Below are 55,870 nucleotides of genomic sequence, written 5' to 3'. Positions count from 1 at the left end.
CCGAGGAGGCGCTCGCCGAGGGCACCGGCGAGTATCCGCACAAGGACGATATCGCCGTGCTGTGGCCGTTCGCGCAGGCGCTGTTCGAAAAGCGCCAGACCGCGCGCGCCGGCTACGGCCTGCGTCGCGAAGTGCAGCGCAATACCGATTTCAATTTCTACGTCGACGGCGAGCACATCACGATCACGCCGCGCCGGCGCGGCTCGCCGCTCGACACGATCGTCGCCGAGCTGGCGATTCTCGCGAACTCGTCGTGGGGTGCGTTCCTGCACGATCACGGCGTGCCGGGCATCTATCGCACGCAGCGCGCGTTCGGCGCGCCAAGCGGCCCGAAGCGCACGCGCATGCAGACCAACGCCGCGCCGCACGAAGGGCTCGGCGTCTCGCAATACGCGTGGAGCACGTCGCCGCTGCGCCGCTACGTCGACCTCGTGAACCAGTGGCAGCTGATCGCGTGCGTGCAGCATGGCGTGACTGCCAAGCTCGCCGCGCCGTTCAAGCCGAAGGACGCCGATCTGTTCGCGGTCGTGCAGGGCTTCGACGACACCTACACCGCATATGCCGACCACCAGCGCCGCATGGAGTACTTCTGGTGTCTGCGCTGGCTCACGCAGGAAAACCGCAAGCAGGTAGTCGCATCGGTTGTGAAGGGCGATCTCGTGCGTCTAGAGGAAATTCCGCTGCTGCTGCACGTGCCGGGTCTCGGCGTGCATGCGCGCGGCACGCGTTTGCAGCTGGAAGTGATGTCGATCGACGAACTGACGATCGAAGCGTCGGTGCGTCTGTTGCACGTGCTCGATGCGCCGACCGTGACGAGCGGCGCCGAAGCAGAAGAAGGCGAGGACGAGGGCGACGAAGAGTTACTCGACGCATCGGATGACAGCGCCGAAAGCGAAGCGGAGGCGCAAGCGGAAGCCGACGGCGGTAATCGGAACGACAACCCCGGCGCCGACGAATCCGCGGCAAGCGGCAACGGCAGCGGCAACGACGCATCGAACACCGCCGACAACGACCAACACATCACGGAGCCGGGACGATGAACGGCAACCCAACGCGCGATCGCTACGCGGTCATCGGCAACCCGGTCGGGCATAGCAAGTCGCCGTTCATCCACGGCCGCTTCGCCGCGCAAACCGGCGAGCCGATCGAGTACGGTCATCTGCTCGCGCCGGTCGACGCGTTCGTGCCGCACGTGCGCGCGTTCATCGAAGCGGGCGGGCGCGGCCTGAACGTGACGGTGCCGTTCAAGCTCGACGCGCATGCGTTCGCGAACACGCTGTCGCCGCGCGCGGCGGCGGCCGGCGCGGTGAACACGCTGAGGGTCGACGCCGACGGCATCTACGGCGACAACACGGATGGCTTCGGCCTCGTGCGCGACATCGAGGTGAATCTCGGCGTGTCGCTGAAAGGCGCGCGCATCCTGCTGCTCGGCGCGGGCGGGGCCGCGCGCGGTGTCGTGCTGCCGATGCTCGACCGCGCGCCGCATACGCTGACCATCGTCAACCGCACGGCGCAGAAGGCCGAGGCGCTGGTCGATCAGTTCGCGCAGGCAGCCGGCGACGCGCGCTGCCGGCTGAGCGGCGGCAGCGCCCGCGCGATCGAAGCGGGCCAGTACGACGTGATCGTCAACGCGACCGCGGGCAGCCTCGATGCGTCGCTGCCCGAGTGCGACGACCGCGCGTTCGGCAACGGCACGCTCGCTTACGACATGATGTACAGCGCGCATCCAACTGTCTTCATGCAGCACGCGGCGAAGCTCGGCGCGCGCGGCGCCGACGGTCTCGGCATGCTGGTCGAGCAGGCGGCCGAATCGTTCTATGTGTGGCGCGGTGTGCGCCCCGACGGCGCGCCGGTGCTCGCCGAATTGCGGGCGCTACTGACGGCGCCGTCGCCCGCATAACGTCAGCGCGCGGACAGCACGCACCATGACAGCGACGCGGCGCGCCAGCGGTTCGCGCGGCCAGGCCGGCCCGCTGCGCTGGTTCGCCTGGCTGATCGCGGTCGTGGCCATCGCCTGGCTCGCGACGCAGGCGTACTACTTCGCGCAGATCGCGATCTGGAACGTCGTCAATCCGCGCTCGACCGCGTTCATGCGCTCGGACGCGTGGCGTCTGTCGCAGGACCGGCCGGATCTGTCGGTGCAGCGCACGTGGGTGCCGTACGAGCAGATTTCCCGCAACCTGAAGCGCGCGATTATCGCGTCCGAGGACGCGAACTTCGTCACCAACAAGGGCTACGAAACCGACGCGATGTTGCAGGCATGGGAGCGCAACAAGGCGCAAGGCCGGATCGTGCGCGGCGGCTCGACGATCTCGCAGCAACTCGCGCGCAATCTGTTCCTGTCGCGCGAGAAAAGCTATATCCGCAAGGGCCAGGAGCTGATCATCACGTGGATGCTCGAAACGCTGATGGACAAGCAGCGCATCTTCGAGATCTATCTGAACTCGGTCGAATGGGGCAACGGCGTGTACGGCGCCGAGGCGGCCGCGCAGTACTACTTCAAGACCTCGGCGAGCAAACTCACGGCCGCGCAGTCCGCGCGGCTCGCGGTGATGCTGCCGCGCCCCAAATATTTCGATGAACACAGGAATTCGGCGTATCTCGCACAACGCGCGCGAGTCATCGCGCGGCGGATGGGCGCGGCCGAATTGCCGGATTGAAAAGCGCCGTCGATCTCCCTGGTTTTCGGTTCCGAAGCCCGCCTCGCGCGGGTTTTTTTGTGTCTTTTCGCAGGGCATGGCGTCCCGCTAAACAGTTGATCGTCCACTAAAATCTCATTATCTGGACTCAACATTCACATATTGGTGATTCTCAAAAGTCGCCCTACAATCCAAGCCAACATGCATCGCAAGTAGGCGCTCCAGCGCGCCGAAACAGCGAACCGCGACAGAAAAACCGGAGACGAGGCCAACATGTCTGGCAGCCAACCACAGCAGCCGCGCGAGCGCGGCGCCGCACGCATTCCCTCACTGTGCTCCGGCCCCGCGCGCTAAGCGCAGAAACCATCGGAAAGCGAATCGCCATGAACAAAGCGATGCCTACTCACGGGGCCAGCCCGGCCGAGGCGGCGCCGGGGTCGAACGGCGGGCCGGACAGTGCCGCGAATCCCGCGCCGCGCGAGGCTTCAGCCGTTACCGCCAATGTCGCCGCCAGTGCGTCCGCTACCGCGAGGGCGTCGCGCCCGGTGCAGCGCGCGGCAACCGTCGACGGACTCGGGCTGCCGGTCACATTGCTGGAAATCACGCCGCAGCAGGCCGGCACCCAGACACTGTTGCGCGGCCTCGCGATTCTCGAGGCGGCGGCGGCCGGCGTGCGCGATCTGCGCAGCTTCGGCGCCGCGCTCGGCACCACCCGCAGCACCACGCATCGACTCGTCAGCAGCCTCGTGCAGGCGCGCTATCTGCGTCAGGTGCAGGGCGGCTATCTGCTCGGGCCGAAGCTGATCGAGCTCGGCACGATCGCGCTCGAACAGATGCCGCTGACGGCCGTCGCGCGTCCGCATCTGCAGTCGCTGGCCGAGCAGACGCTCGACACGATCCACCTCGGCGTGCGCGATGGCGACGACGTGCTGTACATCGACAAGATCCCTGGCACGCGCGGCCTCGAAATGCGCTCGCGCGTCGGCCATCGGATGCCGCTCGCGTCGACCGGCATCGGCAAGGCGATGATGCTCGACCTCGCGCCGGACGCATGGCAGTCGCTGTTCGACGCGTCGCGCCGCGCGCTCGCGGGGGTCAGCTTCAAGCCCGACAACCGCCCCGACGCGCCGACCTTCCTGCAGCGCATGACGAACTACGCGGCCGGCGGCTACACGTTCGATCTCGAAGAGAACGAAGCGTCGATCCGTTGCGTCGCGGCGCCGGTGCGCGATGCGTCGGGCGCCATCGTCGCGGCGTTGTCGGTGGCGAGCACGATTCCGTATATGCCGCTCGAACGGATGGACGAACTGATTCCGGTCGTGCAGCGCGAGGCGCGCGCGATTTCGGAAGAACTTGGTTGGCGCGCACCGCAACCGGCCACGCGCAGGATCAAGCGATGAAACAAGCGGGCACCGCCACGCTGGCGAACCACCAGGCGCCCGCCGCGCCCACCTCGGGCGTGGAGCCGGACGCGACCGATGGCACAGATACCGCCGCCGTCGATTTCACGCATGCCGCGCTGATCGCGCTCGACTGGGGCACGACGTCGCTGCGCGCCTATCTGTTCGATGCGCACGGTCGCGTGCTGGCGACGCGCGCCTCGACGGCCGGCATCATGAATCTGCCGCGCAGCGCGGCCGAGAGCGGCTTCGACGCGGCGTTCGACGACGCCTGCGGCGCGTGGCTCGAGCACGCGCGCGGCGTGCCGGTGATCGCAGCGGGGATGGTGGGCAGCGCGCAAGGCTGGCTCGAAGCGCCGTATGTCGAGACGCCCGCCAACGCCGATGCTCTGGTGGCCGGCATCGTCCGCGTGCAGACCGCGCGCGGCGCGACGCTGCACATCGTGCCGGGCGTGCTGCAACGCGGCGAGTTGCCTAACGTGATGCGCGGTGAGGAGACGCAGATTTTCGGCGCGCTCAGCGCGGACGCGAACGGCGCGCAAGACGCGAGTGCCGTCGACAGCAACGCCCGTTCACTGATCGGCCTGCCTGGCACGCACGCGAAATGGGCGGTCGTGCAGGCGGAGCGCATCGAGCGTTTTCATACCTTCATGACCGGCGAGGTATTCGCCGCGCTGCGCGAGCACACCATTCTCGGCCGCACGATGGTCACGCCCGATCGGCCGGATACCGAAGCATTTTTGCGCGGCGTGAACATCGCGCGCGAGAAAGGTCAGGCGGGCGTGCTCGCGACCGTGTTCAGCACGCGCACGCTCGGCTTGACCGGCGCGCTGTCGGGCGAGGCACAGCCCGACTATCTGTCGGGCCTGCTGATCGGACACGAACTCGCCGGCCTCGAAGCGGTACTCGCGCAGCAAGGCAGCTCGCTCGCGCAGCAGAGTCTGCGGCTGATCGGCAACGACGCGCTGTGCGAGCGCTACCGCCTCGCGCTCGCGCAATTCGGCTGTCTGCGCGCGGAGCCGGTCAGGCACGCGACCGAACGCGGCCTGTGGCGCGTTGCCGTAGCAGCGGGGCTCGTGCAGCCGTCCGCGCAGGCGGCGCGCGCGGGCTGACCGGCGGGAGAGCCCTTTACGACGCTCACGAAACAAGGAACCGACATGCAACCACATATCAATCTGCCCGGACCGTACATGCCGCACGCGGGTCTGATCGCCGCGTTCGAAGTCTGTCCGCTGATCGCGATCATGCGCGGCGTCACGCCCGCCGACGCGGCCGATCACGGTCAAGCGCTGTACGAAGCGGGTTTCCGCATCGTCGAAGTACCGCTCAATTCGCCGCAGCCTTTCGACAGCATCTCCGCGATCCGCAAGGTGCTGCCGGCCGACGCGATCGTCGGCGCGGGCACCGTGCTGCATCCGCTCTACGTCGACGAAGTGAAGTCGGCGGGCGGCGAGCTCGTCGTGATGCCGCACAGCGACCCGGAAGTCGTGATCGCCGCGAAGGCGCGCGGCCTTGCCTGCGCGCCCGGCGTCGCGACGCCGACCGAAGCGTTCATCGCGCTGAAGAACGGCGCCGACGTGCTGAAGATGTTCCCCGCTGAGCAGCTCGGCTGCCAGGTCGTCAAGGCATGGCGCGCGGTGATCGCCGCGCAGGTGCCGCTCGTGCCGGTCGGCGGCATCAACCCGGACAACATGGGGCCGTTCCTGAGCGCCGGCGCCAACGGTTTCGGCCTCGGCTCGGCGCTGTACAAGCCGGGCCAGAGCGCGGCGGTGACCGCGTCGCATGCGAAGGCGTTCATCAACGGTCTGCGGATCGCTCGCGCAGGAGCGAAGAAATGAACCGGCTCGCCGGCAAAGCCGCTCTCGTGACCGGCGCCGGGCGCGGCATCGGCGCGGCGATCGCGCTCGCGTTCGCGCGCGAGGGCGCGGCGGTCGTGCTGGCGGAACTCGATCTCGACACGGCGCAGCGCACGGCCGCGCGAATCGAGGCGGAAGTCGGCGCCGGCGCGCGCGTGCTCGCGGTGCAGACCGACGTGACGCAAGCCGCGTCGCTGCGGCATGCGGTGAGCGTTGGCGAGCGCGCGTTCGGTACGCTCGACATCCTCGTCAACAACGCGGGCATCAACGTGTTCTGCGATCCGCTGACGATGACCGACGCCGACTGGCGGCGCTGCTTCGCGGTCGATCTCGACGGCGTGTGGAATGGCTGTCGCGCGGTACTGCCGGGGATGGTCGAACGCGGCGCGGGCAGCATCGTGAACATCGCCTCGACCCACGCGTTCAAGATCATTCCGGGCTGCTTTCCGTACCCGGTCGCGAAGCATGGCGTGATCGGCCTCACGCGCGCGCTCGGCATCGAGTACGCGCCGTGCAACGTGCGCGTCAACGCGATCGCGCCGGGCTACATCGAGACGCAGCTGACGCACGACTGGTGGAACGAGCAGCCCGATCCGGCCGCCGCGCAGCAGGCGACGCTCGATCTGCAACCGATGAAGCGCATCGGCCGCCCGGAGGAGGTGGCGATGACCGCGGTGTTCCTCGCGTCGGACGAGGCGCCATTCATCAACGCGAGCTGCATCACCGTCGATGGCGGCCGCTCGGCGCTGTATCACGACTGAAGTCGCATCGCGAAGAGACGCACAGAACACCGGACGACGCGCTGGCCGCGTGTGTCAGGACCGGTATAAGAAGACGCGGCCGATTACCTTCTCGTTATCAATTAGTCAGGAGACACGCATCATGAAACGTAGAATTTTCCTCACGCTGGCAGCGGCGGCGACGGGTGTGCTCTTCAATGCGCCGGTCGCACAGGCAGCCGATACGGTCAAGATCGGCTTCGTCGTGAAGCAGCCGGAAGAGCCGTGGTTCCAGGACGAATGGAAGTTCGCCGAGATCGCCGCCAAGGACAAGGGCTTCACGCTCGTGAAAATCGGCGCGCCGTCGGGCGAGAAGGTGATGAGCGCAATCGATAACCTCGCCGCGCAGAAGGCGCAGGGCTTCGTGATCTGCACACCCGACGTCAAGCTCGGGCCGGGTATCGTCGCGAAGGCGAAGGCCGACGGCCTGAAGATGATGACGGTCGACGACCGCCTCGTCGACGGCGCGGGCAAGCCGATCGAAGCGGTGCCGCATATGGGCATCTCGGCGTATAACATCGGCAAGCAGGTCGGCGACGGCATCGCGGCCGAAATCAAGAAGCGCGGCTGGGACATGAAGGACGTCGGCGCGATCGACGTAACCTACGAACAGCTGCCGACCGCTCATGACCGCACCACCGGCGCGACCGACGCCCTCGTCGCCGCGGGCTTCCCGAAATCGAACATCGTCACCGCGCCGCAAGCGAAGACCGACACGGAAAACGCTTTCAACGCCGCCAACATCGCGCTGACGAAGAACCCGCAGTTCAAGCACTGGGTCGCTTACGCGCTGAACGACGAAGGCGTGCTCGGCGCGGTGCGCGCGGCGGAAGGCCGTGGCTTCAAGGCCGACAACATGATCGGCATCGGCATCGGCGGCTCGGACTCCGCGCTGAACGAGTTCAAGAAGCCGCAGCCGACGGGCTTCTTCGGCACCGTGATCATCAGCCCGAAGCGCCACGGCGAGGAAACCTCGGAACTGATGTACTCGTGGATCACCCAAGGCAAGGAGCCGCCGCTGCTGACGCTCACGACCGGCATGCTGGCGACGCGCGACAACGTCGGCGAAGTGCGCGAGAAGATGGGCCTCGCGTCGAAGTAATCGCGGGTCCTGCGGTGACATGAAGTACACCGCCGGCGCGCCGCTTTCTCTGCCTGTTGCGGAGGGCGGCGCGCGTACGGTCTACATGAGGGATGAGGAGGCGAAGTGTCAGCGACGCTACGTTTTGACAATATCGGCAAGGTTTTTCCAGGCGTGCGTGCGCTCGACGGTGTGTCCTTCGACGTCAACGTCGGCCAGGTGCACGGCCTGATGGGCGAAAACGGCGCGGGAAAATCGACGCTGCTGAAAATTCTCGGCGGCGAGTATCAGCCCGATTCGGGCCGCATGATGATCGACGGCAACGAGGTGCGCTTTCCGAGCGCGGCCGCGTCGATCGGTGCCGGCATCGCGGTGATTCATCAGGAACTGCAGTACGTGCCCGACCTCACGGTCGCGGAGAACCTGCTGCTCGGCCAGCTGCCCAATTCTCTCGGCTGGGTCAACAAGCGTGAGGCGAAGCGCTTCGTGCGCGAGCGGCTCGAGGCGATGGGCGTCGCGCTCGATCCGAACGCGAAACTGCGCAAGCTGTCGATCGCGCAGCGGCAGATGGTCGAAATCTGCAAGGCGCTGATGCGCAACGCGCGTGTGATCGCGCTCGACGAGCCGACCAGCTCGCTGTCGCATCGCGAGACCGAGGTGCTGTTCAAGCTGGTGCGCGATCTGCGCGCCGACAATCGCGCGATGATCTACATCTCGCATCGGATGGACGAGATCTACGAGCTGTGCGACGCGTGCACGATCTTCCGCGACGGCCGCAAGGTCGCGTCGCATCCGACGCTCGAAGGCGTATCGCGCGACACGATCGTCAGTGAGATGGTCGGGCGCGAAATTTCGGACATCTATAGCTATACGGCGCGGCCGCTCGGCGAAGTGCGTTTCGCGGCGAAGGCGATCGAAGGTCATCCGCTCGCGCAGCCGGCCAGCTTCGAGGTGCGGCGCGGTGAGATCGTCGGCTTCTTCGGACTCGTCGGCGCGGGCCGCAGCGAGCTGATGCATCTGGTGTATGGCGCCGAGCATCGCAAGGGCGGCGAACTCGTGCTCGACGGCAAGCCGATCAAGGTGCGCAGCGCGGGCGAGGCGATCAAGCACGGCATCGTGCTGTGCCCCGAGGATCGCAAGGAAGAGGGCATCGTCGCGATGGCGAGCGTCGCGGAGAACATCAACATCAGCTGCCGCCGTCACTATCTGCGTGCGGGCGTGTTTCTCGATCGCAAGAAAGAGGCGCTGACGGCGGACCGTTTCATCAAGCTGCTGAAGATCAAGACGCCGCATCGCCGGCAGAAGATCCGCTTCCTGTCGGGCGGTAATCAGCAGAAGGCGATTCTGTCGCGCTGGCTCGCCGAGCCTGATCTGAAAGTCGTGGTTCTCGACGAACCGACGCGCGGTATCGACGTCGGCGCGAAGCACGAGATCTATAACGTGATCTATCAGCTGGCCGAGCGCGGCTGCGCGATCGTGATGATTTCGTCGGAATTGCCGGAAGTGCTCGGCGTGTCCGACCGGATCGTCGTGATGCGCCAGGGCCGCATTTCCGGCGAGCTCGCGCGCAAGGACGCGACCGAACAGTCGGTGCTGAGCCTCGCATTGCCGCAGAGCTCGACCGCGCTACCTGGTGAGTCGAACACGAACGCGAACGCAGCCAACCAGAGCGGCTCGCGGGCTGCCTGAACCTTATCCGGACGAGAGTCCGCAACCCGTGGGGACGGGGAGGAGTATTGAACATGCAAGCCAGAGAAAACCTCGCGCAGCAGGCCGCCAAGAGCGCGGCCGACGCGCTGATTCCGCAGCCTACCGACAAGGCCAAGTGGTGGCAGCAGATCACCGAGTACAGCCTGATCGTGATCTTCATCGTGATGTTCGTCACGATGTCGCTGACCGTCGATCATTTCTTCTCGATCGAGAACATGCTCGGCCTCGCGCTGTCGATCTCGCAGATCGGCATGGTCGCGTGCACGATGATGTTCTGTCTCGCGTCGCGCGACTTCGACCTGTCGGTCGGCTCGACCGTCGCGTTCGCCGGCGTGCTGTGCGCGATGGTGCTCAACGCGACCGACAGCACGGTCATCGCGATCATCGCGGCGGTCGCGGCGGGCGCGGTGATCGGCTTCGTCAACGGCGCGGTGATCGCTTATCTGCGCATCAATGCGCTGATCACGACGCTCGCGACGATGGAAATCGTCCGCGGCCTCGGTTTCATCGTGTCGCATGGCCAGGCGGTCGGCGTATCGTCGGATACCTTCATCGCATTGGGCGGCCTGACGTTCTTCGGCGTGTCGCTGCCGATCTGGGTCACCCTGATCTGCTTCATCGTGTTCGGCGTGATGCTGAACCAGACCGTGTACGGCCGCAATACGCTCGCGATCGGCGGTAATCCGGAAGCGTCGCGCCTGGCCGGTATCAACGTGGAGCGCACGCGCGTCTACATCTTCCTGATCCAGGGCGCCGTCACCGCGCTCGCCGGCGTGATTCTCGCGTCGCGTATCACGTCGGGTCAGCCGAACGCCGCCGAAGGCTTCGAGCTGAACGTGATCTCCGCATGCGTGCTCGGCGGCGTGTCGCTGCTGGGCGGCCGCGCGACGATCTCGGGCGTCGTGATCGGCGTGCTGATCATGGGCACGGTCGAGAACGTGATGAACCTCTTGAACATCGACGCGTTCTACCAGTACCTGGTGCGCGGCGCGATCCTGCTCGCGGCCGTGTTGCTCGACCAGTTGAAGAACCGCGGCTCGCGCGACTGAGCCGCTTTCACCTCATCCCAAGCTCATAAAGGAATCGAACGATGTCGTCTCCGGCCAATGCAAACGCCAGCCTCTCTGACACCGCGTACGCGCGCTATCCGAGCCTCGTCGACCGTACGGTGCTGATCACGGGCGGCGCGACCGGCATCGGCGCATCGTTCGTCGAGCACTTCGCGGCGCAGGGCGCGCGCGTCGCTTTCTTCGATATCGATGCGAGCGCCGGCGAAGCCCTCGCCGACCAGCTCGGCGATTCGAAGCACAAGCCGCTCTTTCTCCCGTGCGATCTGACCGATGTCGACGCGCTGCAAAAAGCGATCGCCGACGTGAAGGCGGCGCTGGGTCCGATCCAGGTGCTGATCAACAATGCGGCGAACGACAAGCGCCATCAGATCGCCGACGTGACGCGCGAGTCGTTCGACGCCGGCATCGCCGTGAACATCCGCCACCAGTTCTTCGCGGCGCAGGCCGTGATGGAAGACATGAAGGCCGCGCGTAGCGGCTCGATCATCAACCTCGGCTCGATCAGCTGGATGCTGAAGAACGGCGGCTATCCGGTGTACGTGATGTCGAAGTCGGCGGTGCAGGGGCTCACGCGCGGGCTCGCGCGCGACCTCGGCCACTTCAATATCCGCGTCAACACGCTCGTGCCGGGCTGGGTGATGACCGAGAAGCAGCTGCGCCTGTGGCTCGACGACAACGGCCGCCGGCAGATCAAGGAAGGCCAATGCATCGACGCCGAGCTGATGCCGGCCGACCTCGCGCGCATGGCGCTATTCCTCGCCGCCGACGACAGCCGCATGATCACCGCGCAGGACATCGTCGTCGACGGAGGCTGGGCGTGAGCGGCAGCCCGCGCGTGCAACGGGCCACGCTGCTGCTCGACGCGCAGTGCGAACTCGGCGAAGGCGCGACCTGGTGCGCCCGCAGCGGCCGATTCTACTGGACCGACATCGAAGGCGCGCGGCTGTGGCGCTACGATCCGGCCGACGGCCGCAGCGATTCGTTCGACATGCCCGAGCGGCTCGCCAGCTTCGCGCTGTGCGAAAACCCGCGCTACGTGCTGCTCGGGCTCGCATCGCATCTCGCGTTTTTCGATCTGCAGACCGGCACTACGCAGCCGATCGTCGAAGTCGAACCCGGCATGAACACGCGCGTGAACGATGGCCGCTGCGATCGGCAAGGGCGCTTCGTGTTCGGCACCAAGGACGAAAGCGGGCAACGGCAGACGGTCGGCGGCTTCTATCGGTTGAATCACGATCTGTCGCTCGAACGCTTACCGTTGCCAGCGCCGGCAATTTCGAACAGCATCGCATTCAGTCCCGACGGCGCGACGATGTACTACTGCGATTCGCCGACGCGTGAAATCCGCGCGTGCGACTATCGCGCCGATGGCAGCATCGCGAACGATCGCCTGTTCACGCGTCTAACCGATGCGAACGGCATCCCCGACGGCTCGACCGTCGACAGCGACGGCGGCCTGTGGAACGCGCAGTGGGGCGGCGCGCGCGTGGTGCGCTACGGTCCCGACGGTGTGGAAACCGAGCGCATCGACGTGCCGACCACGCAGCCGAGTTGCGTCGCGATCGGCGGTGCCGCGCTCGGCGAGGCCGCGGGCAGCGCCCAAAGTGAGAAGGCGCTCGACACGCTGTACATCACGAGCGCCTACGCCGAGCTCGATGCAACGGCGCGCGCGGCCGATACGCTCGCGGGCGACCTGTTCGTCGCGACGCTTTCACGGCGTGGTGTTGCGGAACCGCTGTTCCAGGGCGCGCCTATCTAGCGCAGAATGACGCAGCCCCGGCCGTGCGCCGGGGCCGCGATCCTGAAGGTGAAGCAGAAGTCGATGTGGCAGTTTCGGTCCGCGAGCGATACGCCCGCGACCGGCCGGCAACGAATCGGCAGCATGCAGTTCGGACTCGAGGCGAATTGGTCATAAAAAATCGCCCGCAACTCCCGTCAACCCTGACGGCAACGTCCCACGCCTCTCGATGGAGCCAGATATGACTGTTGCGAATCTCGTTTCAGCCTCATCCCCAACCTCTCAAACGCGACGCTCGCGACTTGCCGCGGCGGCCAATCCCGTGCTGGCGGGCCCGAGCACGTCGGCGGTGGCGCTCGGCGAAGGCAGTGCCGGCGATGTCACGTGCATCACGCTCGCCAACTCGCAATTGCGTCTCGATGTCGCGCCGACGCTCGGCGGTGGCGTGACCCGCTTCGACTGGCGCGACGACGGCGCGCTGACGCCGATCTTCCGGCGCTGCAGTGAAGTCGGTGTCGATACGGAACCGAACCAGCTTGCCTGCTATCCGCTGTTGCCGTACTCGAACCGCATCGGCGGCGGTCATTTCAGCGTCGGTGGGCGGCGCGTCGAGGTGCCGCGCAACCGCGCCGAGGAACCCCTGCCGATTCACGGCGACGGCTGGCTCGCGCAATGGCAGGTGCTCGACGCGGGCCGCGAGCACGTGCGCCTCGCGCTCGACCGCAGCGAAGGCAAGCCGTACGCGTTCCGCGCGACGCAAACCTACACGCTCGACGGCCCGACGCTCGTCATCGCGCTCGAAATCGAAAACGCCGGCCGTGAGACGCTGCCGTTCGGGCTCGGCGTGCATCCATTCTTTGTGCGCGACGCGGACACCGAGCTGTCGGCGGCGGCTGGCGGCCTGTGGCTGTCGGGCGACGACTGGCTGCCGGTGCGCCACGTGCCGGCGCCGCCCGCGTGGCAGTTCGGCGTCGCGTATCCGCTGCCGGAGACGATCGTCAATCACGCGTTCACCGGCTGGAGCGGCCAGGCGGCGGTGGTGTGGCCGAAGCGCCGGCTGTCGCTGAACATCGCCGCCGATACCGACTACTACGTGCTGTACACGCCGCCCGGCGAAGACTTCTTCTGCTTCGAGCCGGTCGATCATCCGATCAATGCGATGAACCTGGCCGGCGGCGCGAGCGAAAACGGCATGACGCTGCTCAAGCGCGGCGAGCGGTTGACGCGCACTTTCCGCTTCACCGTCGAGCGGACTGGGCTGCGCTCGATGCCGGGCGGCCGTGGCGCGCGGCGCAGGCAGTAGCCACAGTCAACGAGGTGCGGGCCGCGCGTTGACCGCCATCGACGGATGGCGATCGTGGGACGGGTAAAATACGCGCCTCCTCCGATTACCGGCTCGCCGCGAGACTCACCATGTCCAACTTCATCCAGACACTCAACGACGCCTGGCAGCGCACGAACTCGCTGCTGTGCGTTGGGCTCGATCCCGAGCCCAGCAGATTTCCGGGCGCGCTCGCGGGCCGCGCCGATGCGATCTTCGAGTTCTGCCGCACGATCGTCGATGCAACCGCGCCGTACGCGTCGTCGTTCAAGCCGCAGATCGCCTACTTCGCCGCGCATCGCGCGGAAGACCAGCTCGAGCAACTGATCGCCCACATTCATGCGAACCATCCGGGGCTGCCGGTGATTCTCGACGCCAAGCGCGGCGATATTGGCAGCACCGCCGAGCAGTACGCGCGCGAGGCGTTCGAGCGCTACCAGGCGGACGCGGTGACGGTCAATCCGTACATGGGTTTCGATTCGATCGAACCGTATCTCGAGCACGCGGGCAAGGGCGTGATCGTGCTGTGCCGCACGTCGAACGCGGGCGGCTCGGACTTGCAGTTTCTCGAGACGGGCGGCCGGCCGCTGTACCAGGTCGTCGCGCAACTGGCCGCGCAGAAGTGGAATGCGGGCGGCCAGCTCGGGCTCGTGGTCGGCGCGACGTTTCCGAAGGAAATCGAAGTGGTGCGCGGGATCGTCGGCGACATGCCGCTGCTGATTCCGGGCATCGGCGCGCAAGGCGGCGACGTGCAGGCCACCGTGAGCGCCGGACGCACCGCGAACGGCACCGGCATGCTGATCAACTCTTCGCGCGCGATCCTCTACGCGGGCAAGGGCGACGACTTCGCGCAAGCGGCCGCGCAGGCCGCGGAGGACACCCGCGACCGGATCAACGCGTTTCGTTGAATCGACGAGCGGCGCGTCAGCGCGCCGCTCCGAGCCGCCCGATCAACTCCGCATGGCGCGGATGCCGCGCCTTCAGCGCATCGACCTCCGCGAGTTCGAACTCGCTGAATTCGAAACCCGGCGCGACCGTGCAGCCGACCAGCGCGAACGACGCCGGATCGGCGCACTCAGCCGCGAACCACATGCCGGCCGGCACGACGGCCTGATACACCGTGTCGGGATGCGTGAGCGGATTGCCGAGCTGGTGCGTGACTAGCGCACCGCCGGCATCGCTTTCATCGAGCATGTGAACCAGCAGCGGCTCGCCGGCGTAGAAATGCCAGACCTCGTCGGATCGGATCCGATGCCACGCCGAATGCGCGCGATCGCACAGCATGTAATAGATCGCGGTCGACGCCGCACGGGTGTTCTCAGTCTCGCTCGCTTCGCCGGCGCGCAGCACGCGTGCGGCCGAGCGATAAGTCTCCGCGAAATAGCCGCCTTCAGGATGTGGCTTCAGGTCGAAGCGACGGATCAGGTCATCAGCGATCGCGCGCGAATCCGGCATTGTCCGCCTCCCCAGTAATAGTCAGAGTCAGGCGCCGCTCAATGCTCGCGTTCGTCGAGTAGCGCCAGCAGACCGCGCAGCGCGTGCGCTGCCGCCTGCACGCGGATCTGCTCGCGATCGCCCTTGAAAATCTTCGTTTCCACCGACGTATGCAGCCGGTTGGTCCAGCCGAACGACACCATGCCGACCGGCTTGGTTTCGGTGCCACCACCGGGCCCAGCGACGCCGGTTATCGACAGCGACACTTGCGCGCGGCTGTTGCGCAGTGCGCCTTCGGCCATCGCTCGCGCGACCGGTTCGCTGACCGCGCCGTGCTTTTCGATCAGGTCGGCCGGCACGCCGATCATTTCACTCTTCGCCTGGTTCGAATACGTGACGAAGCCGCGTTCGAACCAGCCACTGCTGCCGGAGATATCGGTGATCGCGGTCGCGACCATGCCGCCCGTGCAGGACTCGGCGGTCACGAGCATCAGGCGCTCGTCGCGCAGACGGTTGCTCACGCGGATCGCAAGCTGGTGAACGACGGAATCGGTAGGCATGGCGTCAGTCAATCCGGAAAACGAAGCCGGCCGTGAGGCGCGGCGAACGGCAGGGGCCGGGTGGCGACCGAAAGAGTCGAACGGTGCTCAGATAGCGGTCGGGCAGCGCTCAAACCGACATCCGCCACAGCGCAATCACGAGCAACGTGAAGAACGCGGCGATCAGGTCATCGAACATGATGCCAAAGCCGCCTTTCAGCCGGCGGTCGAAGTAGCCGATCGGTGGCGGCTTCACCATGTCGAAGAAGCGGAAGATCACGAACGCCCACATCTGAGCGGCGAGCGTGGCAGGCGTGACCATCAGCAGCACGAGCCAGAACGCGACGATTTCGTCCCACACGACCGCCGACGGATCCTCGACGCCAAGCCGCTTCGCCGTAAAGCCGCACAGCGCAATGCCGGCGAGAAAGCCGACGCCGATCAGCACGCCCCATTCGATAACGGTCAGATAGCGGCTCAGTACCGCGAAGGAGGCCCACCCGAACAGCGTGCCGACCGTGCCTGGCGCGACGGGCGACAGCCCGCTGCCGCAGCCGAGCGACAGGATGTGGACGGGATGCGACAGCATGAAGCGCGCGGTCGCGCGGCGTGGCTGAGCGGGCTTCGGCGCGCGCGGTCGTGGTGCTTGCGGCGGCTCGCTGCCGAGCAAGTCGTCGGCGGGGCCGAGCGGGGGGTCATTCTGCATGAAAGTGATCGAAACCTTGCAACGTCAGGGTGAGCGGCGCGCCGGTGGCGTTGCGCCACGCGATGGCCGGGCGGTCGGTGGCCGCCTCCAGTGCGCTTATTGTACCGATGCGAGTGACCGGCACAGCGGCCTTCTGCGCGGCTGCCTCGACCGCGGCGCGCGCGGCGCCGGGCGCGGTGAAGCACAGCTCGTAATCGTCGCCGCCGGCGAGCGTGCAGCGCTGCTGGACCTCGGGCGGCAGGCGGCGCAGCGCGGCCGAGCGCGGCACCGCGTCCACGTCGACGCTCGCACTGACCGACGAGCGCTCGAGGATATGCAGCAGATCGCCGGCGAGTCCGTCCGACAGGTCGAGCGCCGCGTGTGCGACGCCGCGCAGCGCGAGGCCGAGCGCGATGCGCGGCTCGGGGCGCTCGAGTGCCTGGCGGAACGCCGCGGCGTCGTTCCGATCGGCGGCCCATTCGCCGCGCTGCACGCCGAGGCCGGCGCGCGCGTCGCCGAGCGTGCCGGAAATCCAGATGTCGTCGCCGGGTTGCGCGGCATCGCGGCGCAATGCCGTTTGCGGCGGCACGCTGCCGAACACCGTGATGCACAGGTTGAGCGGCCCGCCCGTCGTATCGCCGCCGATCAGCTCGCAACCGTAGCGCTCGGCGAGCGCGAACAGGCCTTCGCTGAATCCGGATAGCCAGGCTTCGTCGGCCTGCGGCAGCGAGAAGGCGAGCGTGAACGCCTGCGGCTGCGCGCCCATCGCGGCGAGGTCCGACAGGTTGACCGCGAGCGCCTTGTGACCGAGCGCTTCGGGATCGATATCGGCGAAGAAGTGACGGCCTTCGACCAGCATGTCCGTCGATATCGCGAGCATTTCGCCGGCAGGCGGTGCCAGCAACGCGCAGTCGTCGCCGATGCCGAGCGTGCCGCCTTCGGTAGTAGAGGGCCGCGCGTGGGCGGCGCGGCGGGCGAAGAAGCGGTCGATCAGCGAAAACTCGGAAAGCATGATGGCGGACGATGAGCGGAGAAGGGTCGTAAGCGTAGGTGACCAGGTTTGAGCGTAGTGCCCTTCGCAAGCACCGGACCACCCCGTGCGACGGGCAACGCGCTTTCGCGCTGTTTCAGTCGCGGCAGTTGTACCCGTATTGAAGGAATTGCGTAGCCAATTGGGGCTACAATGCCGTCGAACGTCTATTCTAATCTGCACTCCGAAGCCCGCCTTATGTCGAATCCCGTCAATACCAAACTCCGCGAAGCAGCCCTCGATTACCACGAGTTTCCGACTCCCGGCAAAATCGCGATCGCCCCGACCAAGCAGATGATCAACCAGCGCGACCTCGCGCTGGCGTATTCGCCTGGCGTCGCATTTGCGTGCGAGGAAATCGTCGAGAGCCCGCTGAACGCCGCGCGCTTCACCGCGCGCAGCAACCTCGTCGGCGTCGTCACGAACGGGACCGCGGTGCTGGGTCTCGGCAACATCGGCCCGCTCGCGTCCAAGCCGGTCATGGAAGGCAAGGCCGTCCTGTTCAAGAAGTTCGCCGGCATCGACGTGTTCGATATCGAGATCAACGAGACCGATCCGCACAAGCTGGTCGACGTAATCGCCGCGCTCGAACCGACCTTCGGCGGCATCAACCTCGAAGACATCAAGGCGCCGGACTGCTTCATCGTCGAACGCGAATGCCGCAAGCGCATGAAGATTCCGGTCTTCCATGACGACCAGCACGGCACCGCTATCGTCGTCGCGGCGGCAGTCACCAACGGTCTGAAGGTCGTTGGCAAGGACATCAAGGAAGTCAAGCTGGTTTCCTCGGGCGCGGGCGCGGCGGCGCTCGCCTGTCTGGACCTGCTGGTCGACCTCGGCCTGCCGCTCGAAAACATCACCGTGACCGACCTCGCGGGTGTCGTCTACAAGGGCCGTACCGAACTGATGGACCCGGACAAGGAGCGTTTCGCGCGTGAAACCAGCGCGCGCTCGCTCGCCGAGGTGATCGACGGCGCGGACGTGTTCCTCGGCCTGTCGGCTGGCGGCGTGCTCAAGCAGGACATGGTCAAGAAGATGGCCGCCAAGCCGCTGATCCTCGCGCTCGCGAACCCGACGCCGGAAATCCTGCCGGAACTCGCGCTCGAAGTGCGTCCGGACGCGGTGCTGTGCACGGGCCGCACCGACTACCCGAACCAGGTCAACAACGTGCTGGTGTTCCCGTTCCTGTTCCGCGGCGCGCTGGACGCCGGCGCGACGACGGTCACGCGCGAAATGGAAATCGCCGCCGTCAACGCGATCGCCGAACTGGCGCGCCAGGAGCAGAGCGACATTGTCGCGACCGCGTACGGCATCCAGGATCTGTCGTTCGGACCGGAGTATCTGATTCCGAAGCCGTTCGATCCGCGTCTGATCGTGAAGGTCGCGCCCGCGGTGGCGAAGGCCGCGATGGACTGCGGCGTCGCCGAGCGTCCGATCGAGGATATGGACGCCTACGCGCAGCATCTGCAGCAATTCGTCTACCACAGCGGCACGACGATGAAGCCGATCTTCCAGCTCGCGCGCAGCGTCGAGCCGGAGAAGAAGCGCATCGTGTTCGCGGAAGGCGAAGAGGAACGTGTACTTCGCGCAATCCAGATCGTCGTCGACGAAAAGCTCGCCAAACCGATCCTGATCGGCCGGCCTGCCGTGATCGAACAGCGGATCGCGCGTTATGGCCTGCGGCTCGTCGCCGGGCAGGATTACACGGTCGTCAACACGGACCATGACGAACGTTACCGTGAGTTCTGGCAGGAATACGCGAAGATGATGTCGCGCAAGGGCATCACCACGCAGATGGCCAAGCTCGAGATGCGCCGCCGCACCACGCTGATCGGCTCGATGATGGTCAGGAAGGGCGAGGCGGACGGCATGATCTGCGGCACGGTCAGCACGACGCACCGCCATATCCATTTCATCGACCAGGTGATTGGCAAGAAACCGGGCGCGAAGGTGTATGCGGCGATGAATGGGCTGGTGTTGCCGAATCGGCAGATTTTCCTCGTCGATACGCACGTGAATGTCGATCCGACGCCGGAGGAACTGGCCGAGATCACGATCATGGCGGCCGAGGAAGTGCGTCGCTTTGGTATCGAGCCGAAGGTCGCGCTGGTGTCGCATTCGAACTTCGGTTCGAGCAACGCGCCGAGCGCGCAGAAGATGCGCGATACGCTCGAGATCCTGCGTGAACGCGCGCCGGAGATGCAGATTGACGGCGAAATGCACGGCGATGTCGCGCTCGACTCCAACCTGCGCCGCGAAGTGCTGCCCGATTCGACGCTCGAAGGCGACGCGAACCTGCTGGTGCTGCCGAACATCGATGCGGCCAATATCGCGTACAACCTGCTGAAGACGGCGGCCGGCAACAACATCGCGATTGGCCCGATCCTGCTCGGCGCAGCCAAGCCGGTGCACGTGCTGACGCCGTCGGCGACCGTACGCCGGATCGTCAACATGGCGGCGCTGCTCGTTGCGGATGTCAGCGCAACCTGCTAAGCGCGCATCGTGACCGGGCCGCGACAGGCCCGGCGCCGGTTCTCCAACCGGCGCGCCCTGAAAAAAACGGCGTGCCCGCAATGGGCACGCCTTCAGGGCAAGCTGGGGATCGCCACCCCGAAAAACGGCAATGACACAGCCTTTCGGCTGAGTGTTCCAGGCTCTAACAACCGCAATCGAGCGCCTCGGCCACCGGCAGCTTGCACTGCTTGCGCTACGTTCGATCACGATTGAGCTCAGTTTAGCCTGATCGCGCTAAACATTCTGTCAAAAGTCGTCAAAGCCCCGACGGCCGGCTATCCGCGCGGCGAGGCGGGGGGTCGTCCGGCCGTCGAACGTTGATTCCAAAGGCTATTAGCGATACCCTTACGACTTTCATGGTCGTCAAACTCGTGGTCTGACAGCGGGGAAACCTGATACATGGCACGCAACTGGTTGCGCATGAAAGGCGTGCTGATCGGTGCTGCCGCGCTCTGCGCGTTGTCAAGTTCGGCGCCCGAGGCGCTGGCGCGAGACTACTCGGCGCCAGCAGCGGCGGAAGCGCAGGTAGGCACCATCCCGCTGGCGCAATTGCCGCGCGAGGCGGTCGATACGTTGAACCTCATAGCTACCGGCGGGCCTTACCCGTATCAGAAGGATGGCATCGTATTCGGCAACTACGAACGGGTGCTGCCCGCTCATCGGCGCGGCTATTACCACGAATACACCGTCCCCACGCCTCACGCGCGTAATCGCGGGGCGCGCCGCATCGTCTGCGGAGGTCCGCTACAGCGAACCGACAATTGTTATTACTCGGACGACCATTACACCAGTTTTAACCGTATTGTTGAATGACATTGGGATGAACGGCATGAGCGACAACATCTACGCGCACGATTCCGGAGTCGCGACGGATCTTTTCGCGGCCGGCGACGGCAATTTGTTCCAACGCGTCATGAAGATGCGCGCCGACGAGCAGGGTCGCGACAACCAAAGCGAGGCTGGCACGGTGGTTTCATCGAACGAAGAGCCCATGAGCCTTTTCAGGACGGTGCGGCCGAACATCGTGCAGTCGATCCGCGCGTTCCGGGTGCAGGATCTCGCCGACGAGGCCAACCACCTTGGCCAGCACTTTCTGTATGCGTATTGCGCGAACGCCGCCTCGAAGCAGGAAGTGCTCGAGACGATCGCGACGTCGTTTCTGTTTCCCAAGCATTTCGGCAAGAACTACGACGCGCTCTATGATTGCCTGACCGACCTCGTGCACAAGGCCGGCGCGCAGCCTGGCTTCGTAATCGTGCTCGAACACCTGCCGATCGCGCAGAAATTCGACAAGGAAGGGCGCGAAACGCTGCTCGACGTGTTCCGCGAAGCGGCCGAATTCTGGGCCGAGCGCAAGGTCGCGTTCCGGGTGTTTTACTCGTTCGCCTGAGGCTCGGAGGATGTTCACCTGTTCAGGCGTACTTGATTGGCTCTGACGGCGAACGTCGCGCTATAGACGATAAAGGCCTGCTAATTGGCGGGCCTTTGCCTTTGTGGCGGTGTTTGGCGCAAGCTAGCTCCCGCTTACCAACCGCCCCAGCGCGCCGCAAGCGCAGCAAGCACCGCGATCCCTGCGGTCTCGGTGCGCAGCACACGCGGTCCCAAGCCCACCGCGGCAAAGCCCTGTTCAACGGCGGCGGCTTCCTCGTCGGCGGAAAGGCCGCCTTCGGGGCCGATCAGCAGCGTCACGCCGCCAGGCGGCGGCGCGTCCGGCAGCGCCGTGAAACCGATGCTCGCGCGTGGCGACAGCAGCAGGCGCAACTCGTCCGGTGCCGGTTCGCGCGACAGGGTATCGAGCCAAGCGCCAATCTCACACACCGGCATCACGTCCGGCAGCCGATTACGCCCGCACTGTTCGCACGACGCCCGCACCACACCTTGCCAATGCTGCTGCCGCCGCTGCGCGCGCTCGCCGGTCAGCCGCACGACGCTGCGTGCGGTCGCGAGCGGCACGAAGCCAGAGGCGCCGAGTTCGACCGCCTTCTCGATCAGCCAGTCCATCTTGTCGCCGCCGGCGATGCCTTGGGCGAGCGTCAGCCGATACGGCGGCTCGACCTCCACCGCGCGAAATTCGCCAATTTTCACGCGAGCCGAACGGCGCTCGACCTCGACGAGTTCGGCGCCGTATTCGCCACCCTGACCGTTGAACAGCACGAGCGAATCGCCAGGCTGCAAACGCAGCACGGCCACGTGGCGGACGACGTCGTCTGGCAATGCGATCACGTCGTCGGGGTAAAGCAGCGCATCAACAAAAAAACGGGGCATCGACGAAAGACTCTCGGATTCAGGAAAGGTGGCGGGCGAGCGCCCAGCGATAGCCGTCGATATCTTCGACCTGCGCGAAGCGGTCGCCCCAGAACTGGTCCTGCGGCTCACTCAGCGACTTCGCGCCAGCCGCGAGCGCGCGAGCATACACGGCATCGACGTCCTCGACATAGACATAGAACGATTGCGGCGCGATCGTGCCCGCGCTTTTCGGCGTCTTCGCGGTCGAGCCGAACGCGCCTTCGGGTGCGAACATCACGATCAACTGGCCTTGGTAAGTCATCTCGACGTGCATGACGACGCCGTCGTCCTGCACGCTGTCGCGCACGTCGAAGCCGAACGCCGCCGAAAAAAACGCCGTCGACGCGCGCGCGTCGCGCACCGTCAGATAGGGGGTCAGCCAGGGCACACCGGCGGGGCGGGGGGCGGTCATGGAGTTCTCCGGGTCTCGTGGGGCAGCGTGGCCACTGTTGCGGGGTTCGCTCCGGCGCGGCATGCCGGCTTCGCTCGAACCGGTTCGCTCCAGGTGTCCGCGCTTCAAATGGATGGTTTCGTCGTCGGACTCAGTTTATCGCGCGCCGTTCGCGCTGCCGAGAATAGCCCCGCGTGCAGGGCCGGTTCGTCGTGACGCAGCGAATCGATGCCGCGCGCGGCGAGACGTTCGGCGATCGTGCGAATCGGGCGGGTCGTCGCGGAGCTCGATGGGCATCCGCGCATCGAGCCGATCGAGGCGTGCATGAGGAAATCGTAGACGGCGTCGGCACAAGGCTGGAACAATAGCGGGGCGTCACGGCGGACGGGCTCGATCGGCAGCGTGGGCAAATCAGCTGCTCGAATCGTGAATGCCGCCGCCGGGCGGAGTGCGTTGAACCGCGCGGCCGGGCGGCTTTCCGGCCGGCTAGGGGTTAACCTTCTGCTAGAATGTGACGCTTTCAGCCTTGTCCGCTTGCTCTGCCCGTTTCGCGTCTCCTGGCGCCGCATCGTGCGCCGTAGCGACCGGACCGCCGAGCTTCCGGGCCTCAAGCGCGCCCCGCTTTCTGACTCTGTCTCCGGACTCGACATGACGACCCCGTCTCCCGCACCCACTTCCCTGATGGCCAACGCGATCCGCGCGTTGTCCATGGACGCCGTTCAAAAGGCGAACTCCGGCCACCCCGGCATGCCGATGGGCATGGCCGAAATCGCCGTTGCCCTGTGGTCGCGTCATCTGCGCCATAACCCGAAGAACCCGCAATGGGCCGATCGCGACCGCTTCGTGCTGTCGAACGGTCACGGCTCGATGCTGCTGTACTCGCTGCTGCATCTGACCGGCTACGATCTGCCGATGGAAGAGCTGAAGAACTTCCGCCAGCTCCATTCGAAGACGCCGGGTCACCCGGAATACGGCATCACGCCGGGCGTCGAGACGACCACCGGTCCGCTCGGACAGGGCCTCGCGAATGCGGTCGGCATGGCGCTCGCCGAGTCCCTGCTCGCCACCGAATTCAATAAGCCCGACGCGAAGATCGTCGACCACCACACGTATGTGTTCGTCGGCGACGGCTGCCTGATGGAAGGCATCTCGCACGAAGCCTGTTCGCTCGCAGGCGTGCTGAAACTGAACAAGCTGATCGCGTTCTACGACGACAACGGCATCTCGATCGACGGCGAAGTGGTGCACTGGTTCCACGACGACACGCCGAAGCGCTTTGAAGCGTACGGCTGGAACGTGATCCCGAACGTGGTCGGCCATGACGTCGACGCGGTCGACGCGGCGATCAAGCAGGCGAAGCAGTCGGACAAGCCGACGCTGATCTGCTGCAAGACCGTGATCGGTGAAGGCGCGCCGACCAAGGCGGGCTCGCACGACTCGCACGGCGCGCCGCTCGGCGACAAGGAAATCGCGGCAACACGCGAAGCGATCGGCTGGAAGTGGGAGCCGTTCGTGATTCCGCAGGAAGTGTACGCGGCATGGGATGCGAAGGATGCGGGCGGGCGCCTCGAATCCGAGTGGGACAAGGCGTTCGCCGCCTACGCGGCCAAGTATCCGCAGGAAGCGGCCGAGTTCAAGCGCCGCAGCGCGAAGCAGCTGCCGGCCGACTGGAAGGACAAGGCAAAGGCGATCATCGCCGGCGCGAACGAACGCGCCGAGACCGTCGCGACGCGTAAGGCGTCGCAGCAGGCCATCGAAGGCCTGTCGGCCGCGCTGCCCGAACTGCTCGGCGGCTCCGCCGACCTGACCGGCTCGAACCTGACCAACTGGAAGGCCGCGAAGCCGGTGCGCGTGAACGCCGAAGGCCGTGCCGCCGGCAACTACGTGAACTACGGCGTGCGCGAATTCGGCATGAGCGCCGCGATCAACGGCGTCGCGCTGCATGGCGGCTACAAGGCATTCGGCGGCACGTTCCTGACGTTCTCGGACTACAGCCGCAACGCGCTGCGTGTCGCCGCGCTGATGAAATCGCAGTCGATCTTCGTGTTCACGCACGACTCGATCGGTCTCGGCGAAGACGGCCCGACCCACCAGTCGATCGAACACGTCGCGAGCCTGCGCCTGATTCCGAATTTGCAAACGTGGCGTCCGGCCGATACGGTCGAAACCGCGGTGGCCTGGACCCATGCGATCGAACATGAAGGTCCGTCGTGCCTGATCTTCAGCCGTCAGAACCTGCAGTTCAACGAGCGTACCGACGCGCAGATCGCCAACATCGAGAAGGGCGGCTACGTGCTGCGCGACTGGGACGAAGAGATCGTCGCGCGTAAGATCATCCTGATCGCGACGGGCTCCGAAGTCGAACTGGCGATGAAGGCCGTCGAGCCGCTCGCGCGCGAAGGCATTGCCGCACGCGTCGTGTCGATGCCGTCGACGACCGTGTTCGACAAGCAGGACGCCGAGTACCGCGAACGCGTGCTGCCGCACGGCGTGCGCCGCGTCGCGATCGAAGCGGGCGTGTCGGATTTCTGGCGCAAGTACGTGGGTCTGGAAGGTGGCGTGGTCGGCATCGACACGTTCGGCGAATCGGCCCCGGCAGGTGTGCTGTTCAAGCATTTCGGTTTCACCGTCGAGCACGTGGTGGCGACGGTCAAGGCCGCTCTCGGCTGATGGTTGCGTCGCGTTGCCGTCGCGCCCCTCGTGGTTGCGCGGGGCAACGCACCGAACCGGATGTCCGACCAGGCGAACATAAACGGATTTTTTAGCCATCAGGAGATACATCATGACGATTCGCGTCGCAATCAACGGCTACGGCCGGATCGGCCGCAATACCCTGCGCGCCTTCTATGAAAACGGCAAGAAGCACGATATCGAAATCGTCGCCATCAACGATCTGGGCGATGCGAAGACCAACGCCCACCTGACGCAATACGACACCGCGCACGGCAAGTTCCCGGGTCAGGTGTCGGTGGACGGCGACTACCTCGTCGTGAACGGCGACAAGATCCGCGTGCTGGCGAACCGCAACCCGGCTGAACTCCCGTGGGGCGAGCTGGGCGTCGACGTCGTGATGGAGTGCACGGGCTTTTTCACGACCAAGGAAAAGGCCAGCGCGCACATCAAGGGCGGAGCGAAGAAGGTCATCATCTCGGCGCCGGGCGGCAAGGATGTCGACGCGACCGTCGTCTACGGCGTGAACCACAACGTACTGAAGGCATCGGACACGGTCATCTCGAACGCATCGTGCACGACCAACTGCCTCGCGCCGCTGGTCAAGCCGCTGAACGACAAGATCGGTCTCGTGAATGGCCTGATGACGACGATCCACGCGTACACGAACGACCAGGTTCTGACCGACGTGTACCACGAAGACCTGCGCCGCGCGCGTTCGGCCACGCATAGCCAGATCCCGACCAAGACCGGTGCGGCATCGGCGGTCGGCCTCGTGCTGCCGGAATTGAACGGCAAGCTGGACGGCTACGCAATCCGCGTCCCGACGATCAACGTGTCGGTCGTCGACCTGTCGTTCATCGCCGCGCGCGACACGACGGTCGAGGAAGTCAACGCGATCATGAAGGAAGCGTCGGAAGGCGCACTGAAGGGCGTTCTCGGTTACAACGACGCACCGCTCGTGTCGATCGACTACAACCACAACCCGGCTTCGTCGACGTTCGACTCGACGCTGACCAAGGTGTCGGGCCGTCTCGTGAAGGTGTCGAGCTGGTACGACAACGAGTGGGGCTTCTCGAACCGCATGCTGGACACGGCTGTGGCGCTCGCGAACGCGAAGTAAGTTTCGGTTTTCACGCTGCATGAAAAAGCCGCTCCTCGGAGCGGCTTTTTTTCGTCCGCGGTATCGGCGCGACGGCTACGGCGTCGGGAAATAGACGCCCGCGCGCTGCGCGGCGTTCGCGATGTGCGTCTCGATCGCCTTGCCCGCCGCGAGCGAATCGCGGGCCTTCAGCGCGTCGAGAATCGCGCGATGCTCGGTGTAGGTGGATAGCACCCGCTCGCGCCGGTAGAACGGCATGCGCTGGCTTTCCTTCATGATTTCGGCGCTGCTGCGCAGGATCGACTCGATCGCGGCATTGCCCGCGATGCTGACGATGCGCATATGGAACGCGTAGTCGAGTCGCGCCGCTTCGTCGAGCTCCTCGCAGGCGAGCGCGCTTTGCATCGCGGTGACGTTTTCCTCGAGCCACGCCAGGTCGTCGTTGGTGACCGCGAGCACCGCCATGCGCGCAACGAAGCCTTCGAGCGCGTAGCGCATCTGATACGTGTCGGGCAGCGACGACTGCTCGGCGAAACGCCACGCCTGAGCGGTTTTCGCTTGCGCGCTTTCCACGTACACGCCCTTGCCGGGCCGGATTACCAGCAGGCCGAGCGCTTCGAGCGTGGAGAGCGCTTCGCGCAGTGACGCGCGGCTGATCGACAGTTCATCGGATAGCTGGCGCTGCGCCGGCAGCAGGCTGCCCACCGGATAGACGCCCGCTTCGATGCGTTCGCGGATGGTCGCGATGGCCGCGTCGGTGACGGTGTGCGGGACGTTTTTCATAAAAGCTCGCTTGGTGGCGTGGTCTGACCGCAATTCTAATACGCGGTCGAAAACGGCGCGCCGCACAACGTCCGAGATCCTGAATCCGACCCGAAATCGCCGAAAAAACAGCGGGTAAACACTGTTCGATCAATCCTTGACGGGACTATATCGGCTTCCTACTATTCGCCATAACAGCACTGGTCGGACCAGTCTGAACAGAAGTGACCGAGACAACCATCCGCAGGAGGAAGCCGTGTCGAAATTCTTCAATTCGCTATTTGGCCGGGTCGTGATAGCGCTCGTGGTCGGCATCGTGCTCGGTGCCGTGTTTCCGCATTTCGCGCAGTCCTTGCGGCCGCTTGGCGACGGTTTTCTCAAGCTGATCAAGATGGTGATCGGACCGATCGTGTTCTGCGTGGTGGTGAGCGGTATGGCGCATGCGGGCGATCTGCGCAAGGTCGGCCGCGTCGGCTTGAAGTCGGTGATCTACTTCGAGGCGATGACGACGATCGCGCTCGTGATCGGCGCGGTGCTCGCTTACGCGACGCGTCCGGGCGCCGGCATGAACGTGAACCTGAGTTCGCTCGATGCGGCGTCGCTCACGACCTATACCGAGCACGCGAAGAGCCTGAAGGACACCGCCGGCTTTCTGCTGAAGATCATCCCCGACACGGCGATCAACGCGTTCGCAACCGGCGACATCCTGCAGATCCTCGTGTTCTCGGTGCTGTTCGGCTCGGCGCTGTCGCTGCTCGGCAAGCGCGCGCAGCGCGTGAGCGGGTTGATCGATGAGCTGTCGCAGGTGTTCTTCCGCGTGATGGGCTTCATCATCAAGCTCGCGCCGCTCGGCGTGCTCGGCGCGATCGCGTTTACGACCGGCACCTACGGCGTCGAGTCGCTGAAGCAACTCGGCATGCTCGTGCTGGTGTTCTACGCGAGCTGCGTGGTGTTCGTCGTGCTCGTGCTCGGCGCGGTGATGCGGCTCGCCGGCTTCAGCATCTTGAAGCTGATCCGCTATCTGCGCGAAGAACTGTCGATCGTGCTCGGCACCGCGTCGTCCGACGCTGTGCTGCCGCAGATCATGCGCAAGCTCGAGTGGATGGGCGTCAAGGATTCGACGGTCGGTCTCGTCATTCCGACCGGCTACTCGTTCAACCTCGACGGCTTCTCGATCTATCTGACCCTTGCGGTGCTGTTCATCGCTCAGGCGACCAACACCCCGCTGTCTATTCATGACCTGATCGTCGTCGTGCTGGTGTCGCTGGTGACGTCGAAGGGCGCGCACGGCATACCCGGCTCGGCGATCGTGATTCTCGCTGCGACGCTCTCCGCGATTCCCGCGATTCCGGTGCTCGGCCTCGTGCTGATTCTGCCGGTCGACTGGTTCGTCGGCATCGCCCGCGCGCTGACCAACCTGATCGGCAACTGCGTCGCGACGGTGGTGGTCGCCGTGTGGGAAAACGATATCGACAAGGCGCGCGCGCACCGCGTGCTGAATCGCGACGCGGCGCTGCGCTATGTGCCCGCTGTCGACGACACGCACGCCGAGCCGGGTGCGGGCGAACACGCGCCGGCAGTCTGACGGCGGCGCGTCGGCTCTGGTCTGACCGGACCAACCGACATCGTCTTTAGATAGAGTTTTTTCGCAAACCGGCGGCTGCCGTGGCGCCGCCGGCCGTTTCTGACTTCTTCGACACTGACCGACATCATGGCCAACCCGATCCTCGACCCGAACGCTCCCGCCTTCACCCGCCGCTACATGAACCTCGCCGATCCGCGCCTCGGCGCAAAGGCGCTGTTCGCGAGCGATGAATTCTTCGCGCCGAAAGAGCGCATGCTCGAGCCGCAGCCGGCGGTGTTCATCCCCGGCAAATACGACGACCACGGCAAGTGGATGGATGGCTGGGAGACGCGCCGCAAGCGTACGACCGGCCACGACCATTGCGTGATCCGTCTCGCGCGGCCGGGCGTCGTGCATGGCGTCGATCTCGATACGAGCCACTTCACCGGCAATTTCCCGCCGGCGGCGTCGATCGATGCCTGTCACAGCGCCGCTGACGTGCCGCCCGAGCACGCCGACTGGCAGCCGCTCGTGCCGGCGACGACGCTACAGGGCAACCAGCATCACTACGTTGAAGTGAAAGACGCTCGCCCGGTCACCCATCTGCGGGTGAATCTCTATCCGGACGGCGGGCTCGCCCGACTGCGCGTGTACGGCCAGCCGCAGCGGGACTGGAGCCGCGTCGAGCGCGGCACGCTGCTCGATCTCGCCGCGATCGAAAACGGCGCGTACCTCGTCGCCGCGAACAACCAGCATTTCGGGCCGGCCTCGCAGATGCTGATGCCAGGCCGCGGCGTGAACATGGGCGACGGCTGGGAAACCCGGCGGCGTCGCGAGCCGGGCAACGACTGGGCGATCGTCGCGCTCGCGCGGCCCGGCGTGATCCGCAAGATCGAAGTGGATACGGCGCACTTCAAGGGCAACTTCCCGGACCGCTGCTCGCTGCAGGCGGCATCGGTGACGGGCGGCACCGACGATTCTCTCGTCACCCAGGCGATGTTCTGGCCGGTGCTGCTCGGCGAACAGAAGCTGCAGATGGACCACGTGCACACGTTCACGGACGACCTCGCGGCGCTCGGGCCGGTCACGCACGTGCGCTTCAACATCTTCCCGGACGGCGGCGTGTCGCGCCTGCGTCTGTGGGGCGAGATCGCTTAACGCACGCAACATCAGGGAGCGGCACGCATGAAGATCCTGCAGATGGAACGCCTGACGCGCGCGGCTTTCGCGCCGTTCGGCGACGTGATCGAACTTGACGGCGCGCGTCATTTTCCCATCAATGGCGGCACCACCGAGCGCTATCACGACCTCGCGCGCGTCGACGTGGCGGAGCAGGTCGGCCGGCCGCTCGTCAATCTGTTTCGCGCGCAGCCGCGCGCGCTGCCCGTCGTGATCACGATGATGGAGCGGCATCCGCTCGGCAGCCAGGCTTTCATTCCCTTGCGCGCGGGCCGCTATCTGGTGGTGGTCGCGCCGGCCGGCGAGTTCGACGCCACGCGGATGCGCGCGTTCTGGACCGACGCGTGGCAAGGCGTCAATTACGCGAAAGGGGTTTGGCACCATCCGCTGCTCGCGCTGGATCGGGTCAGCGATTTCATCGTCGTCGATCGTGGCGGCGACGCGCCGAATTGCGACGAATTGCAGTTGGCCGAGCCGTGGCGGCTAGCCTTCGAGCCGAGCGTGGAGCTGGTCGGATAGCCGTATTTGCCGTCGCCTGAACAAAAAAACCCGACCGATTCTCATCGGCCGGGTCTTTCTTCTGGCTTGCCAGGCCGCGTATTCGCACGCGGCCCGCGATGCATCAGTGCTTACGATGCGGGCAATTTTCCTTCGTGCACGCCCCATACAGTGCCAGCGCATGCTCCTGCAGCTTGAAGCCGCGTGCCTTGGCGATGGACTGCTGACGACTTTCGATTTCGGGGTCGAAAAACTCTTCCACGAGCCCGCAATCGAGGCACACGAGGTGATCGTGGTGCGTCCCCTCGTTCAGCTCGAACACCGCCTTGCCCGACTCGAAATTGCTGCGCGAGAGCAGGCCGGCCTGCTCGAATTGCGTCAGCACGCGATACACGGTGGCGAGACCGATATCGAGTTCCTCGTGCAGGAGGTTGCGGTACACGTCTTCGGCGGTTAGATGACGTACCGGGCTGTGTTGGAAAATCTCAAGGATTTTGAGGCGCGGAAGGGTCGCCTTGAGCCCGATATTCTTGAGATCGGTTGGATTGGTCATGACAAGGGATCCCTAGAGTACAATGCTGGGCTCTCATAGTAATGTGTTTTGCCGTTCTGGTCATTTTCGATGGAATGAGCGCGGCCCGCAAGCGGGCCCGCACGGTGAGTGAAATGATTTCTAAATCTCAATTGATCTACCGGGGGAGCCGCATGCGGGGTACCTTGATCGCGGTTGCGACTGTCGCGGTTCTTGCCGGATGTTCCACGTACGACAGCCTGACCCAGCGCGTTGCCCAAAGCATTACGCCGTATCGGATTACGGTCGTGCAAGGCAACTTCGTGTCGCAGGAAATGGCGGGTCAGATGAAGGTCGGCATGACGCGCGCACAGGTGCGTCAGGTGCTCGGCACGCCGCTGTTGACCGACATGTTCCACGCGGATCGCTGGGATTACACGTTCTATTTCAAGCGTGGCAACACCTCGATCGTTCAGCAACGCGACTTCGTCGTGTTCTTCTCGGGCGACACCGTGACCCACTGGACGGGTGGCGAGGATCTGCCGACCAATCTCGAATTGCTGGCCGAAATCGACGGCGACCGCAGTGGCCGTCGCTCCAAGGCTACGCCGCCGAGCGCGGCGAGCGCGGCCGAGGCCGCCAGCGCCGCAGCCGCCGCAAGCGGGGCTGCCGCCGCGGCGCCGGTCACGGTGGACACGACGCGCTCGCCGTCGGTCGAAGGCGCCCAGCAGGCCGCCACGCCGTCCATGGACGCCAACGCGGAAGCTGCCCAGGCGGCCAATCGCGCGACCAGCGCGGTGTCTACGCCGAGCGGCGCGCCGTCCGTGCGTTCGGCCGTGCCGAGAGCAGGCGCTGGCGGCATCCCGACGCAAGGCCCGACGGCTGGTGGTCAGCCGCAGTTCCAGTTCAAACGGCCGCCGCCGCCGGCGCCGGAAAACGAGAGCAACCCGGTCGGCCCGACGGGCTCGCAAAGCGGCGACAGCTCGGCGCCGAACGCTTCGCCGTCAACGTCCGGAACGAGCAACTGATCCGCTTGTCGGTGTTGTGAGGCGGGCTGCGCGCAGCATGTGCGGTGCCGGCCAGATGTGTGTTCGTCCGGCGTCAGGCGAGGCCGGAAAGCGAGGCCGGAAATGCGCCGCTTGGGCCGCATGAACCTGTTGCCGCAGTGCGCCGCGGCTGTGGCTCGCCGCAGCGGGCGGTATCAGTCAGTCACCTGAGCGAGCCGTCCCGGTTGGCCGCGGGCGTTGACTTCAGCAGGGAGCCGCCCCGCCTTGTCGCAAGATCGTGCCGCCTGTCGCCGCTTGTCCCTATATCGACCGGGCGCATTCCCCGGCACACTGGTCGGTGCATTCGCCGGGCCGCGTTTGCCGGGCTCCATCCCGGTTGACTCTTTTCGAATCCTCATCGTCATGAAAATTGCCATTGCAGGCGCATCGGGCCGTATGGGCCGCATGCTGATCGAAACCGTCCTCAACGACGCCGACACGACGCTGTCCGGCGCGCTCTGCCGCACGGGCGCGGCGCAGCTTGGCCAGGACGCCGGCGCGTTCCTCGGCAAAGAGACCGGCGTGCTGCTGTCCGACGATATCGAACGCGTGTTTGCCGAATCCGACTACCTGATCGACTTCACACGCCCGGACGCGACGCTCGCGCATCTCGAAGCCGCGCAGCGCCATGGCGTGAAAATGGTCATCGGCACGACCGGCCTCGACAACGCGCAAAAAGCGCAGTTGCGCGCGGCGGCGCAGAAAATCGGCGTGGTGTTCGCGTCGAACATGAGCGTCGGCGTGAACGTTACGCTGAAACTGCTCGAATACGCGGCGCGGCACTTCTCGACCGGCTACGACATCGAGATCATCGAGGCGCATCATCGCCACAAGGTCGATGCGCCGTCCGGCACCGCGCTGACGATGGGCGAAGTGATCGCGGGCGCGCTCGGCCGCAATCTCGACGACTGCGCGGTCTATGGCCGCGAAGGCGTGACCGGCGAGCGCGATCCGTCGACGATCGGCTTCTCGGCGATTCGCGGCGGCGATATCGTCGGCGATCATACGGTGCTGTTCGCGGGCATCGGCGAGCGCATCGAGATCACGCACAAATCGGCGAGCCGCCTGTCATATGCACAAGGCGCGCTTCGTGCTGTACGCTTCCTCGAAGGCCACGACAACGGCTTCTTCGACATGCAGGACGTGCTCGGCCTGCGTTGAGCGAAGTTCGTTGCGCATAGGCGGGGCAGCGCATCCCGAGCGCGCCCTCCCGAAGTCACTTTCCTAAGGCGAGGTCAGATGGCAGGCAGCAGCGGCATCATCCATTACCTGCAAACGAGCGACGCAATCACGCATGCCGTCGCCTACGTGCTGCTGGCCATGTCGATTGCGAGCTGGTGTTTTCTGATCGTCAAGAGCTGGATTCTGGCGCGCGCGAAACGCCAGTCCTCGCGGGCGATCGCGCGCTTCTGGCAAGCGCCGACGCTCGCCGAAGGCGTCGCCATCCTGCGCCGCACCGACCGTGAGCGCGTGTTCGCGCCGCTCGCTGAAGCGGCGCTCAGTGCGGCCGAGGTCGACATTCCGGGCGCGCTGCTCGCGCGCGTCGAGCGCAGCGAACGGGTGCTGCGCGCGCTGCGCCAGGCGCTCGCCGCGTCGCAGCGGCGGCTCGAGTTCGGCCAGGTGCTGCTGGCGTCGGTGGGCAGCACCGCGCCGTTCGTCGGTCTGCTCGGCACCGTATGGGGCATCTATCACGCGCTCGGCAGCATCGCGGCGAGCGGGCAGGCGCAGATCGAGAACGTCGCGGGACCGGTCGGCGAGGCGCTGATCATGACCGCGTTCGGTCTGGTGGTCGCGATTCCGGCGGTGCTCGGCTACAACGTGCTGGGCCGCCTCGTGCGGCAATTGACCGAGGAGCTGGACGGTTTCGCGCACGATTTGCACGCGTACGTGTGCTCCCCCGAGCATGCGCCGACGCCGCCCCGCGCGCAGCAGGCGGCGCACGAGGCGCACCGCTGACGCTTGGCGTGCGGCGGGCAGGGCCAAGCTCAGACGCAAGGAGGCGACATGGCATTCGGCGGACTCGAGAAGAAGCAGACGGCCGCGCCGATGGCCGAGATCAACATGACGCCGCTTATTGACGTGATGCTGGTGCTGCTGGTGATTTTCATCATTACCGCGCCGCTGTTCTCGCACGCGATCCGGCTCGATCTGCCGAAGGTCGCGGCGGCGCCCGCGCGCCAGACCCCGCGGACCATCTCCCTGTCGATCGACGGCGCCGGCAAGCTCTACTGGAACGGCAAGCCGATCACGCTCGCGCAGATGCGCATGCAGTTCGCCGAGGCCGGCAAGCAGGCGGCCCAGCCGGACATCCAGCTGCGCGCGGAGCGCTCGACGCGCTACGAAGTCATTGCGCAGGTGATGGGCGCCGCGCAGCAGGCGGGGCTCGAGCGGATCGGCTTCGTGACGGACCCGCCGCCGCCCGCCGCGCAGCACTGAGCATCACAGGGCGCTGGCGGGCGCGCAGCGCGTCGACGAATCCGGCATACCCCGCCCCGCACCGTGCCGCGCGTAGCGGCGCACCCGTCCGCGAACGGTATAATCAGCCCTTTCCCCGCCAAAGGGGAAACGACGCAACGACATTCTGCAGAGCACCGGGCCGGTGCGAAAGCACCGAACCTAGCGATCCCATCACACCATGCACGAAAAATACGTTCCCTCCGACGTCGAAGCCGCCGCGCAAGGGCAATGGCGCGCCATCGACGCCTACAAGACGACGGAAACCACCGACAAGCCCAAGTTCTACTGCGTCTCGATGCTGCCGTATCCGTCGGGCAAGCTGCACATGGGGCACGTGCGCAACTACACGATCAACGACGTGATGTACCGCTATCTGCGGATGAACGGCTACAACGTTCTGATGCCGATGGGTTGGGACGCGTTCGGCATGCCGGCGGAAAACGCCGCGATGGCCAACAACGTGCCGCCCGCGCAGTGGACCTACGACAACATCGCTTACATGAAGAAGCAGATGCAGTCGATGGGTCTCGCGATCGACTGGTCGCGCGAAGTCGCGACCTGCAGCCCCGACTACTACAAGTGGAACCAGTGGCTGTTTCTGAAGATGCTCGAAAAGGGCATCGCGTACAAGAAAACCGGCACCGTGAACTGGGACCCGGTCGACCAGACCGTGCTCGCGAACGAGCAGGTGATCGACGGGCGCGGCTGGCGCTCGGGTGCGCTCGTCGAAAAGCGCGAAATCCCGATGTACTACATGCGCATCACGCAGTACGCCGATGAGCTGCTGAACGATCTCGACGGCCTCGGCTGGCCCGAGCGCGTGAAGATCATGCAGCAGAACTGGATCGGCAAGAGTTTTGGCGTGAACTTCGGCTTCCCGTATGAAATCGACGGTGAGCAGAAGCTGCTGCGCGTGTTCACGACGCGCGCCGACACGATCATGGGCGTCACGTTCTGCGCGATCGCCGCAGAGCATCCGCTCGCCACGCGTCTCGCGCAAGACAAGCCGGAACTGCAGGCGTTCATCGACGAATGCAAGCGCGGCGGCGTCGCCGAAGCCGACGTCGCGACGATGGAAAAGAAGGGCATGGCCACCGGCTTCTACGTCACGCATCCGCTGACGCACGAGCAGGTCGAGGTGTGGATCGGCAACTACGTGCTGATGACTTACGGCGAAGGTGCGGTGATGGGCGTGCCGGCGCACGATGAGCGCGACTTCGCGTTCGTGAAGAAGTACGGTCTGCCGGTGAAGCAGGTGGTCGCGGTCGAGGGCAAGGAGTTTTCGACTGAAGCCTGGGCGGAGTGGTACGGCGAGAAGACCGGCACGCTGGTGAACAGCGGCAAGTACGACGGCCTCGCGTACGACGAAGCGGTGGACCGCATCGCCGCCGATCTTAAGGAACTCGGCCTCGGTGACAAGCAGATCACGTGGCGTCTGCGTGACTGGGGCGTGTCGCGCCAGCGTTACTGGGGCACGCCGATTCCGATCATCCACTGCCCGAAGTGCGGCGACGTGCCGGTGCCGGAAAAAGACCTGCCGGTCGTGCTGCCGGAAGACCTCGTGCCGGACGGCACGGGCAATCCGCTCGCGAAGTCCGAAGCGTTCCTGAACTGCACGTGCCCGAGCTGCGGCGGCGCGGCGAAGCGCGAAACCGACACGATGGACACCTTCGTCGATTCGTCGTGGTACTTCTATCGCTACGCGTCGCCGGATGCGAAGACGATGGTCGACGAGCGCACCGATTACTGGGCGCCGATGGATCAGTACATCGGCGGTATCGAACACGCGATCCTGCACCTGTTGTACTCGCGTTTCTGGGCGAAGGTGATGCGCGACCTCGGCCTCGTGAAGTTCGGCGAACCGGCGAAGAACCTGCTCACGCAGGGCATGGTGCTCAACGAAACCTACTACCGCGAAACCGAAGCGGGCAAGAAGACCTGGTACAACCCGGCGGACGTCACCGTCTCGTTCGACGACAAGGGCCGCCCGGTCGGCGCGGTGCTGAACGCCGACGGCGAGCCGGTCGTGCTCGGCGGCGTCGAGAAAATGTCGAAGTCGAAGAACAACGGCGTCGACCCGCAGATGCTGATCGATCAGCACGGCGCGGACACCGCGCGTCTGTTCGTGATGTTCGCGGCTCCGCCCGAGCAGCAGCTCGAGTGGTCGGGTTCGGGCGTCGAAGGCGCGAGCCGCTTTCTGCGTCGCGTGTGGAACTTCGGCTACACGAACGAAGCCGCGCTGCGCACGGGCGGCCAGTTGGACGCCGCACAATTCAACGACGCCGACAAGGCGCTGCGTCGTGAAATCTATAGCGTGCTGAAGCAGGCCGATTTCGACTATCAGCGTCTGCAGTACAACACGGTGGTATCGGCCGCGATGAAGATGCTCAACGCGCTCGATGGCGCGAAGGGCGCGCAGACGGCCGTGCTGCGTGAAACTTACGGCGTGATGCTGCGTGTACTGTATCCGGTCGTGCCGCACCTGACGTTCCAGCTGTGGCAGGAGCTCGGCTATGCCGACGAATTCGGCCCGCTGCTCGACGCGCCGTGGCCGAAGGTCGACGAGAAGGCGCTCGAACAGGCCGAGATCGAACTCGTGCTGCAGGTGAACGGCAAGGTACGCGGCGCGATCACGGTCGCGAAGGACGCATCGCGCGACGCGATCGAGCAGCAAGCGGCCGCGCACGAAATGGTAGCGAAGTTCAGCGAAGGCAAGGCGCCGAAGAAGATCATCGTGGTGCCGGGCCGTCTCGTGAACGTGGTCGTTTGACGTTCTGAGCCCTCATCCGGCAGATGGAGCGCCGCCCGTCCGGCGGCGTTCCTCGGCATTGCGAATCCACTGCGAACCGGGAGCGAATGTGACTCGCAGATCGTTTTTGACGCTCGCTTGCAGCGTAATGATGTTGTCGGCCTGCGGCTTCCAGTTGCGCGGCCAGCAGGACTACGCGTTCAAGCGCCTCTATGTGTCCGGCGGCTCGCCCGCGGCCATCGCGCGCTTCACGCGCATCGTGCAGGGCGGCAGCGACACCGTGGTGGTCAACTCGGTCGCCAATGCCGACGCGATCCTGCAAATCACGCAGAACCGCAACCTCAGCACGCTGACGCTGAATTCGCTGGGCGTCGTCGCCGAGTATCAGCTGAATCTGCAGATGACCTACACGCTGACCGGCAAGGACGGCACCGTGCTGATTCCGGGCAGCGTGATCGCGCTGAACCGCGCGATGACCTATAGCGACCAGTTCTCGCAGGCGAAGGCCGCCGAGTCCGACATCCTGTTCGCCGACATGGAAAACGACGCGGTCGATCAGCTGATCCGCCGTCTCGGCGTGGTGCGCTCGCTGCATCCGACGCCGGCCGAGGCCGTGCCGGGCATCGTGCCGCGCGCGCCGCTGCCGCCGCCGCCGCTGTGAGCATCGCGCCGTTCGTGAGTCGTCGAATCTCATCCATCCCGTCAACCGCCAGCCATGCAACTGCGACCTGACGCGCTCGAAGCGCATCTCGCCAAAGGCCTCGCCGGACTGTACGTCGTGTACGGCGACGAGCACCTGCTCGCGCAGGAAGCGTGCGACCGCATCCGCGCGGCGGCGCGCGCGGCAGGCTTCACCGATCGCTCGGTGTTCACGGCCGAGCGCTATTTCGACTGGAGCTCGCTGCTCGGCGCGAGCCAGTCGATGTCGCTGTTCGGCGACCGTCAACTGGTCGAATTGCGCATTCCATCCGGCAAGCCCGGCAAGGAAGGCGCCGACGCGCTGAAGGCCCTGGCATCCACCGTCAACGACGACGTGCTAACGATGATCACGCTGCCGCGTCTCGATGCGGCCACGCAGAAGTCGGCATGGTTCACCGCGCTCGCCGATGCGGGCGTCGCGCTGAAGATCGATCCGGTCGAGCGCGCGCAGCTGCCGAACTGGGTCGGACAGCGGCTCGCGGCCCAGGGTCAGCGCGTTGCAGCCGGCGAGGAAGGGCGGCGCGCGCTCGCGTTCATCGCCGAGCGCGTCGAGGGCAATCTGCTCGCCGCGCATCAGGAAATCCAGAAGCTCGGGCTGCTGTATCCGAGCGGCTCGCTGAGCTTCGATCAGGTGCAGGACGCGGTGCTCAACGTCGCGCGTTACGACGTGTTCAAGCTCAATGAGGCGATGCTCGCGGGCGACGTCGGCCGTCTCGCGCGCATGCTCGACGGCCTGCGCGGTGAAGGCGAGGCTGCGGTGCTCGTGCTGTGGGCCGTTGTCGAGGAAGTGCGCACGCTGTTGCGGATCAAGCGCGGCGTCGCGGCCGGCAAGCCGCTCGCGATGCTCACCCGCGAGAACCGCGTGTGGGGTCCGCGCGAACGGCTGATCGGACCGGCGCTGTCGCGTGTCAGCGAAGCGGCGCTCGAGAAGGCGCTCGCGCTGGCGGCGCGGCTCGACCGGCAGGTCAAGGGCTTGTCGGGCGGCACGCCGGGCAATCATCGAAACGATCCGCCGCCCGATCCGTGGGACGGCCTGTTCGAACTCGCAATGACGGTGGCCGCGCCAAAACCGTCGGCGGTGTCGCCAGTGCCGCCGCCGCGACCTCGGGCGCCGACTGCGGCGCCAGCGCGGCGGCCAATCTAAGCAGCCGGGCGCGGGCGAGTTCCGGCGGCGATTGCAATCGCACAGCAACCGTCAATCGCGTCAAATGCAGACCACCGTGTTTGCCATGCCACGGGCTCAACACAACGCAACGGCAAACCCCGCGACAGCACAGCGCACCCGCTGCCCCCTCGCGAGCAAAGCCCCGGTACCCGACTTACAATCGTTTGATCTTTCGCTAATCTTGCCCGACCACCGCACGCCAACGTGCGGGCATCACGAGAATGACCATGGATATCGACCAGTACATGACCGACCTCGGCCAACGCGCTCGCCAGGCTTCGCGCGCGATGGCGCGGGCGTCGACCGCCGCGAAGAATGCGGCGCTTGCAGCCGTTGCCGAGGCGATCGAGCGCGATGCCGATCTGCTGAAGGCCGCCAACGCGCGCGACCTCGAACGCGCCCGCGGCAAGGGCCACGACGCCGCATTCATCGACCGTCTGACGCTGTCCGACAAGGCGCTCAAGACGATGGTCGAAGGCCTGCGCCAGGTCGCGGCGCTGGCCGATCCGATCGGTGAAATCAGCAATCTGAAGCATCGACCGAGCGGCATCCAGGTCGGCCAGATGCGTGTGCCGCTCGGCGTGATCGGCATCATCTACGAATCGCGCCCGAACGTGACGATTGACGCGGCCGCGCTGTGCCTGAAGTCCGGCAACGCGACCATTCTGCGCGGCGGCTCGGAAGCGCTCGAATGCAATACCGCGCTCGCCAGGCTGATCGGCGAAGGGCTCGAAGCAGCCGGTCTGCCGCAGGACGCGGTGCAGGTAGTCGCGACGCCGGACCGCGCGGCGGTCGGCAAGCTGATCACGATGACCGAATACGTCGACGTGATCGTGCCGCGCGGCGGCAAGAGTTTGATCGAGCGTCTGATGAACGAAGCGCGCGTGCCGATGATCAAGCACCTCGACGGCATCTGCCACGTCTATGTCGACGATCGCGCGGACCTGGCGAAGGCGCTCAACGTCTGCGACAACGCGAAGACGCACCGCTACGGCACCTGCAACACGATGGAAACGCTGCTGGTCGCGCGCGGCATCGCGGCCGAAGTGCTGCCGCCGCTTGGGCAATTGTATCGAGGCAAGGACGTCGAGCTGCGCGTCGATGCGGCGGCGCGCGCGGTGCTGGCCGATGCGGGCGTCGGCCCGCTCGTCGACGCGATCGAGGAAGACTGGCGCACCGAATATCTGGCGCCGGTGCTCGCGATCAAGGTGGTCGACGGCATCGACGCGGCGATCGAGCACATCAACACTTATAGCTCGCAGCACACCGATGCGATCGTTACCGAAGACCACGACCGCGCGATGCGCTTCCTGCGCGAAGTCGATTCGGCGAGCGTGATGGTCAACGCGTCGACGCGTTTCGCGGACGGCTTCGAGTTCGGTCTCGGCGCCGAGATCGGCATCTCGAACGACAAGCTGCACGCGCGCGGCCCGGTCGGACTGGAAGGGCTGACTTCGCTGAAGTACATCGTGCTCGGGCACGGCGAAGGTCGTCAATAAGCGCGCATCGAAGCACCGCCACAACGAACACAACAACAAGAACCACAAGGACCCCCCGATGCTTTGGGTAAAGACGTTTCACATCGTGTTGATTGCCTCCTGGTTTGCCGGCCTGTTCTATCTGCCGCGCATCTTCGTCAATCTGGCGATGGAAACGGAACCCGCCGCGACGGCGCGTCTTCTGCTGATGGCGCGCAAGCTGTTCCGCTTCATGAGCTTCATCGCGGTGCCCGCGATCGCGTGCGGCTTGTGGTTGTGGCTCGTGATCGGCATCGGCAGCGGTCAGGGCTGGATCCACGCGAAGGTCGGCGTGGTCGTGCTGCTCGTCATCTATCACGCGTATTGCGGCGTGCTGCTGCGCAGGTTCGAGCGCGGCCAGAATCGCCGCTCGGACAAGTGGTATCGGATGTTCAACGAGCTGCCGGTGCTCGGTATGCTCGCGGCGGTTGCGCTGGTGGTGATCAAGCCGTTCTGAGCGGCTGACGGCGTTAAGCAGGACGCTGGAAAAGACAAAAGGGCGGTGTGCCGGTTGAATGACACACCGCCCTTTTGCGTTTCTTATCGGAGCGGATTACCCCTGTGAGTCCACCCGCCGCCGGTGTATCACTTCCTTCGTCTGCGCGAGCTTCTCCGCCAGTTCGGGCCCGCGGCTCAGCGCGACGCCGACCGCCAGAATGTCGCCGATCGCCAGATGCGACACGCGCGAGGTCATCGGCGAAAAGATGTCGGTGTCTTCGTCGACGTTCGCGAAGAGTCCCACGGTCGCGAGCCGGGCGAGCGGCGAGTTGCCGTGCGTGATCGCGATCACCTTCGCGCCTGCGTTCAGCGCGGCCCTCGCGGCATCGATGATGTCGCGCGTGCGGCCGGTGTTGGAAATCGCGACGACCACGTCCCCCGGCCCGAGCAGCGCGGCCGACATCAGAAATGTGTGTGGGTCCGAATACGCGACGCTCGGCATGCCGAGCCGGAAGAACTTGTGCTGCACGTCGAGCGCGGCGATGCCCGAGCCGCCCGCGCCATAGAACTCGATGCGCTTCGCCTGCGCGAGTATGTCGATCGCCGCCGCGACGCTATCCGAAGACAGATTGTTGCGCACCTGAATCAGCGCGCCGATGGTCCGGTCGAGCACCTTCGCGGCGACGCCCGGCGTCGGCTCGTCGGGCCGCACGTCGCGATAGACGGCGGGCACTTCGCTGGCGATGCCCTGTGCAAGCCGGATCTTGAATTCGCGAAAGCCGGAAAAACCGAGCGCGTGACAGAAGCGCGCGATCGTCGGCTGACTCACGCCGGCGCGCGCGGCGACCTCGGTCATCGACAGATCGAGCACCTCGCGCGGCGCCTCGATCACATAATCGGCCAGCTTGCGCTCGGACGGGCGCAGCTGGTCACGCATCTCTTCCACCTGGGACAGCATCATCGGAAAACTCGCACTATGCTGAAGAACGTGTGGACTATATCCGATTGGTCGTTGGCGCACAAAAGCTAGGTACAAAAACTACAAATCGGCGCGTAAGTGTATTCCCTGGGTTTCGGCTGCAAAGCGCCGAGACGCCGCCAATTGGGCGACTCGGCGATTCGCGCGATGCGGCACCGCAACAGTGGTCGTAATTGCGATCATGTAGTTTTTCTACTAATATGGCGTTGGTTCGATATCACAACCCCGCGATACCGCCTGGTGTCATGCGTGCGCCTGCCGCCAGCGACGAAGGAGCTCCGATGGTTTCCCCGCATTCGCAATTGTTGAAGGTCACGCAACGCGTGATCGAGCGCAGCAAGCCCACGCGTGAAGCGTATCTGGCCCGCATCCAGCATGCGCAGGGGCGCTTTCCGGCACGCGGCGCGTTGTCGTGCGCGAACCTCGCCCACGGTTTCGCCGGTCTCGAAGGCAACGACAAGCTCGTGATCAAGCAGATCCGCGAGCCGAACATCGGCATCGTGTCGTCCTACAACGAGATGCTGTCGGCGCACGCGCCGTACAAAAACTACCCGGACATCATCAAGCAGGCCGCGCGCGAAAACGGCGGCGTCGCGCAATTCGCGGGCGGCGTGCCGGCGATGTGCGACGGCATCACGCAGGGCAACGCGGGCATGGAGCTGTCGCTGTTCTCGCGCGAAGTGATCGCGATGAGCACGGCCGTCGCGCTCACCCACAACATGTTCGACGCCGCGCTGTGCCTCGGCATCTGCGACAAGATCGTGCCGGGCCTGCTGATCGGCGCGCTGCAATTCGGCCATCTGCCGACCATCTTCGTGCCGGCCGGTCCGATGACGAGCGGCCTGTCCAACGACGACAAAGCCAAGACGCGCCAGCAGTTCGCGACTGGCCAATGCGGCCGCGAAGCGCTGCTCGAAGCGGAAGCGGCCGCGTATCACAGCCACGGCACCTGCACGTTCTACGGCACCGCGAACAGCAATCAGATGCTGATGGAAGTGATGGGCCTGCATCTGCCGGGCTCGGCCTTCGTGCATCCGCACACGCCGCTGCGCGACGCGCTGACCGCCCAGGCCGCGCGCCGCGTGCTCGACCTGACGGTCGAGCGCGGCCAATACATGCCGATCGGCCATGTGATCGACGAGAAGGCGATCGTCAACGGCATCGTCGCGCTGCTGGCAACCGGCGGCTCGACCAATCACACGCTGCACCTCGTCGCGATCGCGCGCGCGGCCGGCATCGTGATCGACTGGGACGACTTCGACACGCTGTCGCAGGCGGTGCCGCTGCTCGCGAAGATCTATCCGAACGGCAAGGCCGACGTGAATCACTTCCACGCGGCGGGCGGCGTCGCGTTCCTCGTGCGCAATCTGCTCGAAGGCGGTCTGCTGCATGAAGACGTGAACACGGTCGCGGGCAAGGGCCTGAAGCGCTACACCGAGGAGCCCAAGCTGCTCGACGGCAAACTGCAATGGGTCGCGGGCGTCGAGGCGAGCGCGGATACCGCGGTGCTGCGCGGCATCCAGGAGCCGTTCCAGCCGGACGGCGGCCTGCGTCTGATGCAGGGCAAGCTCGGCCGCGGCGTGATCAAGATCTCGGCGGTCGCGGCGCAGCATCGCAAGGTGAAGGCGCCGGCAATCGTGTTCGATTCGCAGGAAGCGGTGCAGGAAGCATTCGACAAGGGCGAGCTCAAGCGCGACTTCATCGCGGTGGTGCGCTTCCAGGGCGCCCGTGCAAACGGCATGCCCGAGTTGCATCGTTTGACGCCGCTGCTCGGTGTGTTGCAGGATCAGGGTTTCCATGTCGCTCTGGTGACCGACGGCCGTATGTCGGGCGCGTCGGGCAAAGTGCCGGCGGTCATTCATGTTTCGCCGGAAGCGTTGCTGCAAGGCCCGCTCGGCAAGGTCCGCACGGGCGACACGCTGGTCATCGACGCCGAAGCGGGCGTGCTCGACATCGAGATCGACGCAGCTGAATGGGCCGCGCGTCCGAACGCCGAGCCGCTGCATCAGGCGGACAACGAAGCCGGCTTCGGCCGCGAGCTGTTCGGCGTGTTCCGTGCGGCGGCGGCGCCGGCGGAGCAAGGCGCGTCGGTGTTCGGCAAGCTGATCGGCGAGGGCGGCGCGCTCGACGGCCAGCACGGCCACGGCAGCCACCACAAGCACGGCGACAAGCACGCCCATCAATCCAGCAGCCATCACACGAGCACCGCGCAAGCCGGCGCGGCGCTGCAGAAACAAGGAGCCTGACTATGACGTCGAAAACAGTAAGCGATATCGTGCGCCTCGGCCCGGTGATTCCGGTGCTCGCGTTCGACACGGTCGAACAGGGCGAACACGTGTCGCGCGCGTTGCATGCGGGCGGAGTGAAGGTGCTCGAAATCACGCTGCGCACGCCGGCGGGCCTCGGCGCGATCGAGCGTGCGTGCGAGCTCGCCGACGACATCGTGGTCGGTGTCGGCACGATCACGAAGCCCGAACATTGCGCCCAGGCGAAGAAGGTGGGCGCGCAGTTCGGGGTGTCGCCGGGTCTGACCAAGGACATGCACCAGGCCGCGCAGGATGTCGGTCTGCCGCTGCTGCCCGGCGTGATGACCCCGTCGGACATCATCCTCGCGCTCGAGCTCGGCTACGAGATCGTCAAGTTCTTCCCCGCGCAGCAGGCCGGCGGCGTGCCGATGCTGCAGGCATTCCACGGTCCGTTCCCGGCGCTGAAGTTCTGCCCGACCGGCGGCATCACGCCAGAAAGCGCACCGCACTTCCTGTCGCTGCCGAACGTGGTCTGCGTCGGCGGTTCGTGGCTCACGCCGAAGGCCGCGCTCGCCGCGCAGAACTGGGATGAGGTGACGCGCCTTGCGCGCGCCGCGAGCCAGTTGGCGGCGCCCGCACACTAAGCCCCACGACTCACCAGCGCATCGGTTGACTGAGCCGGGCCCAGGAGTCTCGTCGATACAGCCGCATCAGGCTGTCGCGCCGAGACTCTTTTTTGCTTGATATGCGTGCTGGATTTGCGCGCGTTTTTGAAACAAACAGTAAAATTCAGCGTCCGCGCGGCCAGCCGGGTTTTCAGGCATCGCGCAGGTTGCCGTGAGACGAAGTGCCGGCCGCATCCGCACTCTGAAACCAATAAACCAAAGGAGGGGCTTCATGGAATCTGCCCACGGAAGCATGTTGCTGGTCTACGCGTTGATCGCGATCGCGTTGCTGATCTTCATGATCACGCGCCTGAAGGTCTATCCGTTTCTCGTTCTGATCATCGTGTCGTTGCTGCTGGGCCTCGTGGCCGGCATGCCGATGCAGACCATCGTCAAATCGTTCGAAACGGGTAACGGCAATACGCTCGGGCACATTGCCATCGTTGTCGGTCTCGGCACGATGCTCGGCAAGATGATGGCCGAATCGGGCGGCGCCGAGCGCGTCGCGACCACGCTGATCAACTGGTTCGGTGAGAAACACATTCACTGGGCGATGATGGTCGTCGCAATCATCGTCGGTTTGCCGGTGTTCTTCGAAGTCGGTTTCGTGCTGCTGATTCCGATCGCGTTCAACGTCGCCAAGCGCACCAACAAATCGCTGCTGCTGGTCGGCCTGCCGATGGTCGCGGGTCTGTCCGTCGTGCATGGGCTGATTCCGCCGCACCCGGCCGCGCTGCTCGCCGTGCAGGCGTATCACGCGGACATCGGCAAGACGATCGCCTATGGTCTGATCGTCGGCATCCCCTGCGCGATTGTCGCCGGTCCGCTGTTCGCTCTGCTGGTGAGCCGCCATATCCAGTTGCCGAAGGAAAATCCGCTTGCCGCGCAGTTTCTCAGTCACGACGCGAATAACGGCAACGGCGTGGCAACCAACACACCGAAGCGCGAACTGCCGGGCTTCGGCATCACGCTGGCCACGATCCTGTTGCCGGTGGTTCTGATGCTGGTCGGCAGCTGGGCCGACCTGGTGTTCGAACCGAAGACGCTGCCGAACGATCTGCTGCGCTTCTTCGGCAACACCGACGTCGCGCTGCTGACGGCCGTGCTGGTCAGCTTCTGGACCTTCGGCGCGAGCCGCGGCTTTAACCGCGAGCAGATCCAGAAGTTCTGCGGCGAGTGTTTGGCGCCGATCGCGGGTATTACACTGATCGTCGGTGCGGGCGGTGGTTTTGGCCGCGTGCTGTTGGATAGCGGCATTTCGAAAGAAATCACCAACGTTGCGACCGCGGTGCATCTGTCGCCGCTGCTGTTCGGCTGGATCGTCGCGGCGATGATCCGTCTCGCGACCGGTTCGGCCACCGTTGCGATGACGACCGCCTGCGGCATCGTCGCGCCGATCGCGGCGGCGGGCGCGGTGCAAGTGAAGCCGGAACTGATGGTGCTCGCGACCGGCTCGGGCTCGCTGATCTTCTCGCACGTGAACGACGGCGGCTTCTGGCTGATCAAGGAATATTTCGGCATGACGGTGGTGCAGACCTTCAAGACCTGGTCGCTCCTCGAAACCATCATTTCGATAATGGGGCTGGCCCTGACCTTCGCACTCGCGGCGGTCCTGTAAGGAGTTTCAAATGATTCTGATCGCAATGGGCGTGTCGGGCGCGGGCAAGTCTCTGATTGGCGAAATGCTGGCGGAGCGTCTGCATTGCACGTTCACCGACGGCGACGCGTTCCATAGCGCGGCGAACAAGGAGAAGATGCACCACGGCATTCCGCTCACCGACGAAGACCGCTGGCCGTGGCTGAAGACGATCCGCGCAGCGATCGAGGAAAAGCAGAAGGCGGGCGAGACGGCGGTGTTCACGTGTTCGTCGCTGAAGCGCTCGTATCGCGACATTCTGCGTGCCGGCGACAAGGACGTGTGCTTCGTCTACCTGAAGGGTTCGCGCGAGGTGCTCTCGGAGCGTCTCGGGCATCGCACCGGGCACTTCTTCGATCCGTCGCTGCTGCAAAGCCAGCTCGATACGCTCGAGGAGCCGGGTGACGATGAAGCGATCACGGTCAGCATCGATCTGACGCCGGAGCAGATCGTCGACGAGGCGCTCAGGCAGCTCGAAGCGCGCTGAGTCTTTGATCCCCTCGCGTTCCAGTTTCGAACGCGGGACGAAAAAAAGCCGCTCCTCGGAGCGGCTTTTTCTATGAGCCGAAGCTGGACCAGCCGATCAGCCGATCCGCTTCGCCAGGTCGACGGCCTTGCCGATGTACGAGCCGGGCGTCATTTCGAGCAGACGGTCCTTCGCGTCCCGCGGAATCGCCAGGCCGCCGATGAAGCTCTGCAACGCCTCGCGCGTGATGCCCTTGCCGCGCGTGAGTTCCTTCAGCTGCTCGTACGGATTCTCGATGCCGTAACGGCGCATCACCGTTTGCACCGGCTCGGCCAGCACTTCCCAGCAGTTGTCGAGGTCTTCGTTCAGACGCTGTGCGTTCACTTCGAGCTTGTCGAGGCCGCGGATCAGCGAGTCGTACGCGAGCAGCGAGTAGCCGAACGCGACGCCGATGTTGCGCAGCACCGTCGAGTCGGTCAGGTCGCGCTGCCAGCGCGACACCGGCAGCTTGTCGGCGAGATGGCGTAGCGTCGCGTTCGCGAGGCCGAGGTTGCCTTCGGAGTTTTCGAAGTCGATCGGGTTGACCTTGTGCGGCATCGTCGACGAGCCGATTTCGCCGGCCTTGGTGCGCTGCTTGAAGTAGCCGAGCGAGATGTAGCCCCACACGTCACGGTCGAGATCCAGCAGGATCGTGTTTGCGCGCGAGATCGCATCGAACAGCTCGGCCATATAGTCGTGCGGCTCGATCTGGATCGTGTACGGATTGAAGGTGAGCTTCAGGCGATTCTCGACGACGTCCTTCGAGAACGCTTCCCAGTCGAACTCCGGATACGCGGACAGGTGCGCGTTGAAGTTGCCGACCGCGCCGTTCATCTTGCCGAGCAACTCGACCTTCGCGATACGCTCGATCGCGCGTGCGAGACGCGCGGCGACGTTGGCGATTTCCTTGCCGAGCGTGGTTGGGCTGGCCGGCTGGCCGTGCGTGCGCGACAGCATCGGCTGGGTGGCTTGCGCATGCGCGAGCGCGACGAGGCGTTGATGCACCGAGCGCAGCGCCGGCAGGATCACGTGTTCGCGCGCGCCGGCGAGCATCAGGCCGTGCGACGTGTTGTTGATGTCTTCCGACGTGCACGCGAAGTGAATGAACTCGCTCGCGCGCTCCAGTTCTTCCTGACCCTTCACCGACTCCTTCAGCCAGTATTCGACGGCCTTCACGTCGTGGTTCGTCACGCGCTCGATTTCCTTGATGCGCGCGGCGTCGTGCGCGGTGAAGCGCTCGGCCAATTGCAGCAGGAACTGCTCGGACGCCTCGGAGAAGCGCGGCACTTCGGCGAAGCCGGCGCGCGACAGCGCGATCAGCCAGTGGATTTCGACCGTCACGCGATTGCGCATGAAGGCGGCTTCCGAGAGCCAGTCGCGCAGGGCTTCGGTTTTGGCGGCATAGCGGCCGTCGAGCGGGGAGAGCGCGTTCAGCGCGAACAGGGTGTCGGGGCGGGTGTCGGACATGATGAGGACCGGGTTGAGGCGCAGGTTGAGGCGCGGGTTAAGGCACTGAGCGCTCAGCGAGCGGATCGGAAACGGAGGGAACCGTGGATTTTACCACTGTGATGCGATGCGCCCGTCCGGATGCGTCGGCCGCACTTCGCGCCGCTAGAATGCAGACTTCTTCCCTCTCGCCGGCAAACGAACTCGCATGGAACTGAAATGGCTCGAAGACTTCATTTCGCTCGCGGAAACACGTAGCTTCAGCCGCTCGGCCGAACTGCGCCACGTCACCCAGCCGGCTTTCTCGCGCCGCATCCAGGCGCTCGAAGCGTGGCTCGGCACGGAACTGATCGACCGTTCTGTTTATCCGACGCGGCTCACGGCGGCCGGGCAGGTGTTCAACGAGCAGGCGCTCGCGATGCTGTCGCAATTCCACGAGGCGCGCGCGCTGCTGCGCGGCCACACGGCGACGCCGCAGGCGACGATCGAATTCGCGGTCCCGCACACGCTGTCGCTGACTTACTTTCCGCGCTGGCTGCAGCGCATCGAGGCGCAGATGGGCCCGATCCACACGCGGCTGCGCGCGCTGAACGTGCACGATGCGGCGCTGTCGCTGGTCGAAGGCGGCTGCGATCTGATGATGGGCTACCACCATCCGAGCCACCCGGTCGCGCTCGATCCGGCGCGCTACGACATGCTGACGCTCGGCCACGAGCCGATCAGCCCGTTCTCGGTGCCGGCCCGCGCGGGCCGTCCGCGTCACACGCTGCCTGGCTCGGCCGACGCGCCCGCGCCGTATCTGTCGTACACGCCGAACGCGTACCTCGGGCGCATGACCGAGGTGATTCTCGCGAACGCGCCGCAGCGCCTGTACCTCGACCGGCTCTACGAAACCGATATGGCCGAGGGGCTGAAGGCGATGGCGCTCGCCGGTCACGGCATCGCGTTTCTGCCGCATAGCGCGGTCGAAGATGCGGTGGCCGAAGGCCGGCTGATCCGCCTCGATCGCGCGACGCGCGGCACACCCGAAGGGCAGCTGACGCTCAGCATGGAGATTCGCCTGTACCGCGACAAGCTCGCCGCGAAAAGCGACGACGCGCGCCAGATCCTCGTGCGGCAGTTGTGGGACGTAGTGTCGGAGGAACTCCGGCAAAGCGCCGCCTGAAACGCGGCATAAGACTGAAGCTCGAACCTGCGTCGCGGCGACGTGAATTTGCGGCTTTCCGAACGTTATGCAAGAAAGACATAACGGGATAAGGAAACGGCATTGGATTTCAATACGGCGTTTTCCCACAATGCCCGTACTCGATCAAACGCCGGAGCGTTCATGTCATCCCAGCAACAAGCCGCAGAATCGGCACAAGCCGCCTCAACGTTGCAGTCCGTTCCCTCCTACCTCAACAAAGAAGATCTCGGCCCCTGGGGCAACTACTTGCGCCAGGTCGACCGCGTCGCGCCGTACCTCGGCTCGCTGTCCCGCTGGCTCGAAACCCTGAAGCGCCCGAAGCGCATTCTCGTCGTCGACGTGCCCATCGAACTCGATAACGGCACGGTCGCGCACTTCGAGGGCTATCGCGTGCAGCACAACGTGTCGCGCGGTCCGGGCAAGGGCGGTGTGCGTTATCACCAGGACGTTACGCTCTCCGAAGTGATGGCGCTGTCCGCGTGGATGTCGGTGAAGAACGCGGCGGTGAACGTGCCGTACGGCGGCGCGAAAGGCGGCATCCGCGTCGATCCGCGCACGCTGTCGCGCGGCGAGCTCGAGCGTGTGACGCGCCGCTACACGAGCGAAATCGGCATCATCATCGGACCGAATACCGACATCCCCGCGCCGGACGTGAACACGAACGAGCAGATCATGGCGTGGATGATGGACACGTACTCGATGAATCAGGGGCAGACGGCCACCGGCGTCGTGACCGGCAAGCCGATCACGCTCGGCGGCTCGCTCGGCCGCCGCGAGGCGACCGGCCGCGGCGTGTTCGTGGTGGGCTGCGAAGCGGCTCGCCGCATCGGTTTCGATATCGAAGGCGCGCGTATTGCGGTGCAGGGCTTCGGCAACGTCGGCGGCATCGCCGCGCGTCTGTTCCAGGAAGCGGGCGCGAAGGTTGTCGCGGTGCAGGACCACACCGGCTCGGTGTACAAGTCCGCCGGGATCGATGCGGTCGCGTTGCTCGATTACGTCGCGAAGAAGGGCGGCGTCGGCGGTTTCCCTGAAGCCGACGCGATCACCGCTGATGAGTTCTGGACCGTCGAATCGGACATCCTGATTCCGGCGGCGCTGGAAAATCAGATCACCGAAAAGAACGCAGGCAAGATCAAGACCAGGATCATCGTCGAGGGCGCGAACGGCCCGACCACCACGGCGGCCGACGACATCCTGCACGATCGCGGCATCCTCGTGATTCCGGACGTGGTCGCGAATGCGGGCGGTGTGACAGTGTCATATTTCGAATGGGTGCAGGACTTTTCGAGCTTCTTCTGGACCGAGGACGAAATCAACGAGCGCCTCGAGCGCGTGATGCGCGAAGCGTTCGCGGCGGTGTGGCAGGTGTCGAGCGAGCAGAACGTGTCGGTGCGCACGGCGGCGTTCATCGTCGCGTGTAAGCGGATTTTGCAAGCGCGCGAGATGCGCGGCTTGTATCCCTGATGGACCCTGTCCTATCTTGTTGGAAGCGGCGGTGACGCGGCCCGGTATCCGGGCCGGGAGGCGAAACCGTCGAAATTTTGTGCATCAGCGCGGTCCACAAGACGGCGTGTTTGACCGGCGGGCGGCATCCTATCGATGCCGCCCGCCTTCTCGTATGTGCGAAACGGCTGTGCGACCGCGCCGCGGGCCCGTCGCGGCGTGCGCGCAACAGCATGGTTAATAGGAATACTTTCAGAAAAATTACTTTGTTACACTGGCGCCGGTTCTTGCCAAGGAGATCAAGATGAAGGTTAAAAAAGCTGCGCTGTTGCTCGCCACTCTCGGATTGTTTACGGTTGGCGCGCATGCGCAAGACTCGGGGACGCTGAAAAAGATCAAGGATACCGGCGTCATTTCGCTGGGCCATCGGGAGTCGTCGATCCCGTTCTCGTATTACGACGACAAGCAGAACGTGATCGGCTACTCGCAGGATTACGCGATGAAGATCGTCGAGGCCGTCAAGCAGAAGCTGAACATGCCGAACCTGAAGGTGAAGCTCGTGCCGGTCACGTCGCAGAACCGTATTCCGCTCGTGCAGAACGGCACGGTCGACATCGAGTGCGGCTCCACCACGAACAACCTCGAGCGCCAGCAACAGGCTGCCTTCACGAACACGATCTTCGTGATCGGCACACGGTTGATGACCAAGAAAGATTCCGGCATCAAGGACTTCCCGGACCTGAAGGGCAAGACGGTCGTGACGACCGCCGGCACCACGTCCGAGCGCCTGCTTCGCAAGATGAACCAGGACAAGAGCATGGGCATGAACATCATCAGCGCGAAGGATCACGGCGAGTCGTTCCTGACGCTGTCGACGGGCCGTGCCGCCGCGTTCATGATGGACGACGCGCTGCTCGCCGGCGAGCGCGCCAAGTCGAGCAACCCGAACGATTTCGTGATCGTCGGCACGCCGCAATCGCGTGAGGCTTACGGCTGCATGCTGCGCAAGAACGACGCCGACTTCAAGAAGGTCGCCGACGACGCGATCGCGAAGGTTCAATTGTCGAGCGAAGGCGAAACGATCTACAAGCGCTGGTTCGAATCGCCGATCCCGCCGAAGGGCCTGAACCTGAACTTCCCGATGAGCGACGACATGCGTGCGCTGTTCAAGAATCCGAACGACAAGGCAATCGACTAAACCCTAGCTGCTTTTTCGACACTTTCGAAACGCTGAACGGAACGGAAGGGGCCACGCGCTTCTTCCGTTTCTTTTTGCCGGAGTCTTGGTCATGTCATATCACTGGAACTGGGGCATTCTGCTGAGTCCCGTCTCCACGGGCGAGCCGACCACCTACCTGGGCTGGCTGCTCTCGGGGCTGTGGGTGACGGTCACCGTGTCGCTGTCGGCATGGGTGATCGCGCTGATCGTCGGCTCGCTGTTCGGTGTGCTGCGCACGGTGCCGAACAAATGGGCGTCGGGCGTCGGCACCGTCTACGTCGCGATTTTCCGTAACATTCCGCTGATCGTGCAGTTCTTCATCTGGTATCTGGTGATACCGGAGCTGCTGCCCGTGTCGATCGGCACCTGGTTCAAGCAATTGCCGCCGAGCGCGCAGTTCTTCTCCGCGTCGATCGTGTGTCTGGGCCTTTTCACCGCCGCGCGGGTGTGCGAGCAGGTGCGCTCGGGCATCAACGCGTTGCCGCGCGGCCAGCGTGCGGCCGGTCTCGCGGTGGGCTTCACGCAATGGCAAACGTATCGCTACGTGCTGCTGCCGGTCGCGTACCGGATCATCGTGCCGCCGCTCACCTCCGAGTTTCTGAACATCTTCAAGAACTCAGCGGTTGCCTCGACGATCGGTCTGCTCGATCTGTCCGCGCAGGCGCGTCAGCTGGTCGACTACACGTCGCAAACTTATGAGTCGTTCATCGCGGTCACGGTCGCATACATGCTGATCAACGTGATCGTGATGCTACTGATGCGCTGGGTCGAAGCGAAGTCCCGGCTGCCCGGCTATATCGGAGGCAAGTGATGCATCATTTCGACTGGAGCGGTATTCCGGGTGCACTGCCTACGCTGTGGACCGGCGCGATCATCACGTTCAAGATCACGCTCGTCGCGATCGTGTTCGGCATCATCTGGGGCACCATTCTCGCGATGTTTCGACTGTCGTCGGTCAAGCCTCTCGCATGGTTCGCGCAGGGCTACGTGACGCTGTTCCGTTCGATCCCGCTCGTGATGGTGCTGCTGTGGTTCTTCCTGATCGTGCCGCAGGTGCTGCAAAGCGTGCTCGGTCTGTCGGCCGACATCGACATCCGGCTCGCCTCGGCGATGGTCGCGTTCTCGCTGTTCGAGGCTGCGTACTATTCGGAGATCATCCGCGCCGGCATTCAGGCGGTGCCGCGCGGCCAGGTCAACGCGGCGTTCGCGCTCGGCATGACCTATGGGCAGGCAATGCGTCTGATCGTGCTGCCGCAGGCGTTTCGCGCGATGGTGCCGCTGCTGCTCACGCAAGGGATCGTGCTGTTTCAGGATACATCGCTCGTATACGTGATCAGCCTTGCCGACTTTTTCCGCACGGCCACGAATATTGGCGATCGTGACGGCACGAATGTCGAGATGGTACTGTTCGCGGGTGCGGTTTATTTCGTGATCTGCGTGATCGCGTCGAGCCTCGTCAAAGGTCTTCAGAAAAAGGTCGCAAGATGATCTCTATCAAGAATGTTTCGAAGTGGTACGGCCATTTCCAGGTGCTGACCGACTGCACGACGGAAGTCAAGAAGGGCGAAGTGGTCGTGGTGTGCGGGCCGTCCGGCTCGGGCAAGTCCACGCTGATCAAGACCGTCAACGGCCTCGAGCCGTTCCAGAAGGGCGAGATCGTCATCAACGGTCAGTCGCTGACCGACAAGAAAACCAATCTGTCGAAGCTGCGCTCGAAGGTCGGCATGGTGTTCCAGCACTTCGAGCTGTTCCCGCATCTGTCTATCGTGCAGAACCTGACGCTCGCGCAGGTCAAGGTGCTCGGCCGCTCGAACGACGAGGCGACCGCGAAGGGCCTCAAGCTGCTCGATCGCGTCGGTCTGCGCGCGCATGCGGACAAGTATCCGGGGCAGCTGTCCGGTGGTCAGCAGCAGCGCGTGGCGATTGCGCGAGCGCTGTCCATGGACCCGATCGCGATGCTGTTCGACGAGCCGACTTCGGCGCTCGACCCGGAGATGATCAACGAAGTGCTCGACGTGATGGTCGAACTCGCGCAGGAAGGCATGACGATGATGTGCGTGACGCACGAAATGGGCTTTGCGAAGAAGGTCGCGCATCGCGTGATTTTCATGGACAAGGGCTTGATCGTCGAAGACGACCGCAAGGAAGACTTCTTCGCAAATCCGAAGTCGGATCGCGCGAAGGACTTTCTCGCGAAGATCCTGCACTGAGGTTCGCTGCGCGGGCCTCGTTGCCGAGGCTTGTGTGGGGATGAGAAAAAGCCGCTCCGTGGAGCGGCTTTTTGTTGCCTGGCTGAGGGCGACATCAGCGGTTCATGACTCGAACGCCGCCGCATCATCCGCGGCTTCGAGATCGGTTTCGCTGTCGGGCGAAAGCGTGGTTCCGCGCGTGCCCACCGGCTGCGCGCCGTTCGATGCCGCGATCGTCGTCGCCGATGCGGATGCATCGAGGGCCGGATTGCGCAGCTTTTCGAGCACCGAGTCCGGCACCGGGATATTGGCCTGGCCGATCACTTCGCCATGCCGGAACATCAGCAGATCGCCGGGCTTGAACGCGGTCCACACTTCGTTGTCGGTCAGCGGCTTGGTCGCGATGACTGCGACGCGGTCTTCGGGCGTCGTGTATTTGGCAAAGTCGATCGATACGTCCGCGTCGACCAGATGCGCGGTCGAAAACGGCCAGTGACGCACGAGGTAATGCAGATGCGTCGAGCAATGCGCAAACAGCGCCTGGCCGTTCGACATCAGGAAATTGAACACGCCGTATTGCGTGATTTCACGCGTGAGCGCCTCGAGCGCGCCGAACAGCTCGTCAAGCGGCGGCTGCTGCGTGCCCGGAAAAGCCTTGCGCAAACCTTGCAGCAACGCGCAGAACGAGAGTTCGCTGTCGGTCGTGCCGACCGGCTGATATACGCCGTTCAACTCCGGCGCGTACCCCTGCAGATCGCCGTTATGCGCGAAGATCCAGTGACGTCCCCACAGTTCGCGCATGAACGGGTGGCAGTTTTCGAGCAGGATGTGCCCTTGCGTCGCCTTGCGGATGTGCGCGATCGTGTTTTTCGATTTGATCGGGTAGCGCTTGACCATCTCGGCGATCGGCGAGGTGGCCGACGATTGATGATCGATGAACAGGCGGCAGGCCTTGTCTTCAAAGAAGGCGATGCCCCAGCCGTCGGCGTGGTGATCGGTGACGCCGCCGCGCGCCGCAAATCCGGTAAAGGAAAACGTGACGTCCGTCGGCGCGGCGCAGTTCATTCCGAGAAGTTGGCACATGTTGCAGGTGGGCCTGTGAACGGAGCGAGCCGTTACAATGATGATTTTCCAAGCATATCACCGAGCCGGAGACGCCAAATAGCAAAATTGACACGTGTTTGGGCCGCTACAACGCGGTTTGACCGGTCGATCAGCGAGGCGCGCGAAGTCTCGTATTCCTGCCATGACTGCTTCCAACGTTTCCCCCGATTCCGTCACGCTGGTCCGCCCGGACGACTGGCACCTGCACGTGCGCGACGGCGCGATGCTCGCGGCCGTGCTGCCTGACACCGCGCGCCAGTTCGGCCGCGCGATCATCATGCCGAACCTGAAGCCGCCGGTCACGACGACCGGGATGGCGAAGGCGTATCGCGAGCGCATCATCGCCGCGATTCCCGAGGGCGCAAAATTCGAGCCGCTGATGACGCTGTACCTGACCGACAACACGCCGCCCGACGAAATCC

54 protein-coding genes (2 of these 54 cut by a window edge) are annotated in these 55,870 nt (G+C 65.0%); 42 read left to right on the top strand and 12 right to left on the bottom strand.

What is annotated here, in order from left to right; genetic code table 11:
- The 14 genes from AB4Y34_RS09255 to pyrF all read left to right on the top strand — a co-directional run.
- Positions 1 to 1,040: the end of an RNB domain-containing ribonuclease gene (locus AB4Y34_RS09255; protein WP_176380926.1), read on the top strand. The gene continues 1,099 nt to the left of window position 1, outside the view; 1,040 of the gene's 2,139 nt are visible here — the last part of the coding sequence; its start codon lies beyond the left edge, outside the window; its stop codon occupies positions 1,038 to 1,040.
- Positions 1,037 to 1,900, top strand: a complete 864-nt coding sequence (aroE, locus tag AB4Y34_RS09250; protein WP_176105028.1) for a shikimate dehydrogenase — start codon at positions 1,037 to 1,039, stop codon at positions 1,898 to 1,900. The genes AB4Y34_RS09255 and aroE overlap by 4 nt, the downstream gene beginning before the upstream one ends.
- A 25-nt stretch (positions 1,901 to 1,925) precedes the next feature.
- Positions 1,926 to 2,660, top strand: a complete 735-nt coding sequence (mtgA, locus tag AB4Y34_RS09245; protein WP_176380924.1) for a monofunctional biosynthetic peptidoglycan transglycosylase — start codon at positions 1,926 to 1,928, stop codon at positions 2,658 to 2,660.
- Between the two features lie 362 nt (positions 2,661 to 3,022).
- Entirely contained in the window at positions 3,023 to 4,039 is a 1,017-nt protein-coding gene (locus AB4Y34_RS09240) for an IclR family transcriptional regulator (protein ID WP_176105030.1), read from the top strand.
- Positions 4,036 to 5,151 (top strand): 2-dehydro-3-deoxygalactonokinase, encoded by a 1,116-nt coding sequence (locus tag AB4Y34_RS09235; protein WP_368715834.1) that lies wholly within the window; start codon positions 4,036 to 4,038, stop codon positions 5,149 to 5,151. Before AB4Y34_RS09240 ends, AB4Y34_RS09235 begins: the two co-directional genes overlap by 4 nt.
- A 45-nt stretch (positions 5,152 to 5,196) precedes the next feature.
- Positions 5,197 to 5,877 carry a 2-dehydro-3-deoxy-6-phosphogalactonate aldolase gene (locus AB4Y34_RS09230; RefSeq protein ID WP_176105033.1) on the top strand — a complete coding sequence of 227 codons (681 nt, stop codon included), beginning with the start codon at positions 5,197 to 5,199 and terminating at the stop codon, positions 5,875 to 5,877.
- Entirely contained in the window at positions 5,874 to 6,656 is a 783-nt protein-coding gene (locus AB4Y34_RS09225; RefSeq protein ID WP_176380921.1) for an SDR family oxidoreductase, read from the top strand. Before AB4Y34_RS09230 ends, AB4Y34_RS09225 begins: the two co-directional genes overlap by 4 nt.
- A 121-nt stretch (positions 6,657 to 6,777) precedes the next feature.
- The gene (locus AB4Y34_RS09220; RefSeq protein WP_368715833.1) at positions 6,778 to 7,776 is read left to right on the top strand and encodes an arabinose ABC transporter substrate-binding protein; all 999 of its coding nucleotides are present in this window, start codon (positions 6,778 to 6,780) and stop codon (positions 7,774 to 7,776) included.
- Between the two features lie 105 nt (positions 7,777 to 7,881).
- On the top strand, positions 7,882 to 9,444 hold the full coding sequence (gene araG / locus AB4Y34_RS09215; protein WP_368715832.1) for an L-arabinose ABC transporter ATP-binding protein AraG: 1,563 nt from the start codon (positions 7,882 to 7,884) through the stop codon (positions 9,442 to 9,444).
- 53 nt (positions 9,445 to 9,497) lie between these two features.
- The gene (gene araH, locus AB4Y34_RS09210; protein WP_176105037.1) at positions 9,498 to 10,514 is read left to right on the top strand and encodes an L-arabinose ABC transporter permease AraH; all 1,017 of its coding nucleotides are present in this window, start codon (positions 9,498 to 9,500) and stop codon (positions 10,512 to 10,514) included.
- A 41-nt stretch (positions 10,515 to 10,555) separates the two neighbouring features.
- Positions 10,556 to 11,356: an SDR family NAD(P)-dependent oxidoreductase gene (locus AB4Y34_RS09205; protein WP_176380919.1), complete on the top strand. Its 801-nt coding sequence runs from the start codon at positions 10,556 to 10,558 to the stop codon at positions 11,354 to 11,356.
- The gene (locus tag AB4Y34_RS09200) at positions 11,353 to 12,294 is read left to right on the top strand and encodes an SMP-30/gluconolactonase/LRE family protein (protein WP_368715831.1); all 942 of its coding nucleotides are present in this window, start codon (positions 11,353 to 11,355) and stop codon (positions 12,292 to 12,294) included. Before AB4Y34_RS09205 ends, AB4Y34_RS09200 begins: the two co-directional genes overlap by 4 nt.
- Positions 12,295 to 12,514: 220 nt before the next feature.
- Complete coding sequence (locus AB4Y34_RS09195) at positions 12,515 to 13,576, top strand: aldose 1-epimerase (RefSeq protein WP_368715830.1); 1,062 nt, start codon at positions 12,515 to 12,517, stop codon at positions 13,574 to 13,576.
- 110 nt (positions 13,577 to 13,686) lie between these two features.
- On the top strand, positions 13,687 to 14,502 hold the full coding sequence (gene pyrF, locus AB4Y34_RS09190) for an orotidine-5'-phosphate decarboxylase (protein ID WP_368715829.1): 816 nt from the start codon (positions 13,687 to 13,689) through the stop codon (positions 14,500 to 14,502).
- 16 nt (positions 14,503 to 14,518) lie between these two features.
- Here the strand turns inward: pyrF and AB4Y34_RS09185 are convergent, their stop codons facing one another.
- The 4 genes from AB4Y34_RS09185 to thiL all read right to left on the bottom strand — a co-directional run bounded on the left by AB4Y34_RS09185 (position 14,519) and on the right by thiL (position 17,264).
- Positions 14,519 to 15,049 (bottom strand): cupin domain-containing protein, encoded by a 531-nt coding sequence (locus AB4Y34_RS09185; RefSeq protein WP_368715828.1) that lies wholly within the window; start codon positions 15,047 to 15,049, stop codon positions 14,519 to 14,521.
- 38 nt (positions 15,050 to 15,087) lie between these two features.
- Positions 15,088 to 15,588: a CinA family protein gene (locus AB4Y34_RS09180; RefSeq protein WP_013090547.1), complete on the bottom strand. Its 501-nt coding sequence runs from the start codon at positions 15,586 to 15,588 to the stop codon at positions 15,088 to 15,090.
- Between the two features lie 109 nt (positions 15,589 to 15,697).
- Positions 15,698 to 16,273 (bottom strand): phosphatidylglycerophosphatase A, encoded by a 576-nt coding sequence (locus AB4Y34_RS09175; protein ID WP_368715827.1) that lies wholly within the window; start codon positions 16,271 to 16,273, stop codon positions 15,698 to 15,700.
- Positions 16,263 to 17,264 (bottom strand): thiamine-phosphate kinase, encoded by a 1,002-nt coding sequence (gene thiL, locus AB4Y34_RS09170; RefSeq protein ID WP_368715826.1) that lies wholly within the window; start codon positions 17,262 to 17,264, stop codon positions 16,263 to 16,265. Before thiL ends, AB4Y34_RS09175 begins: the two co-directional genes overlap by 11 nt.
- Before the next feature lie 171 nt (positions 17,265 to 17,435).
- Here thiL and AB4Y34_RS09165 point away from each other — a divergent pair, with 171 nt between their 5' ends.
- The 3 genes from AB4Y34_RS09165 (at position 17,436) to AB4Y34_RS09155 (ending at position 21,186) form a co-directional block, all read left to right on the top strand.
- Positions 17,436 to 19,775, top strand: coding sequence for an NADP-dependent malic enzyme (locus AB4Y34_RS09165; RefSeq protein WP_368715825.1), 2,340 nt, complete (start codon positions 17,436 to 17,438; stop codon positions 19,773 to 19,775).
- Between the two features lie 420 nt (positions 19,776 to 20,195).
- Entirely contained in the window at positions 20,196 to 20,609 is a 414-nt protein-coding gene (locus AB4Y34_RS09160) for a ribonuclease (protein ID WP_176380911.1), read from the top strand.
- Between the two features lie 16 nt (positions 20,610 to 20,625).
- Positions 20,626 to 21,186, top strand: a complete 561-nt coding sequence (locus AB4Y34_RS09155; RefSeq protein WP_013090542.1) for a barstar family protein — start codon at positions 20,626 to 20,628, stop codon at positions 21,184 to 21,186.
- 134 nt (positions 21,187 to 21,320) lie between these two features.
- Here AB4Y34_RS09155 and AB4Y34_RS09150 read toward each other — a convergent pair whose 3' ends face one another.
- From AB4Y34_RS09150 to AB4Y34_RS09140, 3 genes are all read right to left on the bottom strand, one after another.
- On the bottom strand, positions 21,321 to 22,061 hold the full coding sequence (locus tag AB4Y34_RS09150) for a 16S rRNA (uracil(1498)-N(3))-methyltransferase (protein WP_368596380.1): 741 nt from the start codon (positions 22,059 to 22,061) through the stop codon (positions 21,321 to 21,323).
- A gap of 19 nt (positions 22,062 to 22,080) precedes the next feature.
- Positions 22,081 to 22,494, bottom strand: coding sequence for a glyoxalase/bleomycin resistance/extradiol dioxygenase family protein (locus AB4Y34_RS09145; protein ID WP_008923880.1), 414 nt, complete (start codon positions 22,492 to 22,494; stop codon positions 22,081 to 22,083).
- 104 nt (positions 22,495 to 22,598) lie between these two features.
- Positions 22,599 to 22,799, bottom strand: coding sequence for a hypothetical protein (locus AB4Y34_RS09140; protein ID WP_368715824.1), 201 nt, complete (start codon positions 22,797 to 22,799; stop codon positions 22,599 to 22,601).
- A gap of 322 nt (positions 22,800 to 23,121) precedes the next feature.
- On the opposite strand from AB4Y34_RS09140, the gene tkt reads away from it, so the two are divergent.
- Positions 23,122 to 25,143, top strand: a complete 2,022-nt coding sequence (gene tkt / locus AB4Y34_RS09135; RefSeq protein ID WP_176380909.1) for a transketolase — start codon at positions 23,122 to 23,124, stop codon at positions 25,141 to 25,143.
- A 112-nt stretch (positions 25,144 to 25,255) separates the two neighbouring features.
- Positions 25,256 to 26,266 (top strand): type I glyceraldehyde-3-phosphate dehydrogenase, encoded by a 1,011-nt coding sequence (gene gap, locus AB4Y34_RS09130; RefSeq protein ID WP_176121843.1) that lies wholly within the window; start codon positions 25,256 to 25,258, stop codon positions 26,264 to 26,266.
- A gap of 75 nt (positions 26,267 to 26,341) precedes the next feature.
- Here the strand turns inward: gap and AB4Y34_RS09125 are convergent, their stop codons facing one another.
- Positions 26,342 to 27,028, bottom strand: a complete 687-nt coding sequence (locus tag AB4Y34_RS09125; RefSeq protein ID WP_176380908.1) for a FadR/GntR family transcriptional regulator — start codon at positions 27,026 to 27,028, stop codon at positions 26,342 to 26,344.
- Between the two features lie 235 nt (positions 27,029 to 27,263).
- Here AB4Y34_RS09125 and AB4Y34_RS09120 point away from each other — a divergent pair, with 235 nt between their 5' ends.
- From AB4Y34_RS09120 to AB4Y34_RS09110, 3 genes are all read left to right on the top strand, one after another.
- Positions 27,264 to 28,592: a C4-dicarboxylate transporter DctA gene (locus tag AB4Y34_RS09120; RefSeq protein ID WP_368715823.1), complete on the top strand. Its 1,329-nt coding sequence runs from the start codon at positions 27,264 to 27,266 to the stop codon at positions 28,590 to 28,592.
- A gap of 126 nt (positions 28,593 to 28,718) precedes the next feature.
- Positions 28,719 to 29,729, top strand: a complete 1,011-nt coding sequence (alc, locus tag AB4Y34_RS09115) for an allantoicase (protein WP_368715822.1) — start codon at positions 28,719 to 28,721, stop codon at positions 29,727 to 29,729.
- A 27-nt stretch (positions 29,730 to 29,756) separates the two neighbouring features.
- The gene (locus AB4Y34_RS09110; RefSeq protein WP_368715821.1) at positions 29,757 to 30,269 is read left to right on the top strand and encodes an ureidoglycolate lyase; all 513 of its coding nucleotides are present in this window, start codon (positions 29,757 to 29,759) and stop codon (positions 30,267 to 30,269) included.
- A gap of 103 nt (positions 30,270 to 30,372) precedes the next feature.
- On the opposite strand, the gene fur is transcribed toward AB4Y34_RS09110, so the two are convergent.
- Positions 30,373 to 30,801 (bottom strand): ferric iron uptake transcriptional regulator, encoded by a 429-nt coding sequence (gene fur / locus AB4Y34_RS09105; protein ID WP_027198845.1) that lies wholly within the window; start codon positions 30,799 to 30,801, stop codon positions 30,373 to 30,375.
- A gap of 152 nt (positions 30,802 to 30,953) precedes the next feature.
- On the opposite strand from fur, the gene bamE reads away from it, so the two are divergent.
- The 9 genes from bamE to AB4Y34_RS09060 all read left to right on the top strand — a co-directional run bounded on the left by bamE (position 30,954) and on the right by AB4Y34_RS09060 (position 40,849).
- A complete protein-coding gene (gene bamE / locus AB4Y34_RS09100) occupies positions 30,954 to 31,787 on the top strand; it encodes an outer membrane protein assembly factor BamE (protein ID WP_176380904.1) in 834 nt (277 codons plus the stop codon).
- A gap of 381 nt (positions 31,788 to 32,168) precedes the next feature.
- Positions 32,169 to 32,966, top strand: coding sequence for a 4-hydroxy-tetrahydrodipicolinate reductase (dapB, locus tag AB4Y34_RS09095; RefSeq protein ID WP_368715820.1), 798 nt, complete (start codon positions 32,169 to 32,171; stop codon positions 32,964 to 32,966).
- A gap of 78 nt (positions 32,967 to 33,044) precedes the next feature.
- Complete coding sequence (locus tag AB4Y34_RS09090; RefSeq protein WP_176121835.1) at positions 33,045 to 33,761, top strand: MotA/TolQ/ExbB proton channel family protein; 717 nt, start codon at positions 33,045 to 33,047, stop codon at positions 33,759 to 33,761.
- A gap of 48 nt (positions 33,762 to 33,809) precedes the next feature.
- Positions 33,810 to 34,241, top strand: coding sequence for an ExbD/TolR family protein (locus tag AB4Y34_RS09085; protein ID WP_368715819.1), 432 nt, complete (start codon positions 33,810 to 33,812; stop codon positions 34,239 to 34,241).
- A gap of 199 nt (positions 34,242 to 34,440) precedes the next feature.
- On the top strand, positions 34,441 to 37,032 hold the full coding sequence (leuS, locus tag AB4Y34_RS09080) for a leucine--tRNA ligase (protein WP_176380902.1): 2,592 nt from the start codon (positions 34,441 to 34,443) through the stop codon (positions 37,030 to 37,032).
- Between the two features lie 88 nt (positions 37,033 to 37,120).
- Entirely contained in the window at positions 37,121 to 37,672 is a 552-nt protein-coding gene (lptE, locus tag AB4Y34_RS09075) for an LPS assembly lipoprotein LptE (protein ID WP_176105063.1), read from the top strand.
- Positions 37,673 to 37,726: 54 nt separating this feature from the next.
- Positions 37,727 to 38,854: a DNA polymerase III subunit delta gene (holA, locus tag AB4Y34_RS09070; protein ID WP_368715818.1), complete on the top strand. Its 1,128-nt coding sequence runs from the start codon at positions 37,727 to 37,729 to the stop codon at positions 38,852 to 38,854.
- A 248-nt stretch (positions 38,855 to 39,102) separates the two neighbouring features.
- On the top strand, positions 39,103 to 40,374 hold the full coding sequence (locus AB4Y34_RS09065) for a glutamate-5-semialdehyde dehydrogenase (RefSeq protein WP_368715817.1): 1,272 nt from the start codon (positions 39,103 to 39,105) through the stop codon (positions 40,372 to 40,374).
- A 58-nt stretch (positions 40,375 to 40,432) separates the two neighbouring features.
- Positions 40,433 to 40,849, top strand: coding sequence for a CopD family protein (locus AB4Y34_RS09060; RefSeq protein WP_176121830.1), 417 nt, complete (start codon positions 40,433 to 40,435; stop codon positions 40,847 to 40,849).
- A 96-nt stretch (positions 40,850 to 40,945) separates the two neighbouring features.
- Here the strand turns inward: AB4Y34_RS09060 and AB4Y34_RS09055 are convergent, their stop codons facing one another.
- Positions 40,946 to 41,791, bottom strand: a complete 846-nt coding sequence (locus AB4Y34_RS09055; protein WP_368715816.1) for a MurR/RpiR family transcriptional regulator — start codon at positions 41,789 to 41,791, stop codon at positions 40,946 to 40,948.
- Positions 41,792 to 42,090: 299 nt separating this feature from the next.
- On the opposite strand from AB4Y34_RS09055, the gene edd reads away from it, so the two are divergent.
- From edd to AB4Y34_RS09035, 4 genes are all read left to right on the top strand, one after another.
- Positions 42,091 to 44,055: a phosphogluconate dehydratase gene (gene edd, locus AB4Y34_RS09050; protein WP_368715815.1), complete on the top strand. Its 1,965-nt coding sequence runs from the start codon at positions 42,091 to 42,093 to the stop codon at positions 44,053 to 44,055.
- A gap of 2 nt (positions 44,056 to 44,057) precedes the next feature.
- A complete protein-coding gene (eda, locus tag AB4Y34_RS09045; RefSeq protein WP_368715814.1) occupies positions 44,058 to 44,699 on the top strand; it encodes a bifunctional 4-hydroxy-2-oxoglutarate aldolase/2-dehydro-3-deoxy-phosphogluconate aldolase in 642 nt (213 codons plus the stop codon).
- 253 nt (positions 44,700 to 44,952) lie between these two features.
- The gene (locus AB4Y34_RS09040) at positions 44,953 to 46,338 is read left to right on the top strand and encodes a GntP family permease (protein ID WP_176105069.1); all 1,386 of its coding nucleotides are present in this window, start codon (positions 44,953 to 44,955) and stop codon (positions 46,336 to 46,338) included.
- A 10-nt stretch (positions 46,339 to 46,348) separates the two neighbouring features.
- A complete protein-coding gene (locus tag AB4Y34_RS09035; RefSeq protein ID WP_368715813.1) occupies positions 46,349 to 46,843 on the top strand; it encodes a gluconokinase in 495 nt (164 codons plus the stop codon).
- 96 nt (positions 46,844 to 46,939) lie between these two features.
- On the opposite strand, the gene purB is transcribed toward AB4Y34_RS09035, so the two are convergent.
- A complete protein-coding gene (gene purB, locus AB4Y34_RS09030; protein ID WP_368715812.1) occupies positions 46,940 to 48,328 on the bottom strand; it encodes an adenylosuccinate lyase in 1,389 nt (462 codons plus the stop codon).
- Positions 48,329 to 48,515: 187 nt separating this feature from the next.
- On the opposite strand from purB, the gene AB4Y34_RS09025 reads away from it, so the two are divergent.
- From AB4Y34_RS09025 to AB4Y34_RS09000, 6 genes are all read left to right on the top strand, one after another.
- Positions 48,516 to 49,472, top strand: coding sequence for a LysR family transcriptional regulator (locus tag AB4Y34_RS09025; protein WP_176380895.1), 957 nt, complete (start codon positions 48,516 to 48,518; stop codon positions 49,470 to 49,472).
- Between the two features lie 162 nt (positions 49,473 to 49,634).
- On the top strand, positions 49,635 to 50,957 hold the full coding sequence (locus tag AB4Y34_RS09020; protein WP_368715811.1) for a Glu/Leu/Phe/Val dehydrogenase: 1,323 nt from the start codon (positions 49,635 to 49,637) through the stop codon (positions 50,955 to 50,957).
- A 283-nt stretch (positions 50,958 to 51,240) separates the two neighbouring features.
- Positions 51,241 to 52,134, top strand: a complete 894-nt coding sequence (locus AB4Y34_RS09015) for a glutamate/aspartate ABC transporter substrate-binding protein (protein ID WP_176105074.1) — start codon at positions 51,241 to 51,243, stop codon at positions 52,132 to 52,134.
- A 91-nt stretch (positions 52,135 to 52,225) separates the two neighbouring features.
- Positions 52,226 to 52,966, top strand: a complete 741-nt coding sequence (locus AB4Y34_RS09010; RefSeq protein ID WP_176105075.1) for an amino acid ABC transporter permease — start codon at positions 52,226 to 52,228, stop codon at positions 52,964 to 52,966.
- On the top strand, positions 52,966 to 53,643 hold the full coding sequence (gene gltK, locus AB4Y34_RS09005) for a glutamate/aspartate ABC transporter permease GltK (protein ID WP_176105076.1): 678 nt from the start codon (positions 52,966 to 52,968) through the stop codon (positions 53,641 to 53,643). The genes AB4Y34_RS09010 and gltK overlap by 1 nt, the downstream gene beginning before the upstream one ends.
- Positions 53,640 to 54,365: an amino acid ABC transporter ATP-binding protein gene (locus AB4Y34_RS09000; protein ID WP_176105077.1), complete on the top strand. Its 726-nt coding sequence runs from the start codon at positions 53,640 to 53,642 to the stop codon at positions 54,363 to 54,365. Before gltK ends, AB4Y34_RS09000 begins: the two co-directional genes overlap by 4 nt.
- Before the next feature lie 102 nt (positions 54,366 to 54,467).
- Here AB4Y34_RS09000 and AB4Y34_RS08995 read toward each other — a convergent pair whose 3' ends face one another.
- Positions 54,468 to 55,427 carry a class II glutamine amidotransferase gene (locus tag AB4Y34_RS08995; RefSeq protein WP_368715810.1) on the bottom strand — a complete coding sequence of 320 codons (960 nt, stop codon included), beginning with the start codon at positions 55,425 to 55,427 and terminating at the stop codon, positions 54,468 to 54,470.
- 163 nt (positions 55,428 to 55,590) lie between these two features.
- Between AB4Y34_RS08995 and pyrC the strand changes: the two genes are divergently transcribed.
- Positions 55,591 to 55,870 carry the beginning of a dihydroorotase gene (gene pyrC / locus AB4Y34_RS08990; RefSeq protein ID WP_368715809.1) on the top strand. It continues 782 nt past the right edge of the window, so 280 of the gene's 1,062 nt are visible here — the first part of the coding sequence; the start codon lies at positions 55,591 to 55,593; its stop codon lies off the right edge, out of view.

Origin of the sequence: Paraburkholderia sp. BR10954 (genome assembly GCF_040965775.1) — a bacterium.
GTDB lineage: Bacteria > Pseudomonadota > Gammaproteobacteria > Burkholderiales > Burkholderiaceae > Paraburkholderia > Paraburkholderia youngii.
This window is presented reverse-complemented; position numbering and strand designations above follow the sequence as displayed.

What these genes read in the sequence shown, in the direction of transcription:
- aroE (WP_176105028.1), top strand. Translation starts at nt 1,037, where the DNA reads ATGAACGGCAACCCAACGCGCGATCGCTACGCGGTCATCGGCAACCCG.
- mtgA (WP_176380924.1), top strand. Translation starts at nt 1,926, where the DNA reads ATGACAGCGACGCGGCGCGCCAGCGGTTCGCGCGGCCAGGCCGGCCCG.
- AB4Y34_RS09240 (WP_176105030.1), top strand. Translation starts at nt 3,023, where the DNA reads ATGAACAAAGCGATGCCTACTCACGGGGCCAGCCCGGCCGAGGCGGCG.
- AB4Y34_RS09235 (WP_368715834.1), top strand. Translation starts at nt 4,036, where the DNA reads ATGAAACAAGCGGGCACCGCCACGCTGGCGAACCACCAGGCGCCCGCC.
- AB4Y34_RS09230 (WP_176105033.1), top strand. Translation starts at nt 5,197, where the DNA reads ATGCAACCACATATCAATCTGCCCGGACCGTACATGCCGCACGCGGGT.
- AB4Y34_RS09225 (WP_176380921.1), top strand. Translation starts at nt 5,874, where the DNA reads ATGAACCGGCTCGCCGGCAAAGCCGCTCTCGTGACCGGCGCCGGGCGC.
- AB4Y34_RS09220 (WP_368715833.1), top strand. Translation starts at nt 6,778, where the DNA reads ATGAAACGTAGAATTTTCCTCACGCTGGCAGCGGCGGCGACGGGTGTG.
- araH (WP_176105037.1), top strand. Translation starts at nt 9,498, where the DNA reads ATGCAAGCCAGAGAAAACCTCGCGCAGCAGGCCGCCAAGAGCGCGGCC.
- AB4Y34_RS09205 (WP_176380919.1), top strand. Translation starts at nt 10,556, where the DNA reads ATGTCGTCTCCGGCCAATGCAAACGCCAGCCTCTCTGACACCGCGTAC.
- AB4Y34_RS09195 (WP_368715830.1), top strand. Translation starts at nt 12,515, where the DNA reads ATGACTGTTGCGAATCTCGTTTCAGCCTCATCCCCAACCTCTCAAACG.
- pyrF (WP_368715829.1), top strand. Translation starts at nt 13,687, where the DNA reads ATGTCCAACTTCATCCAGACACTCAACGACGCCTGGCAGCGCACGAAC.
- AB4Y34_RS09185 (WP_368715828.1), bottom strand. Translation starts at nt 15,049, where the DNA reads ATGCCGGATTCGCGCGCGATCGCTGATGACCTGATCCGTCGCTTCGAC.
- AB4Y34_RS09180 (WP_013090547.1), bottom strand. Translation starts at nt 15,588, where the DNA reads ATGCCTACCGATTCCGTCGTTCACCAGCTTGCGATCCGCGTGAGCAAC.
- AB4Y34_RS09175 (WP_368715827.1), bottom strand. Translation starts at nt 16,273, where the DNA reads ATGCAGAATGACCCCCCGCTCGGCCCCGCCGACGACTTGCTCGGCAGC.
- thiL (WP_368715826.1), bottom strand. Translation starts at nt 17,264, where the DNA reads ATGCTTTCCGAGTTTTCGCTGATCGACCGCTTCTTCGCCCGCCGCGCC.
- AB4Y34_RS09165 (WP_368715825.1), top strand. Translation starts at nt 17,436, where the DNA reads ATGCCGTCGAACGTCTATTCTAATCTGCACTCCGAAGCCCGCCTTATG.
- AB4Y34_RS09160 (WP_176380911.1), top strand. Translation starts at nt 20,196, where the DNA reads ATGGCACGCAACTGGTTGCGCATGAAAGGCGTGCTGATCGGTGCTGCC.
- AB4Y34_RS09155 (WP_013090542.1), top strand. Translation starts at nt 20,626, where the DNA reads ATGAGCGACAACATCTACGCGCACGATTCCGGAGTCGCGACGGATCTT.
- AB4Y34_RS09150 (WP_368596380.1), bottom strand. Translation starts at nt 22,061, where the DNA reads ATGCCCCGTTTTTTTGTTGATGCGCTGCTTTACCCCGACGACGTGATC.
- AB4Y34_RS09145 (WP_008923880.1), bottom strand. Translation starts at nt 22,494, where the DNA reads ATGACCGCCCCCCGCCCCGCCGGTGTGCCCTGGCTGACCCCCTATCTG.
- AB4Y34_RS09140 (WP_368715824.1), bottom strand. Translation starts at nt 22,799, where the DNA reads ATGCACGCCTCGATCGGCTCGATGCGCGGATGCCCATCGAGCTCCGCG.
- tkt (WP_176380909.1), top strand. Translation starts at nt 23,122, where the DNA reads ATGACGACCCCGTCTCCCGCACCCACTTCCCTGATGGCCAACGCGATC.
- gap (WP_176121843.1), top strand. Translation starts at nt 25,256, where the DNA reads ATGACGATTCGCGTCGCAATCAACGGCTACGGCCGGATCGGCCGCAAT.
- AB4Y34_RS09125 (WP_176380908.1), bottom strand. Translation starts at nt 27,028, where the DNA reads ATGAAAAACGTCCCGCACACCGTCACCGACGCGGCCATCGCGACCATC.
- alc (WP_368715822.1), top strand. Translation starts at nt 28,719, where the DNA reads ATGGCCAACCCGATCCTCGACCCGAACGCTCCCGCCTTCACCCGCCGC.
- AB4Y34_RS09110 (WP_368715821.1), top strand. Translation starts at nt 29,757, where the DNA reads ATGAAGATCCTGCAGATGGAACGCCTGACGCGCGCGGCTTTCGCGCCG.
- fur (WP_027198845.1), bottom strand. Translation starts at nt 30,801, where the DNA reads ATGACCAATCCAACCGATCTCAAGAATATCGGGCTCAAGGCGACCCTT.
- bamE (WP_176380904.1), top strand. Translation starts at nt 30,954, where the DNA reads ATGCGGGGTACCTTGATCGCGGTTGCGACTGTCGCGGTTCTTGCCGGA.
- dapB (WP_368715820.1), top strand. Translation starts at nt 32,169, where the DNA reads ATGAAAATTGCCATTGCAGGCGCATCGGGCCGTATGGGCCGCATGCTG.
- AB4Y34_RS09090 (WP_176121835.1), top strand. Translation starts at nt 33,045, where the DNA reads ATGGCAGGCAGCAGCGGCATCATCCATTACCTGCAAACGAGCGACGCA.
- AB4Y34_RS09085 (WP_368715819.1), top strand. Translation starts at nt 33,810, where the DNA reads ATGGCATTCGGCGGACTCGAGAAGAAGCAGACGGCCGCGCCGATGGCC.
- leuS (WP_176380902.1), top strand. Translation starts at nt 34,441, where the DNA reads ATGCACGAAAAATACGTTCCCTCCGACGTCGAAGCCGCCGCGCAAGGG.
- holA (WP_368715818.1), top strand. Translation starts at nt 37,727, where the DNA reads ATGCAACTGCGACCTGACGCGCTCGAAGCGCATCTCGCCAAAGGCCTC.
- AB4Y34_RS09065 (WP_368715817.1), top strand. Translation starts at nt 39,103, where the DNA reads ATGGATATCGACCAGTACATGACCGACCTCGGCCAACGCGCTCGCCAG.
- AB4Y34_RS09060 (WP_176121830.1), top strand. Translation starts at nt 40,433, where the DNA reads ATGCTTTGGGTAAAGACGTTTCACATCGTGTTGATTGCCTCCTGGTTT.
- AB4Y34_RS09055 (WP_368715816.1), bottom strand. Translation starts at nt 41,791, where the DNA reads ATGATGCTGTCCCAGGTGGAAGAGATGCGTGACCAGCTGCGCCCGTCC.
- edd (WP_368715815.1), top strand. Translation starts at nt 42,091, where the DNA reads ATGGTTTCCCCGCATTCGCAATTGTTGAAGGTCACGCAACGCGTGATC.
- eda (WP_368715814.1), top strand. Translation starts at nt 44,058, where the DNA reads ATGACGTCGAAAACAGTAAGCGATATCGTGCGCCTCGGCCCGGTGATT.
- AB4Y34_RS09040 (WP_176105069.1), top strand. Translation starts at nt 44,953, where the DNA reads ATGGAATCTGCCCACGGAAGCATGTTGCTGGTCTACGCGTTGATCGCG.
- AB4Y34_RS09035 (WP_368715813.1), top strand. Translation starts at nt 46,349, where the DNA reads ATGATTCTGATCGCAATGGGCGTGTCGGGCGCGGGCAAGTCTCTGATT.
- purB (WP_368715812.1), bottom strand. Translation starts at nt 48,328, where the DNA reads ATGTCCGACACCCGCCCCGACACCCTGTTCGCGCTGAACGCGCTCTCC.
- AB4Y34_RS09025 (WP_176380895.1), top strand. Translation starts at nt 48,516, where the DNA reads ATGGAACTGAAATGGCTCGAAGACTTCATTTCGCTCGCGGAAACACGT.
- AB4Y34_RS09020 (WP_368715811.1), top strand. Translation starts at nt 49,635, where the DNA reads ATGTCATCCCAGCAACAAGCCGCAGAATCGGCACAAGCCGCCTCAACG.
- AB4Y34_RS09015 (WP_176105074.1), top strand. Translation starts at nt 51,241, where the DNA reads ATGAAGGTTAAAAAAGCTGCGCTGTTGCTCGCCACTCTCGGATTGTTT.
- AB4Y34_RS09010 (WP_176105075.1), top strand. Translation starts at nt 52,226, where the DNA reads ATGTCATATCACTGGAACTGGGGCATTCTGCTGAGTCCCGTCTCCACG.
- gltK (WP_176105076.1), top strand. Translation starts at nt 52,966, where the DNA reads ATGCATCATTTCGACTGGAGCGGTATTCCGGGTGCACTGCCTACGCTG.
- AB4Y34_RS09000 (WP_176105077.1), top strand. Translation starts at nt 53,640, where the DNA reads ATGATCTCTATCAAGAATGTTTCGAAGTGGTACGGCCATTTCCAGGTG.
- AB4Y34_RS08995 (WP_368715810.1), bottom strand. Translation starts at nt 55,427, where the DNA reads ATGTGCCAACTTCTCGGAATGAACTGCGCCGCGCCGACGGACGTCACG.